61 protein-coding genes and 3 pseudogenes (2 of these 64 cut by a window edge) are annotated in these 55,182 nt (G+C 58.4%); 39 read left to right on the forward strand and 25 right to left on the reverse strand.

The window, feature by feature from the left end:
- A protein-coding gene (locus ATY29_RS09255) for a BON domain-containing protein (protein WP_097536151.1) crosses the window boundary here: on the forward strand, positions 1–55 show its final stretch. It extends 212 nt beyond the left edge of the window; the window shows 55 of its 267 coding nt (coding positions 213–267); its start codon lies beyond the left edge, outside the window; the stop codon is at positions 53–55.
- Positions 56–128: 73 nt separating this feature from the next.
- Here ATY29_RS09255 and ATY29_RS09260 read toward each other — a convergent pair whose 3' ends face one another.
- Entirely contained in the window at positions 129–419 is a 291-nt protein-coding gene (locus ATY29_RS09260) for a hypothetical protein (RefSeq protein WP_097536153.1), read from the reverse strand.
- Positions 420–865: 446 nt separating this feature from the next.
- On the opposite strand from ATY29_RS09260, the gene ATY29_RS09265 reads away from it, so the two are divergent.
- Positions 866–1,186: a hypothetical protein gene (locus tag ATY29_RS09265; protein ID WP_097536155.1), complete on the forward strand. Its 321-nt coding sequence runs from the start codon at positions 866–868 to the stop codon at positions 1,184–1,186.
- A 52-nt stretch (positions 1,187–1,238) separates the two neighbouring features.
- Here ATY29_RS09265 and ATY29_RS36820 read toward each other — a convergent pair whose 3' ends face one another.
- The gene (locus ATY29_RS36820) at positions 1,239–1,472 is read right to left on the reverse strand and encodes a hypothetical protein (RefSeq protein WP_165779417.1); all 234 of its coding nucleotides are present in this window, start codon (positions 1,470–1,472) and stop codon (positions 1,239–1,241) included.
- A gap of 99 nt (positions 1,473–1,571) precedes the next feature.
- Between ATY29_RS36820 and ATY29_RS09275 the strand changes: the two genes are divergently transcribed.
- Positions 1,572–1,868 (forward strand): hypothetical protein, encoded by a 297-nt coding sequence (locus ATY29_RS09275; protein ID WP_097536159.1) that lies wholly within the window; start codon positions 1,572–1,574, stop codon positions 1,866–1,868.
- A gap of 380 nt (positions 1,869–2,248) precedes the next feature.
- On the opposite strand, the gene ATY29_RS09280 is transcribed toward ATY29_RS09275, so the two are convergent.
- From ATY29_RS09280 to ATY29_RS09290, 3 genes are read right to left on the reverse strand one after another with little or no spacing between them, the layout of a single operon-like run.
- Positions 2,249–3,547, reverse strand: a complete 1,299-nt coding sequence (locus ATY29_RS09280) for a glycoside hydrolase family 130 protein (protein ID WP_097536161.1) — start codon at positions 3,545–3,547, stop codon at positions 2,249–2,251.
- 29 nt (positions 3,548–3,576) lie between these two features.
- Positions 3,577–5,880: a glycosyltransferase family 4 protein gene (locus ATY29_RS09285; protein WP_097536163.1), complete on the reverse strand. Its 2,304-nt coding sequence runs from the start codon at positions 5,878–5,880 to the stop codon at positions 3,577–3,579.
- The gene (locus ATY29_RS09290; protein ID WP_097536165.1) at positions 5,877–6,836 is read right to left on the reverse strand and encodes a class I mannose-6-phosphate isomerase; all 960 of its coding nucleotides are present in this window, start codon (positions 6,834–6,836) and stop codon (positions 5,877–5,879) included. The genes ATY29_RS09285 and ATY29_RS09290 overlap by 4 nt, the downstream gene beginning before the upstream one ends.
- 721 nt (positions 6,837–7,557) lie before the next feature.
- Between ATY29_RS09290 and ATY29_RS37605 the strand changes: the two are divergent.
- Positions 7,558–7,680 (forward strand): annotated as a pseudogene (locus ATY29_RS37605) (LysR substrate-binding domain-containing protein); the annotation flags it as partial.
- A 110-nt stretch (positions 7,681–7,790) separates the two neighbouring features.
- On the opposite strand, the gene ATY29_RS09295 reads toward ATY29_RS37605, so the two are convergent.
- Positions 7,791–8,411, reverse strand: coding sequence for a TetR/AcrR family transcriptional regulator (locus ATY29_RS09295; RefSeq protein WP_097536167.1), 621 nt, complete (start codon positions 8,409–8,411; stop codon positions 7,791–7,793).
- A gap of 368 nt (positions 8,412–8,779) precedes the next feature.
- Between ATY29_RS09295 and ATY29_RS09300 the strand changes: the two genes are divergently transcribed.
- The 3 genes from ATY29_RS09300 to ATY29_RS09310 all read left to right on the forward strand — a co-directional run bounded on the left by ATY29_RS09300 (position 8,780) and on the right by ATY29_RS09310 (position 11,228).
- A complete protein-coding gene (locus ATY29_RS09300) occupies positions 8,780–9,613 on the forward strand; it encodes an SDR family NAD(P)-dependent oxidoreductase (protein ID WP_097536169.1) in 834 nt (277 codons plus the stop codon).
- 416 nt (positions 9,614–10,029) lie between these two features.
- Positions 10,030–10,932: an NAD(P)H-binding protein gene (locus ATY29_RS09305; protein ID WP_097536171.1), complete on the forward strand. Its 903-nt coding sequence runs from the start codon at positions 10,030–10,032 to the stop codon at positions 10,930–10,932.
- Positions 10,933–10,997: 65 nt separating this feature from the next.
- A complete protein-coding gene (locus ATY29_RS09310; protein ID WP_133118195.1) occupies positions 10,998–11,228 on the forward strand; it encodes an SDR family NAD(P)-dependent oxidoreductase in 231 nt (76 codons plus the stop codon).
- A 126-nt stretch (positions 11,229–11,354) separates the two neighbouring features.
- Here ATY29_RS09310 and ATY29_RS09315 read toward each other — a convergent pair whose 3' ends face one another.
- From ATY29_RS09315 to ATY29_RS09340, 6 genes are all read right to left on the reverse strand, one after another.
- On the reverse strand, positions 11,355–11,666 hold the full coding sequence (locus ATY29_RS09315; protein WP_097536173.1) for a MurR/RpiR family transcriptional regulator: 312 nt from the start codon (positions 11,664–11,666) through the stop codon (positions 11,355–11,357).
- 143 nt (positions 11,667–11,809) lie between these two features.
- The gene (gene iolG, locus ATY29_RS09320; protein WP_097536175.1) at positions 11,810–12,802 is read right to left on the reverse strand and encodes an inositol 2-dehydrogenase; all 993 of its coding nucleotides are present in this window, start codon (positions 12,800–12,802) and stop codon (positions 11,810–11,812) included.
- Between the two features lie 41 nt (positions 12,803–12,843).
- Complete coding sequence (locus tag ATY29_RS09325; RefSeq protein ID WP_097536177.1) at positions 12,844–13,647, reverse strand: TIM barrel protein; 804 nt, start codon at positions 13,645–13,647, stop codon at positions 12,844–12,846.
- A 77-nt stretch (positions 13,648–13,724) separates the two neighbouring features.
- Positions 13,725–14,519 (reverse strand): ATP-binding cassette domain-containing protein, encoded by a 795-nt coding sequence (locus tag ATY29_RS09330; protein WP_097536179.1) that lies wholly within the window; start codon positions 14,517–14,519, stop codon positions 13,725–13,727.
- Positions 14,520–14,521: 2 nt separating this feature from the next.
- Positions 14,522–15,643, reverse strand: a complete 1,122-nt coding sequence (locus ATY29_RS09335; RefSeq protein WP_097536181.1) for an ABC transporter permease — start codon at positions 15,641–15,643, stop codon at positions 14,522–14,524.
- A 125-nt stretch (positions 15,644–15,768) separates the two neighbouring features.
- Positions 15,769–16,716: a sugar ABC transporter substrate-binding protein gene (locus ATY29_RS09340; protein WP_097536183.1), complete on the reverse strand. Its 948-nt coding sequence runs from the start codon at positions 16,714–16,716 to the stop codon at positions 15,769–15,771.
- A 171-nt stretch (positions 16,717–16,887) separates the two neighbouring features.
- Between ATY29_RS09340 and ATY29_RS09345 the strand changes: the two genes are divergently transcribed.
- From ATY29_RS09345 to ATY29_RS09420, 15 genes are all read left to right on the forward strand, one after another.
- Positions 16,888–17,883, forward strand: coding sequence for a substrate-binding domain-containing protein (locus ATY29_RS09345; protein ID WP_097536185.1), 996 nt, complete (start codon positions 16,888–16,890; stop codon positions 17,881–17,883).
- Between the two features lie 250 nt (positions 17,884–18,133).
- The gene (locus ATY29_RS09350) at positions 18,134–18,334 is read left to right on the forward strand and encodes a type II toxin-antitoxin system VapB family antitoxin (protein ID WP_016736583.1); all 201 of its coding nucleotides are present in this window, start codon (positions 18,134–18,136) and stop codon (positions 18,332–18,334) included.
- Positions 18,331–18,714: a type II toxin-antitoxin system VapC family toxin gene (locus ATY29_RS09355; protein WP_097536187.1), complete on the forward strand. Its 384-nt coding sequence runs from the start codon at positions 18,331–18,333 to the stop codon at positions 18,712–18,714. Before ATY29_RS09350 ends, ATY29_RS09355 begins: the two co-directional genes overlap by 4 nt.
- A 19-nt stretch (positions 18,715–18,733) precedes the next feature.
- Positions 18,734–18,898: a hypothetical protein gene (locus tag ATY29_RS36825; RefSeq protein WP_165779418.1), complete on the forward strand. Its 165-nt coding sequence runs from the start codon at positions 18,734–18,736 to the stop codon at positions 18,896–18,898.
- A gap of 1,256 nt (positions 18,899–20,154) precedes the next feature.
- Positions 20,155–20,811 carry a response regulator transcription factor gene (locus ATY29_RS09370; protein ID WP_037146873.1) on the forward strand — a complete coding sequence of 219 codons (657 nt, stop codon included), beginning with the start codon at positions 20,155–20,157 and terminating at the stop codon, positions 20,809–20,811.
- Positions 20,808–22,184 carry a sensor histidine kinase gene (locus ATY29_RS09375; RefSeq protein ID WP_097536191.1) on the forward strand — a complete coding sequence of 459 codons (1,377 nt, stop codon included), beginning with the start codon at positions 20,808–20,810 and terminating at the stop codon, positions 22,182–22,184. The genes ATY29_RS09370 and ATY29_RS09375 overlap by 4 nt, the downstream gene beginning before the upstream one ends.
- Positions 22,185–22,299: 115 nt before the next feature.
- Complete coding sequence (locus tag ATY29_RS09380) at positions 22,300–22,983, forward strand: MtnX-like HAD-IB family phosphatase (protein WP_097536193.1); 684 nt, start codon at positions 22,300–22,302, stop codon at positions 22,981–22,983.
- A gap of 19 nt (positions 22,984–23,002) precedes the next feature.
- Complete coding sequence (locus ATY29_RS09385) at positions 23,003–24,424, forward strand: aspartate aminotransferase family protein (protein ID WP_097536195.1); 1,422 nt, start codon at positions 23,003–23,005, stop codon at positions 24,422–24,424.
- 4 nt (positions 24,425–24,428) lie between these two features.
- On the forward strand, positions 24,429–25,382 hold the full coding sequence (locus tag ATY29_RS09390; RefSeq protein WP_097536375.1) for an arginase family protein: 954 nt from the start codon (positions 24,429–24,431) through the stop codon (positions 25,380–25,382).
- Positions 25,379–25,732 (forward strand): DMT family transporter, encoded by a 354-nt coding sequence (locus tag ATY29_RS09395; protein WP_097536197.1) that lies wholly within the window; start codon positions 25,379–25,381, stop codon positions 25,730–25,732. Before ATY29_RS09390 ends, ATY29_RS09395 begins: the two co-directional genes overlap by 4 nt.
- Positions 25,729–26,601: a fatty acid desaturase family protein gene (locus ATY29_RS09400; protein WP_097536199.1), complete on the forward strand. Its 873-nt coding sequence runs from the start codon at positions 25,729–25,731 to the stop codon at positions 26,599–26,601. Before ATY29_RS09395 ends, ATY29_RS09400 begins: the two co-directional genes overlap by 4 nt.
- Positions 26,591–27,406: an alpha/beta hydrolase gene (locus ATY29_RS09405; RefSeq protein WP_097536201.1), complete on the forward strand. Its 816-nt coding sequence runs from the start codon at positions 26,591–26,593 to the stop codon at positions 27,404–27,406. Before ATY29_RS09400 ends, ATY29_RS09405 begins: the two co-directional genes overlap by 11 nt.
- Positions 27,387–28,532, forward strand: a complete 1,146-nt coding sequence (locus tag ATY29_RS09410; protein ID WP_097536203.1) for a peptidogalycan biosysnthesis protein — start codon at positions 27,387–27,389, stop codon at positions 28,530–28,532. The genes ATY29_RS09405 and ATY29_RS09410 overlap by 20 nt, the downstream gene beginning before the upstream one ends.
- Positions 28,532–28,960, forward strand: a complete 429-nt coding sequence (locus ATY29_RS09415) for an EamA family transporter (protein ID WP_037146849.1) — start codon at positions 28,532–28,534, stop codon at positions 28,958–28,960. Before ATY29_RS09410 ends, ATY29_RS09415 begins: the two co-directional genes overlap by 1 nt.
- Positions 28,960–30,297 carry an SAM-dependent methyltransferase gene (locus ATY29_RS09420; protein WP_097536205.1) on the forward strand — a complete coding sequence of 446 codons (1,338 nt, stop codon included), beginning with the start codon at positions 28,960–28,962 and terminating at the stop codon, positions 30,295–30,297. The genes ATY29_RS09415 and ATY29_RS09420 overlap by 1 nt, the downstream gene beginning before the upstream one ends.
- On the opposite strand, the gene ATY29_RS09425 is transcribed toward ATY29_RS09420, so the two are convergent.
- The 4 genes from ATY29_RS09425 to ATY29_RS09440 all read right to left on the reverse strand — a co-directional run bounded on the left by ATY29_RS09425 (position 30,238) and on the right by ATY29_RS09440 (position 32,823).
- Positions 30,238–31,062: a MipA/OmpV family protein gene (locus ATY29_RS09425; RefSeq protein ID WP_037146845.1), complete on the reverse strand. Its 825-nt coding sequence runs from the start codon at positions 31,060–31,062 to the stop codon at positions 30,238–30,240. The genes ATY29_RS09420 and ATY29_RS09425 overlap by 60 nt on opposite strands.
- 188 nt (positions 31,063–31,250) lie before the next feature.
- On the reverse strand, positions 31,251–31,844 hold the full coding sequence (locus tag ATY29_RS09430; protein WP_097536207.1) for a tyrosine-protein phosphatase: 594 nt from the start codon (positions 31,842–31,844) through the stop codon (positions 31,251–31,253).
- Positions 31,841–32,071 carry a hypothetical protein gene (locus ATY29_RS09435; protein WP_097536209.1) on the reverse strand — a complete coding sequence of 77 codons (231 nt, stop codon included), beginning with the start codon at positions 32,069–32,071 and terminating at the stop codon, positions 31,841–31,843. The genes ATY29_RS09430 and ATY29_RS09435 overlap by 4 nt, the downstream gene beginning before the upstream one ends.
- Complete coding sequence (locus ATY29_RS09440) at positions 32,068–32,823, reverse strand: COG4280 domain-containing protein (protein WP_097536211.1); 756 nt, start codon at positions 32,821–32,823, stop codon at positions 32,068–32,070. The genes ATY29_RS09435 and ATY29_RS09440 overlap by 4 nt, the downstream gene beginning before the upstream one ends.
- A gap of 76 nt (positions 32,824–32,899) precedes the next feature.
- On the opposite strand from ATY29_RS09440, the gene ATY29_RS09445 reads away from it, so the two are divergent.
- Positions 32,900–33,820: a MurR/RpiR family transcriptional regulator gene (locus ATY29_RS09445; protein WP_051679614.1), complete on the forward strand. Its 921-nt coding sequence runs from the start codon at positions 32,900–32,902 to the stop codon at positions 33,818–33,820.
- A gap of 215 nt (positions 33,821–34,035) precedes the next feature.
- Here ATY29_RS09445 and ATY29_RS09450 read toward each other — a convergent pair whose 3' ends face one another.
- Positions 34,036–35,358, reverse strand: coding sequence for an ATP-binding protein (locus ATY29_RS09450; protein ID WP_097536213.1), 1,323 nt, complete (start codon positions 35,356–35,358; stop codon positions 34,036–34,038).
- Positions 35,355–36,011, reverse strand: coding sequence for a response regulator transcription factor (locus tag ATY29_RS09455; protein ID WP_097536215.1), 657 nt, complete (start codon positions 36,009–36,011; stop codon positions 35,355–35,357). The genes ATY29_RS09450 and ATY29_RS09455 overlap by 4 nt, the downstream gene beginning before the upstream one ends.
- A 134-nt stretch (positions 36,012–36,145) precedes the next feature.
- Here ATY29_RS09455 and ATY29_RS09460 point away from each other — a divergent pair, with 134 nt between their 5' ends.
- From ATY29_RS09460 to ATY29_RS09495, 8 genes are all read left to right on the forward strand, one after another.
- Entirely contained in the window at positions 36,146–36,718 is a 573-nt protein-coding gene (locus tag ATY29_RS09460) for a hypothetical protein (protein WP_097536218.1), read from the forward strand.
- Positions 36,719–36,722: 4 nt separating this feature from the next.
- The gene (locus ATY29_RS09465; protein ID WP_097536220.1) at positions 36,723–37,385 is read left to right on the forward strand and encodes an ABC transporter ATP-binding protein; all 663 of its coding nucleotides are present in this window, start codon (positions 36,723–36,725) and stop codon (positions 37,383–37,385) included.
- On the forward strand, positions 37,378–38,061 hold the full coding sequence (locus tag ATY29_RS09470) for an ABC transporter ATP-binding protein (RefSeq protein ID WP_244597381.1): 684 nt from the start codon (positions 37,378–37,380) through the stop codon (positions 38,059–38,061). The genes ATY29_RS09465 and ATY29_RS09470 overlap by 8 nt, the downstream gene beginning before the upstream one ends.
- On the forward strand, positions 38,043–40,697 hold the full coding sequence (locus tag ATY29_RS09475; RefSeq protein WP_097536224.1) for an ABC transporter permease: 2,655 nt from the start codon (positions 38,043–38,045) through the stop codon (positions 40,695–40,697). Before ATY29_RS09470 ends, ATY29_RS09475 begins: the two co-directional genes overlap by 19 nt.
- A gap of 81 nt (positions 40,698–40,778) precedes the next feature.
- Positions 40,779–41,033, forward strand: coding sequence for a DUF1344 domain-containing protein (locus ATY29_RS09480; protein ID WP_097536226.1), 255 nt, complete (start codon positions 40,779–40,781; stop codon positions 41,031–41,033).
- Between the two features lie 221 nt (positions 41,034–41,254).
- Positions 41,255–41,644, forward strand: a complete 390-nt coding sequence (locus tag ATY29_RS09485; RefSeq protein WP_097536228.1) for a hypothetical protein — start codon at positions 41,255–41,257, stop codon at positions 41,642–41,644.
- Positions 41,645–41,733: 89 nt separating this feature from the next.
- The gene (locus ATY29_RS09490; RefSeq protein ID WP_097536230.1) at positions 41,734–42,579 is read left to right on the forward strand and encodes a COG4705 family protein; all 846 of its coding nucleotides are present in this window, start codon (positions 41,734–41,736) and stop codon (positions 42,577–42,579) included.
- Positions 42,580–42,766: 187 nt separating this feature from the next.
- Positions 42,767–43,780: an ABC transporter substrate-binding protein gene (locus tag ATY29_RS09495; RefSeq protein WP_037146802.1), complete on the forward strand. Its 1,014-nt coding sequence runs from the start codon at positions 42,767–42,769 to the stop codon at positions 43,778–43,780.
- A 162-nt stretch (positions 43,781–43,942) separates the two neighbouring features.
- Here ATY29_RS09495 and ATY29_RS09500 read toward each other — a convergent pair whose 3' ends face one another.
- Complete coding sequence (locus tag ATY29_RS09500) at positions 43,943–45,085, reverse strand: flavin-containing monooxygenase (protein WP_097536232.1); 1,143 nt, start codon at positions 45,083–45,085, stop codon at positions 43,943–43,945.
- Between the two features lie 77 nt (positions 45,086–45,162).
- On the opposite strand from ATY29_RS09500, the gene ATY29_RS09505 reads away from it, so the two are divergent.
- Positions 45,163–46,200 (forward strand): phosphatidylglycerol lysyltransferase domain-containing protein, encoded by a 1,038-nt coding sequence (locus ATY29_RS09505; RefSeq protein ID WP_097536234.1) that lies wholly within the window; start codon positions 45,163–45,165, stop codon positions 46,198–46,200.
- Positions 46,201–46,595: 395 nt separating this feature from the next.
- On the opposite strand, the pseudogene ATY29_RS09510 reads toward ATY29_RS09505, so the two are convergent.
- The 3 genes and pseudogenes from ATY29_RS09510 to ATY29_RS09520 all read right to left on the reverse strand — a co-directional run bounded on the left by ATY29_RS09510 (position 46,596) and on the right by ATY29_RS09520 (position 48,505).
- Positions 46,596–47,164 (reverse strand): annotated as a pseudogene (locus ATY29_RS09510) (hypothetical protein).
- 129 nt (positions 47,165–47,293) lie between these two features.
- The gene (locus tag ATY29_RS09515; RefSeq protein WP_097536236.1) at positions 47,294–47,968 is read right to left on the reverse strand and encodes a transcriptional regulator; all 675 of its coding nucleotides are present in this window, start codon (positions 47,966–47,968) and stop codon (positions 47,294–47,296) included.
- A 222-nt stretch (positions 47,969–48,190) separates the two neighbouring features.
- Entirely contained in the window at positions 48,191–48,505 is a 315-nt protein-coding gene (locus tag ATY29_RS09520) for a hypothetical protein (RefSeq protein WP_097536238.1), read from the reverse strand.
- 234 nt (positions 48,506–48,739) lie between these two features.
- Between ATY29_RS09520 and ATY29_RS09525 the strand changes: the two genes are divergently transcribed.
- Entirely contained in the window at positions 48,740–49,030 is a 291-nt protein-coding gene (locus ATY29_RS09525; RefSeq protein ID WP_097536240.1) for a CopG family transcriptional regulator, read from the forward strand.
- 390 nt (positions 49,031–49,420) lie between these two features.
- On the opposite strand, the pseudogene ligD reads toward ATY29_RS09525, so the two are convergent.
- A pseudogene (gene ligD / locus ATY29_RS09530) lies at positions 49,421–50,469 on the reverse strand (non-homologous end-joining DNA ligase).
- Between the two features lie 570 nt (positions 50,470–51,039).
- Here ligD and ATY29_RS09535 point away from each other — a divergent pair.
- The 6 genes from ATY29_RS09535 to ATY29_RS09560 all read left to right on the forward strand — a co-directional run bounded on the left by ATY29_RS09535 (position 51,040) and on the right by ATY29_RS09560 (position 52,990).
- A complete protein-coding gene (locus tag ATY29_RS09535) occupies positions 51,040–51,300 on the forward strand; it encodes a hypothetical protein (protein WP_097536242.1) in 261 nt (86 codons plus the stop codon).
- A gap of 121 nt (positions 51,301–51,421) precedes the next feature.
- Positions 51,422–51,619, forward strand: coding sequence for a hypothetical protein (locus ATY29_RS09540; protein WP_097536244.1), 198 nt, complete (start codon positions 51,422–51,424; stop codon positions 51,617–51,619).
- A 1-nt stretch (position 51,620) separates the two neighbouring features.
- Positions 51,621–51,935: a hypothetical protein gene (locus ATY29_RS09545; protein WP_097536246.1), complete on the forward strand. Its 315-nt coding sequence runs from the start codon at positions 51,621–51,623 to the stop codon at positions 51,933–51,935.
- Complete coding sequence (locus tag ATY29_RS09550; RefSeq protein ID WP_097536248.1) at positions 51,932–52,156, forward strand: hypothetical protein; 225 nt, start codon at positions 51,932–51,934, stop codon at positions 52,154–52,156. Before ATY29_RS09545 ends, ATY29_RS09550 begins: the two co-directional genes overlap by 4 nt.
- Complete coding sequence (locus ATY29_RS09555) at positions 52,153–52,527, forward strand: thermonuclease family protein (protein ID WP_103671198.1); 375 nt, start codon at positions 52,153–52,155, stop codon at positions 52,525–52,527. The genes ATY29_RS09550 and ATY29_RS09555 overlap by 4 nt, the downstream gene beginning before the upstream one ends.
- A gap of 136 nt (positions 52,528–52,663) precedes the next feature.
- Positions 52,664–52,990 (forward strand): hypothetical protein, encoded by a 327-nt coding sequence (locus tag ATY29_RS09560; protein WP_097536250.1) that lies wholly within the window; start codon positions 52,664–52,666, stop codon positions 52,988–52,990.
- A gap of 64 nt (positions 52,991–53,054) precedes the next feature.
- On the opposite strand, the gene ATY29_RS09565 is transcribed toward ATY29_RS09560, so the two are convergent.
- On the reverse strand, positions 53,055–53,510 hold the full coding sequence (locus tag ATY29_RS09565; protein ID WP_097536377.1) for a hypothetical protein: 456 nt from the start codon (positions 53,508–53,510) through the stop codon (positions 53,055–53,057).
- Between the two features lie 910 nt (positions 53,511–54,420).
- Positions 54,421–55,182 carry the 3' portion of an SDR family NAD(P)-dependent oxidoreductase gene (locus ATY29_RS09570; RefSeq protein ID WP_097536252.1) on the reverse strand. It continues 15 nt past the right edge of the window, so the window shows 762 of its 777 coding nt (coding positions 16–777); its start codon lies off the right edge, out of view; the stop codon is at positions 54,421–54,423.

Consider the following 55,182-nt stretch of genomic DNA (forward strand, 5'->3'; position numbering starts at 1 on the left):
ACTGAGGACCAACGGCGTGCGCAAGGTTCACAATGAACTGTCGCCGGATTTATGAGGCAAGTCCGTCCGGCACTATTTCCATGGAGCGGCCGCATCGTATTCCGCTATCTCACGGTTTTCGATGGCGTTCATTGGGGCGGCTCCTGCGTCGCATTCGCCGCTGCCAAGAGATCAGCGAGCGCCGTCGGCTCGATCCGGACGATCCTGCGCAAGCGGCTGCCCTGCGCAATCGACGGCAGATGGATGTAGGTTGCAGTGCGGCGGTAGGCAAGCCACGACAGGCCGTCGACGAGCTCTTCATCCTCCGCGATCTTGTAATCGCCGGCCGGATGCATCTCACCAACAAGATCGGGAAGCGCGAAAGGGGCGGAGAAGTGGACGATGGTGTTCGTCGTGCGTGTGGATGACATGTCGGACATGGTAATGGCTCCCAGTTGAAGGCGGCCAAGCCCCAACGAATACATCTCTACAGGGCATGGGCGCGGCCATCGGAATTCGGAGCGATGGTCCTCAAGTCTCTGACACCGGCGACAGCCACGGGGTCAAACTTCGACAGGGAACACCTGCGCCCTAATTGCGTCGCAACTGGGACGAAATCTTGAATTACAGGTTTTATTCAGATTCGATTGGTCAGATTTATAATTTTATTGGTGAATAAGTAAATTAAACTGATCATATAATAAGGACTTATTCGCCTTCTTATTGCGTCATTCTGCTGAAATACAGGATGCTGCACGTTCCAAAGATCGGACTTTGCAGGAAATACGCACACTTTCGCCAACCTGCTCAACAAGCAGGAGGTCGGCCGCGCTTCGCTGCGAACGGCAGTGCTCATCACTTCACAATGAAAAAAGGAGGCATTTGAATGTCGAGACATAACAACGCCAAGCCCTTTACCGCCAGTGACTGCCACGACTTCAGCGCTAACGGCAAGCGTCCAGACGGCAATCCCTCCGCGAAGGAATTGATCGCCCATGCCGTCGCCGCACGCACCGACCTCGCCGCGCCGCCTGAGGAAGCGCGCCCAATTGACGAGTGCGGTAAAGCAAAGAACTCGCGGCATCAGATCGCAAAGCGCCGAAACACTGTGGCCGATGATAAGAGTCTGGCTGTTCCGGATCTTCCCACAATGGTTGAACTCGAGCAGGCTCGGACCGATCACAGCAGGAAGATCGCCACCCGGTAAGCTGAAAGGCGTGCCGAGGAAGCTGATGAAAAGGCTGCGGAGTGAAAAAGGATTAGACCCACCGACTGCCGCGCGTGTGCGGCGGCTGGCTCAGCAATCGGATCGAAGCCTGGATCATATCCTGATGGAAGCAATGACCTCGCACAGCGTCCTTCGCTTTTGCCTTGGATAAAGCGCAATAGAGGCGCATGCTGAAATATTGGCAGGCAATGACACGGGCGCTGCCGATCAAGGGGTGGCTCCCTTCGCCCCAATCAAAGGAGGACAAAATGTCTTCCACCTTCAAGATCTCTTCCCATATCGCGGCTTACCGCGACTGCTTATTCAGGGCTTCCATCCTGGCGAGCTTCGCCGTCATCATTAGTTTAATTTTGAGAGGATGGTTATGGTAGTAATCATCACAACTGGAACTGCTGCGAAACGCGACGAGAATTGGCGCCTGCGGTCCATCCTCAAGCGAGCGGACTACGCCACGACAGATCTGGCGGCTTCAGAAAATGGCGACCATCACGAAGAGGTGATGGTGATAAGACGCATTAAAGCGGCGACGATCCCGACGCCCGCCTATCCCTCTTCAAGACGGCGGAAGCTGCATGCCGATCCTGAGGCTTTGGCATCATGGGAAAACGAAGGGGGCGCATTTCCAGTTGTGCACCCGCCGGCTGACCGGAAAAATTGTTGACCTCCGAGGCGATTGAGCAAGGAATGCCAAATTGGCAAGTGCCGCAGCTGGAGAGCCCGTACCATCTCTGTCTTCGCTGATGAGACCCGCGCCATGGTTCGTTGCAAGGTCCTACAGCGATCTTGCCATTGCAGGCGCCATTGCCGGCATGCTCCCGGGTTCAGAACCATTGCTCCGGCTTGGGAAAAGGTGACGGACGCTTTTCCTTGCACCGACGTCATTCGCAGGCCGGGCGGCACATATGTCGGTGATTGGCCTTCATTGCTAGGACCGAAATGGTCGAAACGAAAGAGTTTTCGCCACCGATTTTTTATTAGCTGAAAGAGACGACGGACAAAAGAAGCCAGAATGTCAACATAGTTCATCGCAGCGGCAGAAGCTCAGCCGTCGAGCGTTCGCAGAAGATCTGCAATTTTGATCGTCGAGAAATTCGAGAACGTGTCGCATACCGCGTATGGCAGGACGATCTGGTCGTTGTGGCGCATGGCGCCGCAGGTGTAGACGACGTTCGGCACATACCCTTCCCGCTCCGAGGGCTCCGGCCGCACCAGTGGTTCGCTCGAGCGGGCGAGGACCTTAGACGGATCCTGTTTATCGAGCAGCGCCGCGCCAATCGCATATTTGCGGACGGCGCCGACACCATGGGTCAGTAGGAGCCATCCTTCGTCGAGCTCGATCGGTGAGCCGCAGTTCCCCATCTGAACGAATTCCCACGGGAATTTGGGCTGCAAGATCAGTTCCCCTCCTTCCCAGGAATAGAGGTCGTCGGAATAGATGAGATAGAGGTTCTCGTTGTCCTGTCGTCCGATCATCGCATAGCGGCCAACTATTTTGCGAGGGAACAGGGCCATTCCCTTGTTTCTTGCCGCCGATCCTCCGAGCGGGATCATGCGGAAGGATATGAAATCGCTAGTCTCGAGCAATTCGGAGCGGATGCCCGTGCCGCTATATGCTGTATAGGTCGCGTAGAACATTGTCTGTCCGTTATCCTCGAAGGTCACGAAGCGCGCATCCTCGATGCCGTTCGATTGTGCTGGCGTGATCGGAAAAATCACTCGTTCGCTGATATGTTGCTGGGCGCTGAAGCTCAGTTCGACAGGCTCGTCGAGCGGGTCCGATATCCGTGTATGCACTGTCGGAGTGGAGGCGAGCCGAGCAGTCGGCTCTATTTCCACGCTTCCATCCGCCGCGATCAATCCGGTTCGGAATGTCAGCGAGGATACATGTCCTTCGCCCACCGCGCGCAGGCTGAGGATGAACCGCCGACTGCCCTGCAGGACTCCAGACTGATCCGGATGCACGACGATGCTTGGATTGAACAACGCCGATGCCTCGAAGGAGTATTCATGCAGAAAATAGGCTCCGACGAGCTGACGTTGCACCTTGGTGAACTCGACGTGAGGCGTGAATGCCTCCTCCATGTCGCTCGCCCGATTTTCAAATGTCGCAAGCAAGTTCCGGTGGCGACCCTCGAAATTTTCCAGGACGTCGGCGAGCAGGCTTTCCGTCGTTTCGTGATCGAGCGACAAAAGCCGATCGACGATATGGTTCGCTCGCGTCTTGTCTGTCGGATTGAGATCCCGCGGCTCGGTCGCTGGCTTGAACGGGCGCACGACAACGCGCGTGGGATCGGGACGCAGGAAAAGCGCCTGACGGTTCAGAAAAGTGGCATGTGACAAAGCGATCTCGATTTTATCTGGATTGAACGTCAAGCACTCAAGGCATGAAGCGGAACGGATGTTATGGGGTGACCGCTTATACGCGCGAGCTTGCGAACTTCCACCAGCCCCAGCAGATAGGAGACGACGGATTCACCACCTCTGTTCTCATTGACCCGCGTGCGGTGCAGCCCATCTCGGCAACTGCCTGTGTCGAGATCGACAAGTGGCAGCGACAGATCGTTGCTGCCCAGGAACCAGGCAAATGCGCGTGCTGCATCGCTTTTCCATTCGCTGTCGTGGTCAGCGCGCCACGCCGCAAGGCAGGCAGAGATGGTGGCCGCGGCTTCGACGGGCTGCTGATCAAATCTCTTCGGCGGCATCCGCCGGTCGAGGAAACCGTCCGTTCCGACCGCCCTGAAATGGCCGAGAGGCGCAGTCTGTAAGGTTATAAGCCAACGCAAGGCCTTCAGCCCGGCAGCGACATAGGCCGGGGTTTGACTGGCAAGCCCGGTCAAGATCAGCGCCTGAGGCAGGCGCGCATTGTCATAGGAGAGACCTTCCTCAAACCAGACCCAGTCCTCTGTCTCCACGCGATCGAGCAGATCGATGAGACGGTCTGCGAAAAGCAGCCGCATACGTCTGGCGAAGAGGTCTTCCCCGCGTATCGCGCAATAGCCGTCCAGCCCGAGCAGCGTGAAGGCCCAGGCCCGTGGCGACATAAATCCTTCGGCCGTCGGCAGGGCTTCGGCAAACAAGCCGGCCGCCCATAGTCTCCGGGAGGGATTGATATCGCTGCGGGCGCACTCTCCCAGAGCCCATAGTGTTCGGCCGTGGCTGTCTTCGGAACCTCTGTCTTCGAGCCAGCGACGATCGAAACTCATGAAATTGCGAAAATGCTTTTCGTCGGGATTCCATGCGTGCTGGACGAAAGATGCAAAGCGCGTCGTCAATGGCTCCGGCAGGAGCTTCTCTCCCGGTGTGTTGAGAGCGACCGCTAGCAGCAAAGCGCGCGCATTGTCGTCGACACAATAACCATGCGAACGGTCGGGCACCGAGTGGACGGCATGCTGGAACAGCCCGGTGTCGTCACACATCGACAGAAAATAGGCCAGTTGCGGCTCGGGAGAAGCAGGGGGCTCTCGCACCGAGGCATAACCACTCGACGCGAGCGCGTTGGTGTGGGATCTGCGCTGGGTGGTGGCGTCCCCGAACAGCGAGAGATACCGCTCCGCCGTTCTCTGCCATGTCATCGACCGGCTACTCGCATAGGCCCGCACGCGCATGGCATTTCGCCGGGCATTGTCGGTGAGCAAAGTCGCGATCTCACTGCCAATTGTCTCCGCATCACTAAAGGGAACGAGCATCCCGCGTCCATCCGCCAGAAGTTCGCGCGCATGCCAATAGGGTGTCGAGACGACCGCTTTCCCCAGACCAAAACTGTAGGCCAGAGTACCGGACGTCATTTGGGCCTCGTTCAGATAAGGCGTGGCGTAGACGTCGCACATGGAAATGAAGTCCAGGAGCGTTGCCTGGTCGACGAACTGATCGAGGAAGACCACGTGGTTCTCAATTCCGAGATCTAGTGCGCGGGCAATTAGACTTTCACGATATGCTTCCCCTTCGTCGCGGACCAGATTGGGATGGGTCGCGCCCAGCACCACATAGACGGCGTCGGGCCGGCTCTTCAGGATCAGCGGCATGGCATCGATCATGATCTCAATGCCTTTGTTAGGCGACAGCAGCCCGAACGTCAGGATGACGGACCGGCTCTCGAATCCGAGCTTGGTCTTTGCCAGGTCGGGCTCAAAGAAAGCAATGTCCGGAATCCCATGAGCGATCACCTCGATTTTATCGTTGGGAACACCGTACACCTCGCGCAACAGCGCCCGGCCCTTTTCAGCCATCACCACGATTTTGGCAGATGTGTCGATGATCTCTGTGAGGACGCGGCGTTGAGCCGGACTGGGCTGCCCTAGCACAGTGTGCAGCGTGGTCACGATCGGCATCTCCAGCCGCGAAAGCAGTGCGAGGACATGGCTTCCGGCCTCGCCGCCAAAAATGCCGAACTCATGCTGAAGGCAGACGACGTCGAACCGAGCGGCATTTAGAGCTTCCGCCGCACGGACATAATCCTGCGGATTTTCGTCGGGGATCTGAAGCCAGACGCTGGCGGGATAGTCATAGGCGTGACCATGATCCGTCATCGCGACGATCGCGGTCTCCACACCGGCAGGTGATTTTGAAATGGCCTGCTGCAGGTCGATCGTGAAGGTTGCGATCCCGCAGCGGCGGGGCAGTGAGTTGCCGATGAAGGCGATATTCTTAAGATGGGTATTCTTGAAGCTGGTCATAAGTGACCCTCCGCTGAGCGGAGCGACACGCTGTCGGGTTTTTTTGATGCAATGCCCACCTGCGGTGACTCGCGGATCGCAAAATCAGGTTTACCATCGTCGAGATCGCGCAGCAGTCCGGGCTGCGGTGCGCTGTCGGCATAGGCTAGCAGAACCGTCAGTCCACTGGGCCCAACATTGATGACGGCTCGATCCGCTTCGGCAAAGAATGCATCTCCAACACCGGCACGCAGCGATCCGATGGTTGCGTCACCCGCAGTGACCAGGGCCCAGGTCTCTCGCTGCGCCTGCAATTCCCAATTTGCGTCTGGCGGAAGATCGATCCTTTCCAGGACGAAAAAATCGCAGGATACAAGTTTCATCCGTTCGGCGGTAAGACACGTCGCGGCCTTATCTGGTTTCGCCGGCCCCAGATCGACCACGGCCACTGCCTGGTCTATGTGGAGCTCGCGCGACCGCCCGTAGTCGAAAAGGCGGAATGTCGTATCGCTTCTCTGCTGGATTTCGGCCATAACGAGACCGGGGCCGATTGCGTGGATGGTTCCGGCTGGAATGAAAAACACATCGCCAGCGGCCACTGTCTGCCATTTGACGAGGTCGGCAATCGATCCGTCCGCAATCGCGGCCCGCAACTGCGGCTGGGTCAGCATCCGCTTCAACCCAATGGCGACCTGGGCGCTGTCTTCCGCCGACAGCACATACCATGCCTCGGTCTTGCCGTTGGCCATCCCCATAGAATGCGCGAAGGCGTCGTCAGGGTGAACCTGAATCGACAATCTCTGCTTTGTGAAGAGCAATTTGAAAAGCAAGGCCGGATCAGGGGCGTGGGTCTCCGGGCGATCAAACCTGAGTTCGCCGATTGCGGTTTCGCTGTTGCCGTACCGGCTCCAAGGTCTGAGATCGTGGCTGCCCCACGGTTTGGAAGATGTTCGCACGTCGGCGTGCTCGAATGTCATGGAGGCCTCCTGGATCTTACCGCTAAGATCGGGATGACCTGAGATCGGAGTAGCCTTCCTCGAGGCGGCGGCGCCTCAAGGTCTAAGTAAACAAAAATATTTCCGCTTCGGAGATGGGTGAAGTTTGCGGAATGTCTCAATGATTATGATGATGATTTGAGATATATCGCGCTATTTCGCGTGCTTAGTTCACCACTCAACTCCGTATATGTACCTATTTCGGAATATTACAAGTTCTAATGTTCCCATCGCAAAAGGTTGGCGGTCTTTGCGGGGTGAAACGCATATCTCTCGCGGTTCATAGAGGGTGGCAATGGCCGCAACACTCCAATTGTGCCTGGAACTGAGGGCTCATTGTACGACATGATCAGTGATAGCAGTTCGTTTCGCGGGCGCTGCCTTTGAGGGCGAGAACCCTCGCCCCAACAGAGGACGATATGTCTTCCAATCCATCACTTCGATGCCGTTGATGTTGCGCTGATCAGGGATATCTTGAGAACAGCTGGTTTCAGGGGTGTTGAAGCCGACGCGGTTCTGACGCGACACACATGGCCGCGCCTTCCAACATTCAGAGTTCCGATGTTGATTGTCGTTTCCATTTGATCCGCATTTTCGCTTGGCCCTGATCCACGCTGCTACTCTCAAAGCCTTGAAACACATCATCAACCTACGCGAACTGCTGGGTCAGCGTAAAACGGCAATGTGGATCATTTCGTGCTGAAAACCAACAAGCAACAGCCGCGACAACCGCTACATCGGCCACTACCTCGCCTATCCAAAAGCCGGCAGCCAGCGGCGGCTATCGAAGATTTTCGCCGATTGGCTGACGTCGCAGGATTTCTGACAATATTTTTATCTCGCCGCGCTCGCTCAATTTGAACGGGCAATGCCACTTGATCTAAAAGACGAAGGCCGGCAAGCGACGTCGATTGGCCATGCGGCCCTGGCCTCGTTTCAGTTAGTGTTCGGCTGCGGGATTGCCAGCCCATCCACCAGAGTGGCAATGGCTGCCTCCAGCGGCGCCGATCCGACTTTTTCTGGCACCAGAAGTCCATCGATCGCGAGCAGGGTGATGCCGTGAATAAGCGCCCATGCGGCGGTCGCCTGTCCCCTGACTGGCCGCTTGCGAATGGTGCCAGCAGCCTGACCGCGTCCGAGCATGTCAAGCACTACGTCGAATACAGCGAGCGCCCTTTGATCGAGATGCATTCCTACGGCCCGCCCCTCCTCCGCGCTGAACATCAGGCGATATAGGGCCGGGTTATCGGTTCCGAACGCGACATATGCCAGAGAAATCGGAGTGATTTCCTCGAGCAGAGATCGGGGGGCTGCCGGTTTCGCCTTCACTAACGCCTCGCGTAGTCGATCGAACCCAATCATGGCGAGTTCTACCAGAAGAGCAGTCCTGTCCGGAAAGTGCTTGTAGGGCGCCGCGTGGCTGACGCCTGCCCGACGGGCGACTTCCCGCAGCGTGAACTGCCAGTCCTTCTCTGTCCGAAGCATGTCCAGAGCAGTTTCAATAATCGCACGGCGGAGATCACCGTGATGATAGGGGCGGTGGGGCGTAGCCTGCATGGCACCTCGAAGTTTCTCTCAGAAACATTGTTGACACTGGTAACTTTGTCGCCTATTTAACGGCACATGTTTCTTCTGTCTACATCGGAGTGCACCAGGAACGCCATAGCAAAGAATCAGTGACACGGATCAAATGGGTGCAGGTCTGCCAGCGGAATATTACGGCGTCGGGCTTCAGGCGACTGACCTAATGCCCAGGGCTTCCATGAGAAGGGAGGTGGAATGTCCTCAAACTCTCCAACCCCCATATGAAACGCTGACGGAGCGAATCCGGAACCTCATGCTCTGGTGAAGGTCCGAACTCTGCGAACAAGCACGACGTCGTATCAGCGCCCACCGTAATCTCCACGCAATTGAAAGGATAATAAATGCGAAATGTTGTTGACGCGGAAACGCAAACGTCCCTCGCAGGAAAATTGAATGGTGCCGCAACGAAGCGGGCCCTGATCACCGGCGCCTCCAGTGGCATGGGTCTCGAATATGCCGAACTCTTGGCAGCGCAGAAGGTAAACCTCGTGCTCGCCGCCCGGCGCAGGGAGCCGATGGAGAAGCTCGCCATAGAGCTTCGACAGAAATATGGTGTCGAGATCGTTGTCGAACCGATCGATCTTGCGGTTCCTGGCGCTGCCGCTCGCTTGAAGACCAGCCTGGACGAAAAATCGCTGCAGATCGATATTCTGGTGAACAATGCCGGGTATGGGTTGCATGGGGATTTTCTGGATACCCCGCTGGAGCGCACGATCGATATGATACAGCTCAACATCACGGCGGTAACGGAACTGAGCTTTATCTTCGGGCAGGATATGGCAACCCGCGGGTCTGGACAGATACTCCTCATTGCAAGCATTCTGTCATTCCAACCCGTTCCTGGGTTTGCCGCTTATGCAGCTACGAAGTCTTACGTGCTGTCGTTTGGAGAAGCTTTGCACGATGAACTCAGCCCTCGAGGGGTGACTGTCACCTGCCTTTGCCCAGGACACACGGAAACCGGATTCGATTCGGCCGCTAGCGCCCCTGTCTCGCGCATGCTGCGTATTCTGACGATGAAGCCCCGTCCTGTTGCCGAAAGCGGTCTCCGTGCGCTGTCACAAGGCAAGCCCTCCGTAGTTGCCGGATTCATGAACAAGATCATTATATTTTCAAATCGCCTGACACCGCGTTCGATGCAGCGAGCCGTCATGAAAAGCGTTACGGGGGGATAGTACTGCAGTCGGCCGGCGACCAACCGTCCGTTGCCCGTCTTTTGATCTTGGCGGCCGGTCTGCATTCGGGAAGGTCGACCTGTGGATGGCGACGGCGAACGCCGCCCGTACCACCATACCGTATCTGTGCCCCTTAATGTTCGGGCTCGAGATTTTTGTGCCAGTCCAAAGGTCGTGTCGAGCGGATGGACGCTGCTTCAAGCGTCTTGGTCAAACTTTTCCGCCCGCCATTCGGCAGCTGGTCGACCGCATTCTGAATGTCATGTTGCGCTAACACCGAGAGTTTCGGGCATGCTGGCTCTCTTCGCAGACCTATAGGGACGACCGTGGAGTTAGCCTACAAAGCAGGCGGGCATATTTGAATTCAGCCGCGAATTTCCGGAATATCCCCCGTAGCGGCTTACAAGGAGTAAGAAATGACGAACCCAATCTTAGTCACCGGTGCTGCAGGCGCCGTCGGTTACGCCGTGTGCGATCAGTTGGTGAAACGCGGAGGTAAGGTAAGGGCAATGGTCCGCAAGGCCGACGAGCGATCAGCCAGGCTGGCGGAGCGGGGCGTTGAAATCGTAGTTGGCGACCTACTCGATCTGCATGCTGCGCATCGTGCGATTGAAGGCTGCGACCGGGTCTACTTCGGAATGAGCGTATCGCCCTCGTACCTTGAGGCCACGATCAACGCGACCGCCGTCGCCCGACATCACAAGGTCGATGCATTCGTGAACATCTCGCAGATGACGGTGTCGCAGATGGGTATCACGTCGACCACCGACAGCCCGCAGCAGAAGCTGCATTGGCTTGCGGAGCAGGCGCTGAACTGGTCCGGGTTACCCGTTGTGCATATCCGTCCGACAGCGTTCCTCGATACCTTCTTTCTTCGCTTGTCCATGCAGTCGATCCGTCAGCATCAGCAAATTCGCCTTCCCTTCAGGCATGGCAAGATATCGCCAATCGCAAGTGACGATGTCGCAAGGGTCATTGCGACGGTGCTGGAGGCACCGGCCGACCACATCGGCAAGATCTATGAACTGACCGGTGCGCGATCGCAGGACATGATCGGCATTGCCGAGGAGTTCTCAAAGGCGCTTGGCCAAACGATCAGCTACGTCGACGTGCCTTGGGAGCCTTGGCGCAAAGCGCTGGAAGACAGCGGCATGGTGACCCCTCACATACTCGCTCACCTAGCCACGATGGCGCTTCTCATCCAGCAGAACCGTTATGATCGTCTAACGACGGACGTGGAGCTGATAGCCAAGAAACCGCCGCTCAGCATTTTGGAATTTGTCCAACAGCATGCCCAGGCATATCGCGCAGAAGCCTGACGGCAATCGCGACATACGACCTGGTGAGTTGAAAGGAAAGCAAATGCAAAAATGCAAGTGCTACCATGGCCGCAAAAGCGACCGCGTCCTTGGGAAAAAGGGTACTGATTAAAGGCGCATCAAGCGGCCTGGGACTAGAATTTGTCGAGCTGCTGGCGGCGCAGAAGGTCAATCTCATGCTCACAGCCAGGCGGCAGGAGCCAATGGAAAAGCTCGCCTCTGTCTTCGCCGGGCGCGATATCCATATTGAACCGATCGATCTTGCAGTGCTTGGCACAGGTCTAGGAGTGACATGATGTTCAAGCGCATTCTGGCGAATGGCGGAGCTCTGAGAGAAGCTCTCGATCACGTCGATGACCGGCGTGAAGATCATATATCCACCTGGACAGGGTTTCGCGCTTCTCCGCCCAAGGTAGCTTTACTCACGCGGGCGATTTCAACACTGGGCCACGAGAATGCGTGGCGGAGCTGCGAAGGTGTTCTCGTACCATTGCGCGGAGCTCGGCGAATGTCCGAAACCCAATGTGCTGTGCAAGCCGATGGACGGTCGTTTGTGAAACGCTGCATCTGCGTGCAATCCCGGCAGCACTTCCGAAGGCAATCATTTCCGGTTGTTCTAACATCAGCCTCGCGACCTGTTCGAGACCGTTGGGAAAGACGATCTGCCGCTTGGCGATAAGGTACTTCAGTTCCTGCAGCGTCGCGGGAGGACGGTGGTCTCTATCTTGTAGCATGGCGCCTCACCTTTCAAAGAGCCGTATTCCCGCAATCTCGGTGGCACTTTTGCCGCTACTAGGAGGTGGCAGGTCATCCTCCGTGCCTCGGGTGCGAACCGATAACGCGTGCAGCGCCATCGGTTCGCACCCGCTTCTTTCCATCAATCGACCGCTACGGGTTTGCCGGTTTGCCAGCTCTTGGTTGCGGCTTCCGCGAGTTTCTGCGCTTGCAATCCGTCAAATCCGCTCGGCCGCGGCGACCGGTGGCCATTGTCGATCGCGTCGATGAAGGCATTGATCTCGTTGGCGTAGGCCTGCGCATAGCGCTCAAGGAAGAAATATTGGACGGGATCGCCGCTGACACCGCTGGCGTTGGAAAGCTCGACACTGGTTGCTTGGATATTCCGCGCCGCCAGCATGCCGGCAGACCCATGGACTTCGATGCGTTGATCGTAGCCATAGGTTGCCCGGCGCGAATTGGTGATGACAGCGATTCGACCCGACGTCGTCTGCATCTGTACCGCGGCAGTATCCACATCACCTTCGGCCCCGATCGCCTTGTCGACGAGAGACGCTCCAAGCGCGTTTACCACGACGAATTCCTCGCCCATGAGGAAGCGGGCCATATCGAAGTCGTGAATCATCATGTCACGGAACAGGCCGCCGGAGGATTTGACGTATTCGGCTGGCGGTGGAGCGGGATCACGGCTGGTGATGGTGACGATTTCGATGTCGCCGACATCGCCGCGACGCAGCCGCGCCTCCACGCTGGCAAAATTGGGATCGAACCGCCGATTGAAGCCGATCATCAGGGTGGAATTGTTCTTCTCGACAAGGTCTAGGCAGGAATTGATGCGTTCGACCGACAAGGATACCGGCTTTTCGCACAGAATTGCTTTGCCGGCCTTCGAAGCCGCCTCGATGAGATCGGCATGACTTGATGTCGGCGTTGCTATCAGGATCGCATCCACTGCAGGAGACTTGATGATATCCTCTGCGTCAGCGACCTCGGCGCCTGTCTGGGCAGCAAGCGCCTCTGCCGTGGCCCTGAAGGCGTCGGCCACATAAACGAGCTTTGCCTTCGGGTTCGCCGCGATGGTGGCGGCATGTACCTTGCCTATCCGGCCGGCGCCGATCACTCCAAACCTGATCATCGATATTTCTCCGTATTTGTAAGCGTTAATTGTCGGATCATTCAAACCGTGAGGGCATCGCGGAAGCGGTCGAGCGCTGCCTCATCGTCGCCGGAAGCCCAAGCTTCCATGCCGATGGCGCCGCGATAGCCCATGTCCTTGAGCGCGCGTGCGATCATCTTATAATTGACCTCGCCGGTGCCTGGCTCGCAGCGGCCGGGCACATCGGCCACCTGGATTTCGCCGATCCAAGGCAGGCACTTGCGGCACAGCTCGATCAGGTTTCCCTCCCCAATCTGGGCATGGTAGAGATCGAGATTGAGGCGGACCCGCGGATGATTGACGCTTGAGACGAGCGCCAGCGTGTCTTCGGCGCGCCCGAATGGCACGCCCGGATGATCGACCGGCAGATTGAGGTTTTCGAGGGTGAAGGTGACGCCTTCTTCTTCTGCCATGTCGGCGACACGGCAGAGGGTGTCGCGCGCCTTTAACCACATGGCGCCGGTCACAACGTCGACCGGCTGGACCGGCAGACCTCCATCTCCCAGACCGGTGCCGTGCAGATTGAGCCTTTGCACGCCGAGCCGCTTACCGATCTGCGCCGTTTCGCGTGCTGTCTTGAGAAGTTCGGCAGCACCTTCGTCGTCCGTCAGACGGCCGGAGAGATATCCGTTCATGATCGTGAAGGTCGCGCCCGTTGCTTCCAGCTTGTTCAGATCGTGATCCGGCCAATTCCATAGACCAACGCCAAAACCCAGTTCCTTAAGGCGGGAGGCTCGCCACTCGATTGCCTTGTCGCGCCAGAGCATTTCCGCACAGGCAGCGAGCGAAAATGCTGGCAAGTCTTCTCGTGATCGATCGTTCATGATCGTGTTCCATCGTTATTGGGTGAATGAATGGCGTCGCTGCTCTGGTCGAGCACCGCCTGTGCTGTGATCGCAGGCTAGATCGTACCGCCGAGTTCTTCGGACAACTGCTGCAACTCCTTGCCACCGGCCATGAGGTTCTGGAGTTCGTCCATCGCGATGTTCGCCTTTGCATAGGTGCCAAGCGTTTGGCCGCGGTTAAGGATGGTGAAACGGTCGGCCACCGCATAGGCGTGGCGGACATTGTGGGTAATAAAGATTACGCCCAATCCTTTCTGCCGGACCTGATGGATGTATTTCAACACCATGGAGGTCTGCGCCACACCGAGTGCCGAGGTCGGTTCGTCCAGGATTAGGATCTTGGCACCGAAATAGACTGCTCGTGCGATGGCTACGCACTGGCGTTCACCTCCGGACAGCGTGCCAACGGCCTGGTTGGGATCACGGATATCGATGCCGATCTTGCGCATTTCCTCGCGCGTGACATTATTGCAGTGATCGAGGTCGATGTGGCGGAATGGGAAGACACCTCTGCGAGGTTCCCGCCCCATGAAGAAATTGCGGGTGATCGACATCAGGGGAATCATCGCCAGATCCTGATAGACGGTCGCGATCCCTGCATCGAGGGCGTCCCGGGGGCTCCTGAAATCGACCGGCTTTCCCTCCACCCGGAACTCGCCGCCGCTCGGGCGGACAACGCCGGATAGCGTCTTGATCAGCGTGGATTTGCCTGCGCCATTGTCTCCCAGCAGGCAAAGCACCTCTCCGGCGGAGACTTGCATGGACACGCCGTTCAATGCGATCACCGAACCGTAGTGCTTGACGATATCGGTCACTTCGATGACCGGAGTTCGAATGTTGAGATCAACCATGATCAGCGCTCCCCGGTAACCTTGCGGCGAATGAAATTGTTGAAGAGCACGGCCAGCAGCAGCATTGAGCCCAGGAACACCTGAAACCAGTCGGAGTCGAACTTGGTATAGGTCAGGCCGATCGAAACCGAGCCGAAGATGATCGCACCGAAGAAGGCGCCGATCGCCGAGCCGTAGCCGCCGGTGAGCAGACACCCGCCGATAACGGCCGCGATGATGGCTTCGAATTCCTTCTGAAATCCGCGCCTGGCGTCGGTGGAGCCAGCATCGAGTACGGTTATGATCGCAACGAGCGCCGCCGCACATGCCGTCAGCGCAAAGAGGCCGGTTTTGACCCTGTGGACCGGAACGCCCGAGTTCCTCGCCGCATTGGGATCGCCGCCGGCGGCAAAGATCCAGTTGCCGGTGCGCGTACGCAGTAAGATCCAGGTCGCAAGCAGGGCAAGGGCTACGAACCACAAGACGGAAACCGGAACGCCCGTGACCTTCGGCACGCCATTGGGGAACTTGTCGATCAGATCATGATCCGCAAGCCATAGGAAGGCGCCCTTCAGGGCTTCGCCGGAGAAAATTCCAAGCAGCGGGCTGTCTTTGACATGGTCGCTAATGCCGCGGAGCTGTGTCGAGCCACCGGTCGCCCATTTCAGGCCAACAAGCGTCAGGCCGCGGAGAATAAAGAGGAAAGCCAGCGTCACGATAAAGGATGGCAGACGCGTATGGATCACGATCTGTCCGTTGATCGCGCCCATGAAGGCGGCGAAAAGCATCGTCATCACGATGGCGACCGACAATGGCTGACCAAAGTTCGTCAGGATGACACCAAAGACCAGCCCAGCGAACGCGACCATGGAACCGATCGAGAGGTCGAACTCGCCGCCAATCATCAGGAGTGCGGCTGCGATAGCGAGAATCCCCAATTGGGAAGCCGGCGCCATAATCGTCATCACGCCCGAAAGCGAAAACATCGTGGGGTCTGCGGTGAGAAAGAAAAATACGATGACAAGCACCAGGCCGGCCACGGCTCCAAGCTCGGGCCGGCGCATCAGTTGCGTCAGAAAACCCACCTGCTTGATGCGCTCATCGGCTTTCGGCGCGACCGCCGCTTTCTGCTCAAGCGAAGCCATGATTTCTCCCTGTGAATGTGATTTAGCGCTTCAGCTGCGCTGCCTCGCAGCGCGTTCCATCAAACCAAAGCTCCTCCCCGATAACTGGGAGGAACTTCGGGGAGGATGCCTTTCGGCAATCTCGGTCAGCGGATTCCCTTGGCGGAAAGATCGACCACCTGAGCGGCCTTTTCCTTGGTGATCAGGTTCGGACCGGAGGGAACGTTGCCACCTGGGATGAGCCCGTATTTGGCGTAGTTGGCCAGAAACACCACGGGCAAATAGCCCTGAAGGAATTGCTGCTGATCGATCGCGAAAGCGGCCTTGCCGTCTGCCACCGCCTTCAGAAAATCGGCCGAAAGGTCGAAGGTTGCCACCTTGATCTTGCCGGTCATGCCGACATCTTCGACGGCTGCCAATGCCGGCTCACCAGCTGTGCTTGCGCCGAGCGCCATAACGGTATCGACGGCCGAGTTGGAACTCAGCGCTGCCTTGACCTTCGCCCGAACATCGGCCGGATCGTTGCTGACAGGAAGCACGGTGACTTTGCCGCCGAAACCATCTGTAAAGCCCTTGCAACGCAGATCGAGCGAAACATTGCCGACTTCCTGGTTCACGCACAGGCCTTCCTTGCCGCCGAGCTCCTGGAGCTTTGCGCCGGCGGCTTTGCCGGCGGTATATTCGTCCTGACCGACATGCAGAAGCGCTCCCAACTCTTTCGAAACATCGGAGCCGGAATTGATTGAGATCACCGGGATCCCGGCAGCGACGGCTTTCTTAATGGAAGGACCGAGCGCCGAGGCGTCCGGAATGGAGACGATCAGCCCATCGGGTTTCTGATTGACGGCAGCATCGATAAGCTGCCCCATCGACACCATGTCGAACGTTTCCGGAGCACGATATTCGACACTCGCACCCATGTCCTTGGCCGCTGCGCTCACGCCGTTCTTGACGACGGACCAGAATGGATCGTTGGCTTGACCGTGAGTGACGGCAACGATGCGAATGTCGGCGGCATTGGCAAGTGCCGAAGACCCGATGATCGCTGCCGCAAAGGCGGCGCCTGCGAAAAGTGATTTCAGACCAAATTTCATTTTACCCTCCCAAAACGATCCACCGGGTGGATCTTCCCAATGCTACCGGTTGCAACTCCTTTTGCACCCGGTAGCAAGCTCGGCAAAATTACTTTATCCTCGACAAAAATCAAGTATCCATTCCATTTTTATTTTTTTGTGGAATATTCATTCCAATCGAGGGGGCGGCAAATGCGCAAGCGGGCGACAGCAAAAGAGGTGGCGGAAGCCGCCGGCGTATCGAAATGGACGGTCATCCGCGCCTTCACTCCAGGTGCGTCCATTACAGATGCCAGCCGACAGAAGGTGCTTCAGGCGGCCGAGGCTCTGAATTATTCACCAAACTTGCTTGCACGCAGCCTCGCGACAAACATAACGCATCAAGTCGCAGTCTTCGTCGACGACTTCACCAACCCGCACAAGCTCCCGGTTCTGGAGATGCTCACCGAGCGCCTGCAGGCGGAGGGACTGCTGACCGTATTGATCAATATCAATCGGCATTTCGATCACGTTCACGCGCTGATCAATGCCGACCAACGGCAATTCGACGCCGTTATCCTGTTCGGTACGGCCTTTCGCGAGGAAACGCTGGGTGATCGGCGGCTCGGTCGGGGTCTTCCCCCAATGTTTGTTCTTGCCAGAGACAGTCAAATCCCCGGCGTGCCGGCAATCGCGTGTGACACCGAAGTCGCTTTGAACGAAATCGTCGAATATCTGTTCGACAAAGGGTACCGCCGCCCGGGGTTCATGACGGGAGCGAGAACCCTTTCGACAGCTCTGGGCAGACGCCGTCACTTCGCGAATTGCTGGCGCCAAAAGGGCATTGACGGCGTCATGGAACTCACCGCGGAAAGATACAGCGCTCAGGCCGGCGCAGAGGCAGCGCGGGCCTATTTGAGCGATAGCCCGCCGGGTTCGCGCATCGACGTCTTGATGTGTGAGAATGACATTTTGGCGCTCGGAGCAATGGATGTCGTCAGAAGCGAATTTGGACTACGAGTTCCACACGATCTCGCAGTCGTCGGTTTCGACAACATTGAACTGGGCGGTGGCCCAGCATACGGATTGACCAGCTACGAACAGCCGACTGAAAAGATGATCGATGCCATTGTCGGCATGATCACAGGGGAGCGTGCATCCGAAACGATCGCCTTCCCCGGCAGCATGATCCGAAGATTATCAGCTTGAATTGCGAAAGCGATAATCGTTGGCATGGCCGCACAGTAATCTGCCGACCGAGTGCGTCGCCTTGATGGGAGCTGAACCAACTACCCCGCCATTCCACAATCGTGCAGTCGATGGGACAGTAACCCGCGCGCCTGAAGCAAATATCACGCCGCTGGATTTGCACGACGGCCGAAGTATTGGAGTAAAGATCAGGCGTAGATTTTATCACCAAATGGTGCTATCTGTAACACCACAATTAGGAAGGCAGACGATGCGATCGACTATCAATCTCGACGACACCCTCATGGAAAGGGCTAGGTCTCTAACGGGCACGAAAGAAACCGCCACTCTGGTCCGCCAAGCGTTGGAGACGCTTGTTCGTGTGGAGTCGGGAAAACGCCTCATCGCGCTTGGCGGAACTATGCCGGATGCGGAGGCAGCCCCACGCCGCCGGAGCGCAGCTGCCAAGTGATACTTGCCGACACGTCCATCTGGATCGATCATTTCCGGCATGCCGATTCAGAGCTGCGTAGGATTATTGAGGACGATCGTCTCTTATGCCATCCAGCCGTAATCGGAGAGCTCGCACTTGGCAGCCTTCGGGATCGCAGTAGCGTGATGGCTTTCCTGGCGGCCCAGCGCGAAGCGTTCGTCGCGACGCACGACGAAGTTATGATGATGATTGATCGCCACGCCATTTTCAGTATGGGCATTGGCTATACAGATGCCCACTTGATGGCCTCAGTTCTCCTCGATCAACGAGCGGCCCTATGGACCAGAGATAAGCGTCTGCGGGCCGCGGCCGAAAAGGCGGGAGCTTCACTGCACACCCCTGCCAACGCGCAAAACTAAATGCTGTATCGAAGCACTCATGCTGGTCGTGAGCCGCCTGAGCGCAAAGTTCCGATCGATCCATTATGCGATCTTTTTAGCCCGGAACGTGAACACCATGGCAACAAGCGGGGGCCTGGGCAACGACGACTCCTGCTGCTCGGCAACCGCCCGCCTCGCGCTCGGCAACCGTGAACGGTTCTGACGCGACCTCAACGATTTAAGGATCATAATCGCGCTCGTGAAGGAGAAGGGCCTCATCGGCTAGCCCGGAGACGGCGAGAACTTATGGCAGCCGTGCACTTCCGTGATGTCGCCTCCTTGTTCCGCGTGGTGCGGAGAAGGAACCTGCCGGCAAACCTCTACGGGTTCGATTGATCGGACATGGTAGAGAGGATGCTCGTGATCTTCCGCACCTACTTCATCTAAGACATCCTCTATTTCGGCTCAGGCCCAAAAGCAAAAGATATGGAAACGTTAATTTTGCGGTTCCACATTTAACTCCGTTCTCAGAACCAATTTGGAATGGAGAGTGCGTACTGAATTCAGCGCCAGCGATAAAGGAAAGTAAACGGCATATTTGCCCATGAAGGTAGCTCGCGGCGGCCACGCTTGCAAAGGTGGTTAGGTACTGTCAGGCGGCGAAAAGAAACAGTTCACGTCGTCTTCCGTCGGATGAAGGCAGATATGATACCGGCCATCTCCGGAGGGGATTTCGTCTCCATATGGAATGAAGAACAGGTGTGGTTTTGTCGCGAGGTGGTGGTCGCCCGCATGAAGGAACACGGAAAAACCGCGAGGCCCTCGACTGATGTCCTGAGTGGGAATGGCCTCACAATCTCCGATCAAACCATGCGCATTGCAGCAGGCCGGAGGATAGGTCCAACCGCTCTTCGCTTGATGGGCGTCAGTTCGAACGATAGTGCAGACGGAGATGGTCCCAAGTGTGATCAGAGATACTGTTGATGTGGCGAGTGTCATTACATACCTCCTAGGAGGCAGCCCCTCGAAAAAACGCCGGGAGGTTGCGCACTGATTGCCAAGAACGCGCAATCCTCTTCGATACCTCGGTCAATTATATTGCCACTAGACCCTTGCCGGTCGGGTAGGCCGCCTGCGCCCCTAGGGCCATCACCGTGATGCGTGAGGCATATGGAGGCGGGTCGAACATCGGCGCTATCAGGATACTGCTCCGCTGCCTGGAAGTGAAGTCAAACCTCTGCTGCGCCGACCGCTCTGATGGGACCTCCGGGCTCCCTCGTGGCGACCAACCGAAAAGATTGGATGGTTCGAGATATCGACGGTAATGGCGAACCGCGGCGATGTCGGTCAACGCACGTTCGGCCATCTCCCAGGCGAAATTGTCGTCCATCCAACCGTTTCTGCCGCGGCTTGCCACAACTCTGCTTCAAATCGGAGCTCACATTGGCTCATTTGCCTGCGTCAGGGAACGGATCGAACGTGCGCATTCTGCTTGTGGAAGACGACAGCATTCTCGGCCCATCCCTTAAAAGGGCGCTGGAGAAACATGCCTACGGCGTCGACTGGATGCGAGATGGCGAGTCGGGGCTCGAGGCTGCCGAGCAGTTGCATTTTGCAGCCGTCATCCTCGATATCAACCTGCCGCTGCTCAGCGGCATCGAGGTCCTTAAAGGGGTGCGACGCAAAGGCAACACCGTCCCGATCTTGCTTTTGACGGCACTCGACAACGTCCGGCGCAAGGTCGAAGGTCTCGACGAGGGAGCGGACGATTACCTGGTCAAACCGTTCGATCTCGACGAATTGCTTGCCCGCCTGCGCGCGCTAATCCGACGACGCGACGGCCGGACTGAAAGCCTGCTTCGGTGCGGCGATGTCGAAATGGATCCGTCTGCAATGGTCGCGCGAAAAGGCAATATACAGGTACACACAACGGCAAAGGAGTTTCACCTGCTCAAGCTCCTGATGGAGCGCAGCGGTCGCTACGTGACGAAGAACGATATCGAATACGCGCTTTACGATGCCTATAGCAGCGTTGAAAGCAATGCTATCGAGGTAACCATCTACAATCTGCGCAAAAAGCTCGGCACCGAATTCATCAAATCGATCCGCGGCATCGGCTACATGATCGAACGATGAGGAAATCCACCCTTACCCGCAAGCTCTTCCTGCGGATCGCCCCTGTGGTTTTGGTGACGATCCTGGTGATCGGCGCCTTCGCCTTCAACAGCGCCACGCGCGAGATCAACAATATCTACGACGCGCAGCTCATCAACGATGCGAACGTCTTGTGGGGACTGCTGCACAACCGGTTGCGGCACTCGCCGGAGCGCACGCCGCAACAGATCGACGACATCGATTTCAGCATGGACAATCAGCTCGCTTTTAACGAGGACGCGGACGACTATGCCGATGCGCATATGTTCCGCGCCTGGGTGAACGGCAAGATCATGTTCTACTCCAGCACGGCCTTTCTCTCCGACGTGCCGTACCAGAAGGCGGGCTTCACCGATCTTTCTTACCGCGGCGAGAACTGGCGGGTCTATTCGTTGCCGATCCCGGCTTCAGGCATTGTCATGGAAGTCGGTGAAAAGACGTCCCTACGATACACGCTGGTTTCCAACATCCTTCTGAACCTGGTCTTTCCGCTGCTCGTACTGGTGCCGGTGATCGGCTGTCTGATTTGGCTCGGGATCAACAATGGCCTGCGGACGATCTACGGGCTTGTGCATCAGATCCGCACCCGTTCGCCGGACGATCTCTCAGCCATTGCGGTCGAGGGCCTGCCGAGGGACCTCCTGCCTCTCGGCCGGTCGATCAACCAGCTTCTCGAAAAGCTCGGCCGGTCGCTGACCCTTGAGCGGCGTTTTTCCGATCTGGCGGCCCACCAGCTGCGCACGCCGCAGGCAAGCGTCAAGCTGTTGCTGCAGATGCTTGCAAGCACCGATGACCAGCAGGAGCAGAAGGCGATCATCTCGGATCTGGTGACCAGCAACAACAGAGCCACCCATCTCATCGAGCAGTTGCTACGCCTTGCCAGGGTCAGCCACCATCCGCTCAATCCAATGCCGGTTCCGCTGTATCACATGATCGCGTCGACCGTGGCGGACTTTGGCAACATCATCAATAGCCGCAATCTCGACGTCTCGCTGGAAGGGCCGGAATCAGCCGAGATCAGGACGGATGAATCGCTGCTGCAGATGATGGTTAGCAACCTCCTAGACAATGCGATCAAATATACGCCTGTCGGCGGCATCATTGAGGTCATCCTCTCCTCTCAAGGGGAGTTCTGGCTGGTATCGATCAGCGATAGCGGACCGGGCATAGCCCCCGTGGACCGGGAGGCCGTGTTCAAGCGGTTCTATCGCCTGGACACGCTGCATGCCGAGGGTGCCGGCCTTGGGCTTGCGATCGTCGCCGATACCGCCGAACGACTTTCTGTGTCGATCGCGCTTTCGACACCTCCCTGGGGTAACGGCCTGCGGGTTGAATTGCGCCTGCCCAGAGACTGAGGCGCTGCTACCGGCGTCCGTTTCATTTTTCATTTTCGCATCATTTTGCCCTCAGGCTTGCCTCATCGACTCCCGGTAGACACAGCCGCGGATCAAGTCGAAGGGCGGCCATTGGATGCAAGTATTTTCCGATTTTGACGGCACGATTTCCATTCAGGATGTGACGGATATCGTCCTGTCCTGCTTTGCCGAGCCCGAGTGGGAAGACATCGAGCAGGAATGGAAGGACGGTCGTATCGGCTCAGCCGAGTGCATGCGCCGCCAGATCGCCCTCATCCGGGCAAACCGGCCCGAGCTCGACGCACTCCTCGACACCGTGGCAATCGATCCAGGCTTCGTGGCCTTCCGTGATTACTGCCGTGAAAACGGCCTGCCGATCACCGTCGTCAGCGACGGCGTCGATTACTTCATTCGCCACGTGCTGGCGCTGAACGGCATCAGGGATCTGCCCGTCATCGCCAATATCCTGACCCATCGGGTCGTCGATGGTCAACACACCTATGCGCTTGCACCTTCGCCGGCGACAGCCGGCTGTTTGGCAGGCTCGGGCGTGTGCAAATGCAAGGTCATCGGCGGCATCGAGCGGCAGATCTACATCGGCGACGGACGCAGCGATTTCTGCGTCTCCGGCCGGGCCGGCCTCGTCTTCGCCAAGGGCAAGCTCGCCGATTACTGCAGCGACCAGGGCATTTCCTACATCGGCTTCGACGATTTCACCGATTTGATCCCAAAGATGCAAGCCGCCCTCCCCGGCATTGCGCGGCCCCCCCGCGCACTGCTCCAATCTTCAATCGCATAACCAGACCGAGAGGTTCACCATGAACATTGTCAACGCCGACACCTTCAAGGAAAACACCGCGCTCACCGAAAAGTCGGAAGCCGAGCTGCGGTTTCTGGAGGAGACCTATTGCTCGCATGGCGATACGGTCCACTACGCGGCGGAACCGAAATTCTTCGAAGAATGCGAAGGCTCCTACGTCTATGACGCAAAGGGGACCGCGTTTCTCGATCTGCAGATGTGGTATTCCGCCGTTAATTTCGGCTATCGCAACGAAAGGCTGAATGCCGCCGTCCATCGGCAGCTCGACCGGCTGCCGCAAGTCGCCTCGCAATATCTGCATCGCGAGAAGGTTGAGCTTGCGACGATGATCGCGCAGGATGCCGAGCGCAAGTTCGGCCGCAAGGGGCGCGTTCATTTCAATGTCGGCGGCTCGCAAGCGGTCGAAGATTCGCTGAAGCTGGTGCGCAATTATACGGGCGGCAAAAGCCTGATGTTCGCCTTCGAAGGCGGCTATCACGGCCGTACGCTGGGCGCCTCCGCCATCACCTCCAGCTACCGCTATCGCCGTCGCTTCGGCCATTTCGGCGAACGGGCGCAGTTCATCGAGTTTCCCTATCACTTCCGCGGCCCGAAGGGCATGTCGAAGGAAGAATACGGAGAGCATTGCGTCCGCAAATTCGCCCGCCTCTTTGAAAGCGAATATAACGGCGTCTGGGATCCCAAGGTCGGCAGTGCCGAATATGCGGCCTTTTATATTGAGCCCATCCAGGGCACCGGCGGCTACGTCATTCCGCCGTTGAACTTTTTCACCGAACTCAAGAAGGTCCTGGATCAGCACGGCATCCTGCTAGTCGTCGACGAGATCCAGATGGGGGTTTACCGGACCGGAAAACTCTGGTCGATCGAGCATTTCGGCGTCTCGCCCGACGTTCTCGTCTTCGGCAAGGCGATCACCAATGGGCTCAACCCGCTGTCGGGTGTCTGGGCCAGGGAAGAAATGATCAATCCGACGGTCTTCCCGCCCGGTTCCACCCATTCCACCTTCGCCAGTAACCCGATGGGTACGGCCGTCGCGCTCGAAACCATGAAGATGCTGGAAGAGGAGGATTTCGGCGCCGCGATCATGGCCAAGGGCGCCTATTTCCTCGATGGCCTGAAACAGCTCCAGAAACGCCATGCGATCGTCGGCGATGTCGACGGGCTCGGATTGGCGCTGAGATGCGAGATCTGCAACGAAGATGGTTTCACGCCCGACAAGGCGACGATGGACTGGCTCTGCGACGAGGGCATGAAGGGCGACCTCACGGTCGGCAACAAGACCTATGGTCTCGTTCTCGACGTCGGCGGCTACCATAAAAACGTCATCACGCTGGCGCCGAACCTGCTGATTTCTCGCGAAGAGATCGATCTGGCGCTGACCCTGCTCGACCAGCTCTTCACGCGCGCGGCCCGGAGGTAGCGTGGTGCAGCTTCTCCTCCTTCATCTCGACGATGCTTTGGAGTTGCAGCCGGACTTCGTGCGCGCCTGCACGCTTGCGGGCGCGTGCCATCATGTCGACAAGCGGAGCGGCAGTGCAATCAGGTTGTGGGGCAGGCAGAGGATGCTTGCCGAACTCGGACGGGACATAGCCAGATCGCTGCCGCCGCGCAGCAGAGGGCCGCAGCTTGCCTTCATGGGCTCGGGCGATTTCCATCACGTGACCGCGCTGCTGCTCGATGCCGCCCTCGAACGGCGCCCGGTTTCGACGACGCTCGTTCATTTCGACAATCACCCCGACTGGGTGAACTTCGAGGACGGCATGCATTGCGGCTCATGGGTCAACAGCGCCCTTTCAAACCCCAATGTCGAAAGGGTCGTTACCATCGGGGTCTGCAGCCACGACCTGCGCAATCCCGAGCGCAAGGGTGCCAATCTCGGTTGGTTGCGGCAGGGCAAGCTCGAGCTTTATCCCTACGAGCATCCGCCAAGCCGCGTGAAGGCCGATTATGGCAACGGCCCGAGCTACCGCCAGGACAAGGGCGCCTTGCACTGGAATTCCATCTCCGCGATCGGCGAGGACAATTTCATCGACCGGATCCTCAGCCGCATCGGCACCGAAGCAGTCTATGTCACGGTCGACAAGGACGTACTCGCCGCCGATGACGCCGTGACCAACTGGGATCAGGGGCGCATGCGGCTGCCCTATCTGATGGCGCTGATCAGCGAGATCGGCAGCCGCCATCGCATTATCGGCGCCGATGTCATCGGCGACTATTCGGTGCCGAGCTATGCCGGCGGCTTCACGACCCGCCTGCTCAAGCAGGCCGAAATCTTCATCGATCAACCGCGTCTGCGGCAGGCGGCCGATGCGGTGCGAAACATCAACAGCGCTGCAAATCACGCATTGCTGGAAGTCCTGGCGGAATCGATGGGATGACCGGCAGCCTCCGATTGCCGATGCTCGGCCTGATCCTTTTCTGCGTGCTGGCGGAAACGGCGCGCGAGGTCTGTTTCAAGCAGGCTGCCAGCGACAGCCCCGTGCTGGCGACGCTCATCAAACCGCTGACCTGGCTCGGCATCGCCTTCTGGGCCATCGAACTGCTTGCCTGGACGGCCGTGCTTGCCAGCGTGCCGCTCACCATCGCCTTTCCGCTGATGGCGCTGAGCTATGTGGCGACCGTCGTCGCCGGCGCCGTCATCTTCAGGGAAAATATCAACCTTCGTCACGCGACGGGCGTGTTTCTCGTTACCGCCGGCGTGGCCTGTGTCGGAGCAACCGGACTATGAAAATCTTTGCTCATACCAGGTGGGATGCCGCCCCCGTGCTTGCCGCCGTGGCGCATCTCGTTTTCGACGTCTACCTGATCGTCGGCTTCCAGAGCCGGCCGCTCTGGGCCTCGTTGATCCTCGGCTGCCTCTATGCCGTGTCGATATCCTGGAACATCAACAGCATCTCGCATAATTTCATCCACACCCCCTATTTCAAGCCGCACTGGATGAATTACGCCTTCAGCCTGCTGGAGTCGGTGGCGATCGGCTTTTCCCAGACCTATTACCATTGGGTGCATATGCGCCATCACTCCGGCAACAGTGACCGGCCGGACGAGAAGGGCGAGACGATCGATCTTCTGTCGATCTATCGCCATGGCCGGAACGGCGAGCCGGAAAACGTCTGGTCCTATACGCTGAAGAGCTTCTTCCGCGACAGTCTCGGCGATATCCACCAGGCCATTGCCAAGCGGCGTCCCTTCGATGCCGCCTGGGGCCGTTTCGAGCTGCTGGCCTTTCTCGGCCTGGCGGCGATTGCGCTGATCTACGACTGGAAGGCCGTCCTGTTCTTCGTGCCCTTCTATTATGCCGGCAACTGCCTGTCGTCGCTCAACGGCTATTACGAGCATCTTCACGGCGATCCGGACGAACCGATTGCCTGGGGCGTGAGCAGCCACAAGCCCTTCTACAACTGGCTGTGGTTCGGCAATGGCTATCATGCCGAACATCATTACCGGCCGCGCACCCACTGGACGAAACTCCCGGCCCTGCACGAACAGATCAAAGACGAGCAGGAAAGGGCCGGCACGCACGTGATCAGCACCTGCCATGCGTTCGGCTTCATGGCTCCGGAAAACCGCGAGGCGGAGCTTCGGCATGAGGTCTGAGGAATTGAGTTTCTTCCTGGAGGGCACGAATGGCAAAGGTGTGCTGCTGATCCATGGCCTGACCGGGGCGCCGGCCGAGATGAAGCTTGTCGCCCGCCAGCTCAACCGTCGCGGCTACAGCGTTCATGCGCCGCTGCTGGCCGGTCATGGAGAGGATATCAGGACATTGCGCCGGACGCATTGGGAGGACTGGCTGAAAAGCGTGCTGCGGGCCTGCGAATTCCTGGCCGAGCGAACGCAGGAGATATTTGCGGCCGGCATCTGCGTTGGCGGCAAGCTGTCACTGCTGGCGGCCGAGCAGCGGCCGGATCTGATCAAAGCGGTCGCCATCTATTCGCCCTGCTTCCACTATGACGGCTGGGATGTTCCCAGGCACTATACGCTGCTGTCGCCACATATCGGATGGTTGTCGCGCATCCCTTTCCTCGATCGTCTCAATTTCAGGGAGAATGACTCCCTCGGCATCAAGGACGAACGGATGCGGCGCATGGTCGAAGGCATGGCAGGCGAAGGCATGCTCGAGAAATTCCCCGGCCGCGGCATCGTCGAAATGCACCGGCTGGGCAAGGCGCTTCGCGGAACCCTGCCGCAGATCCAGACACCGACGCTGATCCTGCATGCGGAAGAAGACGATCTGAGCAATCCCAGACATGCCCTCTACATTTCAGAGCATATTGGCGGGCCGCATGAACTCAGATGGATCAAGGACAGCTACCACATGATCCATCTCGATCGCCAGCATGGGCAGGTCGCGGCTTTCACGGCGGATTTTTTCGAGGCAAACCATGCTGCAATTCGCGCATAAACGTCCCTTTCCCGGGAGCGCCGATCCCGTCACGCAGGTCTACGACACGATCCGCGCCATCGGCCGCGAAGCGTGGAACGCCTGCTTCCGCGGTCAGGTCGAGGATTACGATTGCCTGCTGGCGATAGAAGGCGCCGGCATCGGCGACTTCGAGTGGCGCTACCTCACGATCGTGGAAGAGGGAAAAATCAGCGCTGCCATGCCGGCGTTCTTGTGCCCTTATCCATTGGATACCACGCTGGAGGAGGGCATGCCGCGCCGGCTGATCCGTCGCGTTCGGCAGCATGCATCGGGCTTTCTCGTTCTGCGGCTTGCCTGCCTTGGCTCGCCCTGCACCGAAACCGGCGCGATAGGCTTTCATGCCGACGTTCCGGAGGAGCGCCGCGAGGCGCTGTTTGGACAATTGCTCACTGGCTTCGAGACGCTTGCGGCCGAAGAGGGCTGCACGCTGACGGGGATCAAGGATATTCCGGCACCGGTTGCCGCCGAATTCCGCGCGCTGTTTTCGAAACGCCGTTATGCCGCCATCGGCGGCCTGCCGTCCGCCTGGCTCGATATCGATTTCGAGACCATCGACCACTATATGGCCCGGCTGTCGGCGGGCACCCGAAAGGACATGCGGCGCAAGCTGAAATCCTTTGATGCCGTCAGGGTCGAAATCAGAACAGAGATCGGCGATCTGCTTCCCCGGGTGATGGCGCTCTATCATGACACGCGCAATCGCAGCGAATGGCAGTTCGAGGAACTGACCCCGGCCTATTTTGAAGGCATCCTCACCCACATGGTAGGCCGCTCGTTCTGCGCCCTTTATTTCGTCGGCGACGAGCTGCTCGCCGCCAACCTGATCGTCCACGACGAGCAGCTTGCGATCGACAAGTTCTTCTGCATGGACGGCGAGCGAGGACGGCCCTACAACCTCTATTTCCTCAGCTGGTTCACCAATCTGCGCTATTGCCTCGATCATGGCCTTTCCCGCTACCAGAGCGGTCAGGCCTATTATGAAAACAAGGTGCGGCTCGGCAGCCAGCTTACGGCAAACACCATGTTCTTCCGCCACCGCAATCGGCTGCTGCAGGCGCTGTTGCGGCTGGTCTCCCCGCTCTTTTCGCAGGATGAGGCCAAGTGATGACGTCGATGCGCCTGACATGGCTCGCCGTGCCCGTCCTCAACACGCTGTTCCAGATCTTCACCAAGCTGGGCGCGACGCAGCTCGGCAATGCCGAGGGGACGACCTGGCTTAAAGATGCGCTGATCTCGCACTGGATCCTGGCAGCCGTCGTCGTCGAGATCGTCTGCTTCTTCATCTGGATGACGGTGCTCGCCGAACTCGACCTCAGCAAGGCCTTTCCGCTTTCCGGCATCAGCTACGTGCTGATCATTGCCACCGGCTGGTTCGCTTTCGGCGAACCGATCGTCAGCCTTCAGATCGTCGGCAGCGGTCTGATCCTCGCCGGTGTCTGGCTGATCGCCGGCGCATCGGAAAAAACGGGCTCCGTCAGCGACAATGATGTTGGACCGATCCTGCCACATGCCCATGTCAGCAAGGATCGGTGATGCAGCCAACCCAGAATTTCATCCTCCGTCACGCAAAGGGCGCTGCATCGGCGTTCAGCAATCGGGTTCTGGAGCGCGCGCTCTCGCGCATCGTCACCCGCGGCTGCCTCAACGTCACAACATCCAATGGGCAGCAGCTTTCCTTCGGCGACGGATCCGGAGAGCAGATACATGTCGGCTTTGCCGACCTTGCAGCGCAATGGGCATTCCTCATCGATGCCGATCTGCGGCTCGGCGAACTCTATATGGATCGCCGCTTTCTCATCGAACAGGGCTCGCTCCACGACTTCCTGGCGATGATGCTGCGTGAGGCGCAGAACGCCAAGCATCCGCTCATCGCCCGGCTGATCGATCGTGCCCGCACCTGGCTGCGCATCTTCCGCCATCGCAATCTTCCGGCCCGCTCCAAAGCCAATGTCGCCCACCATTACGATCTCGATGGCCGGCTCTACGAACTCTTCCTCGACACGGACCGGCAATATTCCTGCGCCTATTTCGAGAGCCCCGACCAATCGCTCGATGCGGCGCAACACGCCAAGAAGCGGCATCTCGCCGCGAAATTGCAGCTTGGGCCCGGCAAGAGCGTGCTCGATATCGGTTGCGGCTGGGGTGGGCTCGCCCTGCACATGGCGAGGCATGTGCAGGGCGGGCATGTGCTCGGCATCACCCTGTCTGAGGAGCAGCATGACTACGCCCAGAAGCGGCTTGCCGAACAAGAGCGGGTGGAGGCGGGCATCCAGTTTGCCCTGCAGGATTATCGCAGCCTGAGCGGACGGTTCGACCGGATCGTGTCGGTCGGCATGTTCGAGCATGTCGGCCTCGCATCCTACCGCGCCTTCTTCGAGAAATGTGCGGACCTGCTGGAAGATGACGGCATCATGGTTTTGCACACGATCGGCTGTTCGGCGACACCCGGCTTCACCACGCCTTGGCTCGACAAATATATCTTTCCCGGCGGCTACATTCCCGCGCTGTCGGAAATCCTTCCCGAAATTGAAAAAGCCGGTCTTGCGGTTGCCGATATCGAGGTCCTGCGACTGCACTATGCCTGGACGCTGGCACATTGGCGAAAGCGCTTCCTGGCGCGCTGGCAGGAGGCTGCCGCCCTTTACGACGAACGCTTCTGCCGCATGTGGGAATTCTACCTTGCCAGTGCCGAAGCCGCATTCCGCTACGAGGATCTGGTGGTTTTCCAGATCCAGCTCAGCAAGCGCAACGACGTCATTCCCGTGACGCGGGACTATATCGGCCAGCATGAGAAAGCGGCGGCGCAAAGTTCAAAAGCCGATCTGGAAGGAGCGGTTGAGCGTGATGCCGATGACGTTCTGGTCGGCTGAGCCGAGCCTTGAGGTGATCGGGCTGTCGGCGGCATCGCCCACCAGGCGGTTATATTTGTCGTAGATCTGCACGCTCCAGGCCGGTGAGACCGTATAGGTGGCGGCCACCGTGAAACCGATGGATTTGAGACCGCCATTCGCGTCGAACGCCTCGACGCGACCACTCTTGGCAGCGTCCTCGGCGGAAACCGCGAAATTGTTGCGCATATAGGCGCCGTTTGCCAGAGACATGCGCGGACCGGCAGACAGCAGCCAGCGATCGCCGACCGGCTGGAACCAATCGAGAGAGAGATCGGCAAGCAAACCGTCGCCGCCCCACAGCGCCTGACGCGTTTCCGCCCGCACACGCAGGCGATCCTCTATCGGCCAATATTGCGCAAAGACACCGGCGTCCAGGTTCCACTGAACCGAATGCAGACCCTGCAGTTCGGAATCGTCGAATGCCGACCGCCCTCCTCTCAGGCCGACGACAGGGCCGATGTCGACACCGCCGATATCGAACAGCCCGTAGTCGATATTATCGTCCGGCGCGCCGTATTCGGGCGCTTCGCCGAGACGACGAAAATCGAAGGACGGCATGCCGCTGAAGGAAAGATGCTTCGATCCTTCATAGGAAGGACCGTATTCGACGGATCCGCCAAGGGTTATGATCCACTGGTTATCGGAGGATTTTGCATCCTGGCTCAAGGCCGAACGAGACCCCAGGAGTAGTAGCAGCAACGATACCGCCGCCGCCCGGAATAATGCCGTGTCCCATGAGGCCATAAACGCCCTACTCCGCACCTCAAAGCCAGCGAACGATCCACTTTCTGAGGCGGCGCCGCTGCAATCTTTTAAAGCAAATTTCCCTTCTATGCCAACTGCCTTAGGGGCATCCAGTTTTATCCGAAGCGTCGCACTATTTCTTTTCCGCGAAGACGCAAATACTAGGAGGCTGCGCGACCTATCAAGCCTCACTGCACTGAGCGGCGCGCGAAACCCAGCCAGGGTTCAAGTTGTTCGAAGCTCACGTCCATCGGGTAAGCCGCACTGAGGTAGGGCACCGAAAAATGACCATATCGAAGCGATATCTGGCTTTCGGCTGCGGCTTCTCCGGCCTTGGCGATGGCGGCCAGATAGAGCGCGCTGGCAAGGCCGCTGCGATCCGCGCCGGCTTGACAGTGAATCAGGAGAGGCTTTTCGGCTTTTGTCATGAGGGCGATCAGTTGTTCGGCTTTGTCCAGTGTGACGATTGATCCGGCGGACATCCGAAAGTCGTAGTGCGTGATGCCGAGACCGCTGCTCGCCGCAACCTCCTCGTCGTACCAGGGTTTACCGATATTTTGGCCGCGCAGATTGATGATCGACCGGATGCCATACTCTTTGGCATAGTTTGAGAGGGCAGCGGCTGTCGGCTGCGCCGAGCGATAAATTTCCCCCGAGACAACCCCGTTGAAATTGCCGCTCAGGTTGAGCCAGCCGACGTAGCCGGCGATCACGGCAGCTATTGCGATCACACTCGTTCCGCCATAACAGAGGATTGCCTTCAAAATTTTTGACAGTTTCATCGGTCTTTTTGCCGCTTCAGGCGCCGCGTGTACCGCACCGTTGCGGCTACGATGATGAGCAAGCAGCCGGCTAACATGGTGAAGCCCAGCAGCACATGCATTGAACTCGGAGTGATATCAACGCCGAACGCAACGCTCAGCACGAGTATCAGTACCGCCAGTGTCAACCAAACGTCGGCGACAAACATGCTGAAGAGTTCTTTGAACACATCCGCGATGACGGTCATTGGAGCAGTTCCTCAGCTTTGGATCTAAGGACCCGGGACATGGCGAGCCCGGTCATCAGGAACAATGCTGCAAAAACAAAAAGCATCAGGTCCTGCCCCGGCCATTCGATGCCCAGACCTTCACCGGTCCAGAACACTCCGAAGCTCGACAGCATGATGGCCACTGAAAACTTTAGCATGTTTTCTGGGACTCGTGAGAGCGGCTTGTGGACGGCGACGCCGACTAGCAATACCAGGAGGCAGGCGGCCAGCGCCCCAAGCGAGGCCGCCCAGATGAGGCCTCGGCCGGAACCGACGGCGATCACGATGAAGATCACTTCCAGACCTTCGAGCAGCACGCCTTTGAAGGCTGTCATGCCGGCCAGTAAGTTAAGCGACGTCTGGTGGCGTGCGATCGCATCTGACAAATATGCCTGCTCGGCGCGGAAGGCCGCGATCTCGTCATGCAGCGGAATGATCCCCGCCGATCTCAGGATGGCTTTGCGCAGCCATCCCATGCCGAACAACAACAACAGGACCCCAATTGCGAGCTGCAGCGAACGCAGCGGAATGTTATCGAGGAGGGGGCCAAGGGCAAGGACCACTATAGCCAGCACCGCGAGTGCCGCCACCGTACCGGCGACAGCAGGGCGCCAGCCTCGGAGCGTGCCCACCGCCAGAATGATTGTAAATGCCTCGACCACTTCAACAATCGACGCCATGAAGGCTGCCACAATGGCCGGCACGGCGATGGCCCAAGATGAACTCTGCATGCTCTCGTTCCCGATTGTCGTAATGACAACACTGGCGAATAATGGTGTAGTATGCATGACAGGTCAAGGAGATCAAATGAACCAAGCGTCTTCTTTCGCCGAGTTGGTGGCATCCCGTAGCCCCAACCTCAGCCGCACCGAACATCGTGTGGCGCGATATTTCGCAGAAAACCTGCATCAGATTTTGGTGCACACAGCCATCGAGCTCGCCAACGCAATTGGGACTAGCGACGCCTCGATCATCCGTACCGCCCGAGCGCTCGGGTTCGACGGTTTGGACGGAATGCGCCGGGCGATCGCCGACGAATTCAGCGCCCAACTGACCTTGCCTGAACGGTTGTCACGGACAATCCTGAAGAATGCCGGAGATCTCGAGCAGGCCCTGGAAAAGACACTTACTGCCCAGGCAGAGGCGATTTCCACGCTGCGATCCACCCTCGATGCCAAAAGTTTTCGCGCCATCGTCCATGCGCTCACCGACGCCCGCGAAATCGTTGTGTTCGGAGTCGGTCCCACATCCGCTATGGCGCAATACTTCTGCACCCAACTCGGGAGGCTCGGCCTGAGCGGACGCGCGTTAACCTCCACCGGCCTATCTCTGGCGGACGAACTTCTGCCGCTGCGTGCCGGCGACGTCGTGTTCATCATGGCCTACAGCCGGGTATACCGGGAACTGTCCGTCCTACTCAACCATGCCCAGGCTCTCGGCTTGCAGACAGTCCTCGTGACGGACAGTCTCGAAAAGGAACTGGCGGGGCGTGTGACCCGGGTCGTGACGGTCCCGCGCGGCCGGGCCGATGATTTCAGCCTGCACAGCGCGACGCTGGCCTTCCTTGAAACCCTGCTCGTCGGACTGGCGACACTAATGCCTGAAAAGACTGTTGCCAGCCTCGACCAACTCAACCGGCTCCGCGCGGACCTAGCTGGACAGGCGATGACTCTCCCGCTTACCCAATCCGTCACATCAGACCCGAGACACGAGGACACCTCTCCGTGACCGATACTCAATGTCGACATCCTTGATACCATCGAGGAAATCCTAATTTCTCCAGAGCTACATTACCGCCACCTGCTGTCGCCCAGCAAACCCGCCCTGCATAACCCAAGGCCAGGCTCAACGAGAGAGAGTTGCGCGACGGCCGGCTGGCGATCTATTCCTCGGCCAAGCGTCGTTACCTTCGACCTGGTTGGACAAAGAGCTAGCGGATGCAGTTATTCAGGCAGATCGATAATGACAGATGCTATAAGCCCATGCCGCTCCTCGCGAGGAGCGAGCGTGACGCGCGCCCCTTGTCGTTCGGCTGCCGCTTTCGCGATGGCAAGCCCTAAACCGCTTCCCTCGCTGTCCTGAGCCCCTGCCCGGAAGAACCGTTCAAAGACGCGCGGCAAGTCTTCCTCCGCGATGCCGGGACCGGTGTCGCGGATTTCGATTCGAATTTCTTGCCCGCCAGTCAGCACCGCGACGTCGACGATTCCGCTCGCAGGCGTGTACCGAACGGCGTTCTCGATGAGGTTTTCAAGGATGATTTCGAAGTCGGCCAGCGCTCCGATGGTGAAAGCCTTGTCCTGGCGTGTGATGCCCAGGTCAACCCCCCGGCTCTCGGCAAGCGGGGTCAGGCGCGCAACCGTGTCGAGCGCGAGCTGGACAAGGTCGATCGCCTGCGACGTGGGCGCGGTCTCATGGGCGTCGTAGCGCGCCAGCCGCAAGAGCTTGTTCACGAGGCGGGTGGCCCTGCCGATTCCGGCCTCGAGCTCAGCTAAACCCTGAGAAAAACGACCGTCGCGGTCGTCTTGTCGAAGGTTGTCGATTTGAATTTGAAGCGCCGAGAGCGGTGTGCGCAGTTCATGGGCCGCATCCGAGATGAACCGCCGCTGTTTCTCCAGCAATGCGCGTAGCCGGGCGAGCAGCAGATTGATCGAACTTACGAACGGAACAACTTCAGCTGGCACGTCGTCGATCGGAACAGGGCTGTCCACGGTTGTGTCCCGGGAGGCGACCGCGACGGCCAGGCGATTGAGCCGGGCCATGATCCGATCGATAATCCAGCTCAGCGTCAGCAATGATAGCGGAATCAGAACGATAATAGGAAGCGCCGCCTGGAGCGCCGCATTCGCCGCCAGTTCCTCCCGGACGCTCATATCCTGGGAAACCTGAACAGTTCGATCCGGCGCGGCCAGCGTGTAGACCCGCCAATAGTTGCTGACGGTCGAAATGTCGACAAACCCGGTCGCTGGTTGGCGGGGAATACCAACGGCGGGATGCGATTGTCGCAACGGCTTGCCGGCCGCATCCCAGGCCTGGATGACGAAGTCGTCCTCGGGATCGTGCGGCGCGCCGCTATCTGGGCCTGTTTCTGGCGATGAACGCGCATCACCGACATAGAGCGCGATCTGCCGTAGCTGATTGTCGAGGAAGTCGGATGCCTCGTTCCTGACGAGGAAGTACGATGTTGTCGCCGCGCAGACGCCGATGGTCGCCATTAACCCGGCAAGCCATATGAAGGCCGTGCGTCGGATCGAAATCGTGCCTTTCACTTGGGAACCATCCAGCCGGCCCCTCGGACGTTGCGTATGATTTCCTTGTCGAACTTGCGCCGCACGTAATGGATGAGCACGTCGACAGCGTTGCTTTCCACCTCTTCACCCCAACCATAGAGCCTTTCCTCGAGCTGGCTGCGCGATAGAATGGTGCCGGGACGTTCCAATAGTGCCTGAATCAAGGCAAACTCGCGCGCTGGCAACACTTCGCCGCACCCACGATATTTCACCTCATGGCTCGACAGGTCGAGCTCGATTTCGCTCGTGGAGAGGATCGAAACCGCCTGACCGCCATGTCGGCGCAGGACTGCACGCATGCGCGCGAGCAGTTCTTTGACCTCGAATGGCTTCACCAGGTAGTCGTCGGCCCCGAGGTCGAGCCCCGTGACCCGATCGTCGAGTTCGTCACGAGCGGTAATCACCAGGATTGGCCTCTTGTCGCCGGCCGTCCGCAGCGAGCGCAGGATTTCCAGGCCCGAACGACCGGGTAGGCCGAGGTCGAGCAATACAAGACCATGCCCGCCGACGGCGACAGCTTCGCCCCCGAGTTGCCCGTCACGCACCCAGTCCACCGACATGCCGGCATCGTCGAGGGCTTGCACGAGAGCCCGGCCAAGCATGACATCGTCTTCGACCACAAGAACACGCATGCTTCAAAATAACCTAAACGGATTGCCCTGCACAGATTCTGATGCAGGCCGACCGTATTGCGGCTGACCATCTAAGACCCTCCTAATTCTGTGGGCGTCACATGCCTCCTCAAGTCCGTAGAGGAGCGCCAATCATGACTGTCCGCTATCGAATATCCGCCGCATTAGCCATGCTGCTCATGGTATCATCCGGCGCATTTGCTCCTGCTGTAGCGCAGGAGAAACTCATTGCGCCTGAGACGAACCCGCCGGGTGATATTCCGGATAACCAAGTCTTCGTTACCTACAACTCTCCCGACGGATTTGATCTGAAGGTGCCGGAGGGATGGTCGCGGTCCGCGATCGACCATGGCGTTCGGTTCTTCGATAAATACGATGAGATAGTTGCTACCGTTGGCATCGCGAATGCGGCGCCAACGGCTTCTTCAGCAAGGGCCCACGAGATCCCAGACCTCAAGACGGCCGAGCACGCTGTCAAAGTCACGGCGGTCAAGGATGTAAGGCTCGCAGCGGGTGCGGGTGTCCGCATCAGCTATGTGTCGAGCTCGGCGCCTAATTCGGTCACGAGCAAACAGATCAGGCTCGAGCACGAGCGCTTCATCCTGTTCAAGAATGGCAAGGCGGTCACGCTTGATCTTGCCGCTCCGGCCGGTGCCGACAACGTCGACCAATGGCAACTGATCTCCAATTCCTTGCAGTGGAGGTGAGTTCATGGCTGCGCTGGAGGCGACCGAGCTTTACCGCTTCTTTCATGCCGGCGACGACGAAGTCGTGGCTCTGCGCGGGGTGGCCCTCACGCTCGATGCCGGAGAATTCACCGCGTTGAGAGGCCCGTCGGGCAGCGGAAAATCGACGCTCCTTGCCTGCCTGGCCGGGATCGATGAGCCGGACGGTGGCGTCGTGTCTGTGCTGGGCGAGCGCGTGACCCGACGCCCCGAGCCGGAGCGGGCTCGCCTTAGGGCCCGTCATTTCGGCATGCTCATGCAGTCCGACAATCTGTTCGAGCATCTGACGGTGCGGAGCAACATTCGTCTTCAGATGGAGATTTCCGGTCGCGGCAGACCGGATGAAATCGATGGCCTTGTTGACGGGTTGGGCCTCGACGGCCTCGCCGACGCATTACCTTCCCACCTTTCAGGCGGTGAGGCTGCGCGTGCTGGCCTAGCCGTGGCGCTCGCGGCAAAACCGGCAATCCTGCTCTGCGATGAGCCGACCGCCGAAGTCGACGCGGCGACAGAACAACTCGTCATTGATCGCCTCCTCGAAAACTGCCGGAGCGGCGGCGCCGTCCTGATCGTCACCCACAGCCCCGCACTCGCCGCACGGGCCGATCGTATTGTCGACATTCGGGATGGAGGCATCGTGCATGGCTAAGATACTGGCAGCGGCCACCGATCTGTGGCGCAGCTTTCAGCGCGAGCGGGATATTGTGGCGGCCGTTCATGGCTGCTCCTTCAGGATTCACGCGGGCGAAACCATTGCCATCATGGGACCTTCAGGCTGCGGAAAGACGACGCTTTTGAACCTAATCGCGGGGCTGGACGTGCCAAGCTCAGGACAATTGAATTGGCCTGGGCTCGGTCCGTCCGACACATTGCGCCCCGAGCGGATCGGCGTCGTCTTCCAATCTGCGAACCTGATGCCCGCGCTCACCGCCGTCGAGAATGTTGCGCTGCCGATCCTTCTCGGTAACGGCTCCGACGCCGAGGCGCGCGCCCTGACAGCACTTGCCACTTTCGGCGACGAAGCGCTGGCGGCAAAGTTGCCGGAGCAACTCTCCGGCGGCCAAGCCGAGCGGATCGCCGTAGCCCGGGCCATTGTGACTAACCCAGAATTGGTTGTCGCTGACGAGCCAACAGGCCAGCTCGATCTGGCTGGCGCTTCGATATTGGTCGATAGGCTCCTTGCCTGGGGTCAGCAGACGGGAAGCGCCATCGTCATCGCGACGCATGATGAGCGCATGGCTGCAAAGATGAGCCGCATCTGGTGGATGCGCCACGGCAAATTCGAAAACATCGTTGAGAGGTCGGCATGTACAGGCGCTGGCTGATCGGACTTATCCGGACCCGTTCCGGCCGCTTGGTCGGCACGATCGGCGGTGTAGCGCTGACGGTCGCCTTCATCGCATGCCTGGGGTCCTTTTTGCAATCCAACGCGGCTCAGATGACGGCACGATCGGTCGCCCAGGTGCCCGTGGACTGGCAGGTTCAATCGCTGCCGGGGACGGATCAAAGTGCAGTCGAGGCTGCAATCCGCTCCGCCGCGCCGGTAACGGGCCTGGGGTCGATCGGTTATGCCGACGTACCTGGTTTTGAGGCGAGCACGGAAGGCACCGTGCAGACCACGGGCGGCGGCACGGTACTTGGCATCGGACCAGGCTATTTCGAACAATTCCCGGCACAGGTTCGACGACTCGTAGGATCAATTGACGGCGTTCTGATCGCGCAGCAGACCGCGGCCAACCTGCATGTCACGGTGGGGGATCAGGTCATCATCCACCGCTATCAAGTGCCCGACGTCATCGTCACGGCCGCTGGCATCGTCGATTTGCCGAATGCCGACGCAATGTTTCAGGCGATCGGTGTCCCGGCTGGCGCCGCACCACAAGCTCCGCCCGACAACGTTCTGCTGTTGCCGATGTCTCAGTGGCAGCAGATGTTCGAGCCGCAAGGCGCCAGCCGGCCCGATACGATCAGGAGCGAGTTCCACGTCAAACTCGATCATCATAATTTACCTTCCGACCCAGTCGCTGGCAGCACCTGGGCAACGGAGCGCGGCCACAATTTCGAGGCTCGCGTCGCCGGAACCGCGGTGATTGCGAACAACCTGGCGGCCCGATTGGGGGCGGTGCGCGAGGATGCCCTCTATGCGCGGCTGGTTTTCCTGTTCCTCGGCGCCCCTGGGGCCATACTCGCCATCCTGCTGACCTTTGCTGTAGCGGGAGCTGGGCGGGACAGGCGCCGTCGCGACCAGGCGTTGCTGCGCTTGCGGGGGGCAACGGTCGATACGGTTCTTCGCCTGGCTGCCGCTGAAGCGGCAGTTGCGGGTGTTGGCGGCGCGATGTCGGGGATTCTCCTTGCTACTCTTGCCGCCAATTTCATCCTGGGGACGGCGCTCTTGCGGCGCGCAGCTTTTCCATTGCTCGGCGCTGTGGCGGTGGCGGGGATCGCGCTTTCGCTCGCAGCGATCCTAATCCCCGCCTGGCGCGATGCCCGCGGCTCGACCATTGCGGCCGCGCGGCGGCCAATCGGCGTTGATCGGGCACCGCTCTGGGCGCGCTTCTATCTCGATCTGGCCCTGCTGGCTTTGGCGGCGGCGCTCTACTGGCGTTCGGCAGCGAGCGGATACCAGGTTGTTCTCGCGCCGGAGGGCGAGGCAGCGGCGGCGGTCGACTACACGGCCTTCCTCGCCCCTGTGTTGCTATGGATCGGCCTGGCCCTATTGGCCATGAGGCTGGTCGGGGCCGCGTTGCGGCAAGGCGGCTCGGTGATCGCCAGGACCTTGCGACCGGTCGCCGGACGTCTCGCGGGTGTGGTGGCTGCGACATTTGGACGGCAAGGCCGGCGACTGAGTGCTGGCATTGGTTTGGCCGCGCTTGCGTTTGCCTTCGCCGTATCGACTGCGATTTTCAACGCGACCTATGAGGCTCAGGCAAAGGTCGACGCTGAACTCACCAACGGAGCCGACGTCACCGTCACGGGCACATTCGCCGTGCCCGCTTCCCAGGCGCTCGATCGTCTTTACCGGCTGCCGGGCGTGGCGGCCGCGCAGCCGATGCAACACCGCTACGCTTACGTCGGAACAGACCTTCAGGATCTCTACGGCATCGATTCAACGCGCATCGGCACAGCCACGACGATGTCCGACGCCTATTTCGCCGACGGCGATGCCAGGGCGATGCTCACTGACCTCGCACAAACGCCCGACGGCGTGCTTGTATCGCAGGAAACGGTGAACGACTATCAACTCAGTCGCGGCGACAGCATCAATCTTCGCCTGCAAAACGCGGCCGATCACCAATACCATGTCGTGCCCTTCCACATTATGGGCGTAGTGCGCGAATTCCCGACGGCACCCAAGGATTCCTTTCTGGTCGCCAACGCCGCTTACATTGCGCAGCAGACCGGGTCCGCCGTAAGCGAGATCGTCCTTCTCCGTTCGAGCGGCGATCCGGCCCGCGTCGCTCTGGCCGCCCGAAACGCGATTGCGAGTCTACCTGGACTTAAGGTCAGCCAGATCGGCGATGCCGTCGCCCTGATCGGGTCGAGCCTCACCGCAGTTGACCTCGCCGGTTTGACACGGCTCGAGCTGGTCTTCGCGCTGGTCATGCTGGCCGCTTCGGGTGGACTGGTGCTAGGCCTCGGGTTTGTCGATCGCGAGCGCTCCTTCGCGCTCCTCGTCGCGCTCGGAGCCCGGCCACGACAACTCGGGGCCTTTGTCTGGAGCGAAGCAATATTAGTCACCGGCAGCGGTATGGTCCTGGGTCTCATGGCGGGCACGCTGATTGCCTATGTGCTCGTCAAGCTGTTGACCGGAGTGTTCGACCCCCCACCCGAGGTGCTTTCGGTGCCATGGTTCTATCTCGCTACCCTCGTTGCCGCCGCCGGGGGGACCTCTTTGCTGGCCGCGATGAACGAAGCAATGCGCAGCCGGACACACGTCACGCAGAAGCTCAGAGGTGAGTGAGGGCATGCTTTCCGCGCAACCCATGCCGTATTGCGGGAAAGCAAAAATATCGGCGGCCCAAACCATAAATGGAGAAGTAGAATGAAACGACAGATCCTTATGACCGCAATTCTAACGCTCGCGCCGGTAAGCATGGCCTTGGCAGCCCAAGCGTCCGGCAAGATCACGGCGATCAGCAAGAATGCCGATACGATCACGCTGTCGGACGGCAAGACCTACAACCTGCCCGAGGGAATCGAGGACACCAAACTCCGCGTCGGGGAGAAGGTCCAGCTGACTTACACGATCAAAGGCAGAAAAGCGGTCGTCTCGCAAATGACCCCGCAGAAGAAGTGAGACCTTGGGGCGGCCGGTGACATCAACGGCCGCCCCTTTTGCAGGCTATTTGCTGCGGATTTACTGCCTGTCGACCCTCACGCCGTCACCGGCCTAATTCTCAGCTAATAGAATCCACGTAGTCATCTCATGTAAACCGCACGCCGGTGGCAAGGCAGGGGGGCCCACCCGCAACCGCCGCGGGCTGCCACTCGAGCCTGCCAGAAATTGGGAATCCGCTGATGAAACAGATTATTCTCGCCATTGCACTTATTGTTGCACCGGTAGCTGCCTTCACTGGTTTTGAACTCTATGCCAACAATTCGCCCGCCGAAACGGCAGACCTTGGTGATCTGTCATCGCTCAAGACAATCATAGCCGACGTTCAAACCCTCGCTTCCAAAGGGGATCTGTCAGCCGCCGCAAAGCGCATTACCGACTACGAAACAGCTTGGGACCAGGCGGAGACTGCGATCCGTCCGCTAAACCCAAGTGCCTGGGACAATATTGACGTCGCTTCGGACGCGGCGCTCAAGGCGCTACGGCAATCAGCCCCATCGGCCGACAAGGTCAATAAGGCGCTCGCTGCCCTTATGGTGGAGCTCGACGATCCTGCTAACCCTCCTCAATAGGGCGAGGTCGCATTGGATCTCACGTGCGCTTGGAATGCCTGCGCTGTCCAACCTCAATGACGATTACCGCTTTCTCAAGGATACCCACAATGCCCGCCACCACCGAAACCGTCAAAGCTGTCGTTTACAATCGTGTCCCCCGCGTCACGCCAGACTTCTGGCTCATTAAACTTATGGCTGTCACGATGGGCGAAACGGCAGCCGATTATCTGAATGTGCAGATGGGCGTCGGTCTGACGGCGACATCGCTGATCATGTCCGTTGTTCTCGCGGGGGCTTTGATTTGGCAATTTGCCCAAAAGAGATATGTTCCCGCTGCGTATTGGCTTTCGGTTGTGTTAATCAGCATCGTTGGCACTTTGATCACGGACAATCTGGTGGACAATTTGAATGTGCCGCTGGTGGATACCACGATAGGTTTCGCGATCGCCTTGGCGCTGACTTTCTTGCTCTGGTTTCAGACGGAGCGCACGCTTTCAATACACTCTATATTCACGGGTCGGCGCGAGGCCTTCTATTGGCTCGCTATTCTGTTCACCTTTGCGCTCGGCACAGCCGCCGGCGATCTGGTGGCCGAGAAGTTCGCACTGGGATATCTGGCGACTGGCGTCCTATTCGGCATGGTCATCATCTCGCTTACCATCGGCTACTTCTTTCTCGGCCTCGATCCGGTACTTGGCTTTTGGTTGGTCTACATTCTGACCAGACCTCTAGGTGCCTCATTCGGTGACCTGATGTCTCAGCCGACGCAATACGGCGGCCTCGGCCTCGGCACGATTATAACAAGTGCGATCTTTTTAGCCGCCATCGTCACGATCGTCGTCTTTATGAGCCTACGGCATGAAGGCGAGGAATTCGTTGAGATCTGGGAGGATGGCGATTTGGCAGCGGCCAATGAAAACGAAAGTTTGGCTTCTGCCGGAGAAGAAGGCTGAGATGACATCCGCGCCTTGAGATCGGCAGCCAGGCGTCCTCTAACACAGCACTCGTCGCTTTCGGCGTTGTCGTATCTTTAGATTGAAAGCTCACTGAAAGCTTGGGGCAGTTACGGTCGCATGTGGATCTCGTAGAGGACGCCGTGAGGAGCTCGGCGGGCGATATCCTGTTCAGGAGGAGACTTTCATGCATTCATCACGCGTTTTCATTTGTTCTGCAGGCCTTGCCTTAGCGATGGCAGCCAGTTCGCTCGGTGGGACGGCAGCCCAAGCAGCCGACAAGGTCTCCATCATGGTGGGCGGCTATGAAAAGCAGATTTATCTGCCGGCCAAGCTTGCGGAAGCGCTCGGCTACTTCAAAGACGAAGATCTCGACGTTGAGCTTCTAAACGAACCGGCCGGCGTGGACGCGGAAAACGAGATGCTCTCCGGCGCCGTTCAGGGTGTGGTCGGTTTCTATGATCATTGCATTGACCTGCAGGGTAAGGGCAAATTCGTCGAATCCGTTGTGCAGTTCAGTCAGGCGCCTGGAGAAGTCGAACTGGTGTCCAGCAAACATCCGGAGATCAAGTCGCCCGCTGATTTCAAGGGCAAGAACCTCGGCGTCACCGGGCTCGGTTCGTCCACGAATTTCCTGACGCAGTATCTTGCGGTCAAGAATGGCTTGAAGCTCGGCGATTTCACCTCAGTTCCCGTTGGTGCCGGCCAAACTTTCATCGCCGCCATCCAGCAGGATGCCATTCAAGCCGGCATGACCACCGAACCGACGATCTCCCGCATGCTCAAAACCGGTGAGGCCAAAGTCCTGATCGACATGCGGACGATGGCGGGAACCAAGTCCGTCCTTGGTGGCACTTATCCGGCCGCCTCTCTTTATATGGACGCCGCCTGGGTCGATGCACACAAAGAAGAGGTGCAGAAGCTTGCGAATGCCTTCGTCAAGACGCTGCATTTCATCAATACGCACTCCGCCTCCGAGATCGCCGACAAGATGCCAAGCGATTTTTATGTCGGCGACAAGGAAGGTTACGTGACAGCGCTGGAAAATGGCAAGGCGATGTTCACGCCGGACGGTATTATGCCTGAAGACGGACCGAAGACGGTTCTCGCCGTTCTCTCTGAATTTTCCAAAAATGTTCAGGGCAAGACGATCGACTTATCAAAGACGTACACGACTGAATTCGCAATGAAGGCCAAGTAACCTATATCCGCGCCGCCTCCGGCGCTCGGAGGCGGCATCAAGTTTCGGCTAGGTCTTTTCTAGAACAGCTAAAAGCCACGCACGGTGCGCTTCGCAGGGGAGCGGGCAATGGGTGCTACCTTCGCACAGGCGGGCATCTTTTGAGACGCTGCCATCTGTGATTCATGGCGTCGGCCCACGCCTAATCGCTCTCGCGATTGCGTGCCCCTGTGCCTTCGCACTTCCGATATCGCCAATGATGCTCGCTCGCATGCCGATAAAATAAAGCCCCGGAAGATGCGATAATTGTTGAGCTCCGTTGATCAGCGTTCGCCCCTGTTTATCTAGCAGATCGAGGCTGCCGACCATCCGATCCAGATCGGGCGCGTATCCAGTCGCCGAAATAACGATATCTGGTGAACAAGACCGACCGTCTTTGAAATAGACGTGATCCTCATCAAACCATTGCACATCCGGCACCACCCTTATTGTGCCGGCTTTGATCGCTTTTACGGCGCCATCATCTGATGCCAATGCTATACCTTCTCTTAGTCTGGTCGCACCACCGGCCGCCGGCTTTCCGATACCGAACCGTCCGAGATCACCGAAAGCGACATAGCTCGTGGCGGCAAGTGCCGCATCGACGAGTCGCGTTGGAAGGCAGGCTAGAAACGGGGAAAGGCGATGGACGGTTACACCGAAAAGGCGCTTGGGCACGAGTGTCGGACTATGTCTTGACGACAGCCAAAGAGCGGCTGTTTTTTGCTTCGCCAGATGATTAAGGACGTCAAATCCTGAATTGCCGGATCCCACAACCAGAACGCGTTTGCCATCATAATCGCATGGGTTGCCAAATTCAGCAGCATGAATGACCTTGCCCTGGAAACGTTCGAGGCCGGTCCACGTTGGTATGATTGGTTTGCGGTCTCGGCCCGTTGCGATGACGACGTTCCGGGCTGTGACCGTCCCCTTGTTCGTCGCGAGTTGATAAACTCCGTCGCTGATCGATATGTGATCGACCTCCACCCCAAATTCGATTGGCATCGATTCTTTGGCGACGAAGTCTTCAAGGTGGGCGACCACTGCATCGCGCTTTGGAAAGGCTGAGGTCCCTACTGGATATCGCATGCTTGGCAGGTAAGAAAGATCCCGGTGAGTGTTGAGCGTCAGCTGAGGATGCCTCGCACGCCATTGATCACCAACGCGGCTCTCCCTCTCGAATATCCGTGGATAGATACCAACCGTCCGCAATTCGAAAGCGGCAATCAGCCCCGCCGTACCAGCCCCCACGACTACGGTGGATTCAGTCTCACTTGCCTGTATCACGATTTATCCAGTTGATTCTGATTGACATTCTTTCCGAACGCATCGACGGTACAAAACTCCGACTTGAAATGTTGTAAATGGCGCGCCTGAGAAACTTTATCGATACCTGTCTTGATCGGAGCTTACCTGCAATCTCGTCGGTAAATTTGACGGTCGAACAGCGACTGTCACTGTGCCGCCAGTACGGCGATTTTTCACTGGCATATTCCACCGCGGTTCAGCCTGATCTCCACTACTTTGGCGACGAAGACGGCTACATCGCCTACGCTACAAAAATGGGTCATGTTTTTGCGCTCGGCGATCCAGTCGCCAGCCAAGACCGAAAGGCCCACTACCTCGCGCAATTCATCGCCCAATCCGGAAAGCCTTGCTTCGTTCAAGTTCACGCTTCAACCGCCGCGGAACTTGCATCACACGGTTATCGCCTTAATCAGATGGGCAAAGATAGTGCCCTCTCCTTGCCGACCCACTCGTTCAAGGGCAAGCGCAACGAGACCCTTCGTTATTCCGAACGCTGGCTGCAGAAGAACGGCTATAGTATACACGAGTGCGGAGACAGCGAATTTGTCGCCGAGCTTTCGAAAATTTCCGATGACTGGCGCGCTGGAAGAATCGTCCGGCGCCGCGAGATGCGGTTTTTGAACCGACCATTTCGCCTGTGCCTTACGCCAGGGATGCGGCGGTTCGTTCTTTTATCACCTCATTCAAAACCAATCGCCCTGCTCGATTTCGACCCGCTCTTTCGCGGCGGCAAAGCCGTTGGCTACACGGCGGCTTTCAAGCGGAAAATCCCCGGCACAACGGCCCATGCTGAAATCGGGCTCACAAAATATGCCGCTGATCTTTTCAGACAAGAAGGTTCCGAGATCATGACTCTCGGCTTGTCGCCTCTCGCCAGCATCGAGAAAAGCCAATTTCCCGATAGCACTGTTTGGCGCTACCTCTATCAGCGCGCGTTCCTGTCGCCGCTCGTCAACCGGCGGGTTTTCAACGTTCAAGGCCAAGCTGCGTTCAAGCGCAGGTTTCATGGCAACGAGGTGCAAACTTATATTGGCTTTAAACGCGGGACCCCCACCGAGACCGTTGCGCTACTGCGGCTCCTGAAAACGTTTTAACCTTGTGTGTCCGCTGCTGAGATCCGTTCCTGGTAAGCCTTGGTCGAGCGGCTGGACGCGGTTCTGGTAGGGGCTTTGAAGTCACAGGTCGGCCCCCAAAAAAACGTGACGCTCGGGAAGCAGGATGTCGCATAGCACTCCGATACTACAAATTGCCTTGGCTGCGACGACCTTGGTGCCGTTGTCGACGAGATTTCCGACCCCTCATGACCGCGTCACGATGACATGGCGGCTGGCACTTGAGAAACGCTAATTTTGCGTGGGCACAGTCGAATCCTGACGAGCGATAAAGCCCTACGCCTTGAAGGGTATCGAACCGGCGACACCCTATTCAAATCGAGAATTGTTCACCTGCAACAGGCTTGTAATTCATAAGGGGGAAGCGGCGCGGATTTTCACCGTTCAAATCGCTCCAGCATTTTTCTTAACTGTGCGTTTTGCAGCGTTAGCTTTCCCGCCAGCTGCCCCCTGACCACCCTGATCTCTTCATCGAGGTTTATCCCCTCTGCAGTATGTACGACCTGGGATATCGGCGAAACGTTCGCAACCGCAGTTACCGCTTCCTTGCTGCGACGTCTTTGCTTGCGCGGTGGACTTCGAGACCTCGCCTGATCTGCGTAGTATCACCATGTGCAGCGGTGACGTCGATACCAGTACCGCCGGATAAAGCCGGATCAGCGGCCTGCCCAATCTTTGCGGCACCGCGTTCGATCTTATCGCGGCCACCGTTTTCGGCTTCGTCGGAATGCACAGGCTCTGCGGAAATTGCGGCGGCTTGATCGTGACGAGGTAGCTCCTCGCTTGCCGGTCGATCAGCGCTTTTCACGCTCTCCTCGGCAGCCGCTTCAGTTGGACCGGCAATAGCCAAAGGGTCTGGCGTAACCTCGTGTGTCGAGCCGTTTTCTCTCTTTCGTTCGTGTCCCGGTGAGATCAGTCGGGCAAGAAATTTCCAGGGAGACGCCATCTATCCGACCTCGCGTTTTATCCCGCAAGCAGGCAGTGAGTGTTACTTCCGGCAACAGCATTCACCGCCGCCAAAATGTATGTCTCGATAAGCATGGAAATGCTGGCTGCGATTGACCGGCGGCTTATATCAATCGAGCTTGAGGCGTTTGCGCAGATCGGCATTTTCACTGCGAAGTTTTTCAGCCAGGAGCTTGCGCAGCCGCTGAGTTTCCTCTTCCAACTGCAAAAGGTCTGCCATCTCATCGATTGCCGTCACCGGCGCGGCCGGCGCGGCCTGCACAGCCTTCGGAGCACGGCGCACCGGTGCACGTTTGGCACTGGCCGCGGCTTCGATCGCCTTTGCCTTGCGCCCTCTCCTCTTCACACCACCGGAGCCGGCCAGAGCGACTGCTGGCTCTGCCGTAGCGTCAGCTGACGCGGTCACCAGTGCCGCGGCTTTCTTGGCGCGGGGTTTGCGCTGTTTCTTCGGCGCAATGGGCGTTTCGACAACGGTCGGTACATCGGCTTTGGTTATCGTAGCAGTCTCGTCGGCCATGCTCATCTCCTGTGTATCTGATGCAGTTGTCGATGCCCCGAGAGGCGGTGTCAACAACGGCTCGGCCTGATCTGGTTCCGGCAAAGACATTTCGCTGTCAGATTTCCCACTCTGAGAGCTACCCGACAGATCCGGCATTGCCTCTTCTTCTAGGTCGCGAGCGACAGACTTTAGATCCATGTTGCCCCAGATCGAGTTCGAGCTGGAATCGAGTTTTCGCCTGCCGGTCTTGTACTCGACGGCAAAACTGCGTTGCACTTTTTTCAATATAAGAGGCCTTGGAAGATCCACGGGATGGTTTGGAAATATGCACGTACATCCGGAATAACGGTTACCAGACTGCCAGTCTATACCCACTACTCGCTGCTGGCAGTTTTTGGCGTCGAGTTAAGGTGTTCCTCCGAAACGCGCGAGCAAAACCAGAGGCCAATTCAGATCCTTGAGAAAATTGACGACGCACAGCAGCGCATCCACCGATTTTTCAGGCGGCTATTGAGCGCACTTTTGCAGTAGACGGGTCGTGACCTCCATCTGAGCGGCGTATTCTTTCATCGCTGCGTACGCCACCTTTTCCTTGTCGCTGAGCTGCCGCAAACTCTCCGCTTCCTCTCCCTCAAAATGGGGGATTGCGACACCGAAGGCAGTGTCGGCCCGCTTCATCCCGTCTACGAATGCCCGCAGATCTGGCAGGAAGCTTGCCATCGGCGGAGCGACTACCTTACAAACGCTGGGATCGGATGCGCGCGCCGAAATAGGCGATCCAACAAACAAGATTGCAAAAACAAGTGCACCGATGCGTATCACGAAATTTCCTTGATAAGCCAGGCGTTAGCGACGCCTTTACAATAGTCGCGACAGTCGTTGTAGTGCAAAAATGATGGCTTGCTTCATTTACATGACCCTTTCGGCTCCCTCTCGGCGGCTACGCTCCTCCGTACCCGCGCGCTTGGGCTGGTTGCCTTTTGATAAGCAGGTCGTCGTGGATCGTGAATTCCGCTGCGCCGCCCGCGATACAGAACCACGCCGGGGAGAGATGCCATGACTACGGCCGACACCGCCGCACTGCTCGAAGACGCCGCCGATCGTATCGCGGATATCTCGCGCGCAGATTTGCAGATCATGTTGCGGCGCGCGGCGCTGCGGCTGCGGAATGCCGCCGGCGTGTGGATGGATGACGATGTGAAAGAAGTTCTCCGCGGCCTTGCCGGCGAGTTCGGCATGACGCGCAACGACACGATCAGGTTTATCGTGCGGGAGTGGATGGAGAAGAACACCTATCTGCCAGTGCATCACCTGGACCAAGACGGGGATGTCGACGGCAATGCCTGATCCGCGTTATGCTGGCGAACCTTCCCGTCATCGGACGACGACCAGCTATCCCTTTTCGGCGGAGTTGGCGTCGCTTTGCCTTGACGCGGGATCTGGATCGCCTTTTGCCGGCAATTCCGAGGATGACCGTCCTCCAACTACAAGACGATCGGTTGATTTCAGCAACTCGTATGATCGGATTAGAAGAGCACGGGAGGTTGACAAGGTAGTTTCGAGAGGGGACTTGCGCATTGGGTGCACACCGCTATTCGCAGGCGGGAGCACATCGTATCCCTCGGCCATCAGCGCCTACGTTTTCGGTTGCTGACGATAAAGTGGATGTAGGGCGCTCCTACAAAAACCCACGCCACCCCACACCCGCAGCGAAGTGAAGCGCCGATAGCATCCGAGCTATTCCAGCTCGTAAACCGCCGCCTCATCGGCCACATCCCGCAACCCCTTATATGACGCATGCCGCAGCTTCGCATCATGTGTCCAGGCACGATACTCGATCTCGGCAACAATCTTCGGATCGACGAAGACCGCATTACGCTTCCGTCCTGTGTCGACAGCGGCCTTGCCAATGATCAGTTCGTCCATCTGCTTCCGAAGCTCGCCCGCGGAACGTTCGTTAAAGCCGGTTCCCACTCCTCCGACATAAACGAGCTCGTTTCCCTTGCGCGCGGCGAGCAGCAGCCGCCCGATGCCCCCGAATGACGCTGTCGACTTCTCATACCCAACGATCAAAAAGCCATCGCTCTGGACGCATTTGATCTTCACCCAGTCCCCGAGGCGGCCGCTGCGATAGGTGCTGTTGCGGTCTTTCGCGATGATGCCTTCCAGGTCGTGTTCGCAGGCGATGCGCAGAAGCGTTTCGCCGTCCGCATCGATCTCTTCTGAAAGCCGGATGGCATCTTCCCCGGCTGGCGGCACCAGCCCCTCGAGGAGATGACGCCTGGAGGCGAGATCCGTCTCGGTTAAGTCATGGCCGTCGAAATAGAGAAGATCGAACGCCATGAAAATTGCCTCTCTGGACATCCGCTTGCCGCCGCGCCCGCCGAGCGACTGCTGAAGCATACCGAAATCCGACCGGCCGTGTTCACCGAGCACGACGGCTTCGCCATCCAGGATCGCCGTTGAAACGGAAAGGCGCCCTGCCTCGGCCGCGATAGCCGGGAAGCGATCGGTCCAGTCATGCCCTCCCCGCGTCAGGATGCGCACGCCCGATGGTTCTATGTGGACGGCCAGGCGGTACCCGTCCCACTTCACCTCGAAGGCCCACTGCGGGCCTTTCGGTGGCCGTGGCTTCAGCAGCGCGAGGCACGGATCGATGCGAGCAGGCATAGGATCAAGGGGGAGTTGCGGCTGGGTGGGATCGCGGCGGCGGCGCGCCCGGCTGCGGATTGATGCGTCAACTCACCGAGCAGCGGCTGTGTAGGTATGCGAGGCGGCTTTGTCATGCCGCCAGTTCATCAGCAATGCCTTAAAAAGCAACTGACCAAGATTGATTATTGCGCCCCGCCGCCACGCGAAACGTCAGTATTTCTTAGGCGGAGGCTGATTTGCTGCACAGATCTCTTCATAGGTTCGGTGACCGCCCGACGCACAGGAGATCTAACTGCTTGGGGTCTAGCAACTAACGTTGAGCGGCCAAATGAGAAGTATCACATTAATATGTCGGCTATAATAAAATCGGGCAAATAGATATGGAATTTCTTCTTCTGCACAGTCACGTACAATTCGAGTCTGTTCCGAATCTGTGGATCAAAGTGTGGAGATCGGGAGGTTAAAAAGGAGTATCTGTTGCAAATCTAAGCGATTTTAGCGATATTCTCCTTGTCGCGCCTGGCGCGACTACTAGAAAACACCCCTCCGCTTAATCCCCGCAATCGTGGGGCCTTTCTTCCAGTCACCGGCGCTATCGGCTGCACCCGAGCAGGTGTTTGGATTTCGAAGATCCACGAAACCGTCACGAATTGCTTGAATTAGTCCGTCGTCGCCAAAAGGATGGTGGCGGGGTACAGTGTCGCATGGGCACCTATGAGACGCCGGCGGAGATGGTAGCAAGGCACGTATTGGAGGGCGAGAAGCATCTCGCTCACCAGACAGCTTTGATTGAGCGGTTACGCCGGATGGGCTTACCAACCGAAGAGGCTCAAGCGTTGTTAGAACGCTTCTACCTGTTGCAGGCACAGCACGAGGAGCATCGGCAAAGGATTTCGGATGAATGCGAGCTGGGGTTAAGGGACAAGCAAGGCAATCTCATCCCGTGGCAGCGACAGAAGCGCTGAAGTCGCTCATTGCCAACCGTAGCCGAATCCCTCACGCGCTCTTGACTCCCCTCCACGTGCGAACATAATAAGAACATCGGCGAGGCGGCCGCCAATCTGAACCGATGAATGGAGCACGGATATGCGCGAGCAGCCGATCGGAGAAGCCGTGGTTGATCAGGGCGAGGAAGTGATCGCCTACCATGGGGGCGACGCGCGCGCAGCGGTCGGACCCTTGCTGGAGGATTTCCGCCACCTCCGCCGGCAGCTAGCACTGGTAGAGGGCGCTATGAGCCGCGGCATCACGCGTGGCTGGCGGGCGAGCTACGATCGAGACTGACATGCATGACCATCCGCAACCAAAAACCGTTGCCTTCGAAGTCGCGTTTAACGACTGGTGGCGGTCGCAACCAGGATCTTTCCGAGACGGCGTTAGCCCGTCGGCTGCACGCACTTGCTTTCGCGCAGGATATACCGCCAGTAAGAACGCCACCGAGCGCCGCTTCGTTTTCAGGGCGGGCCGCATGCGCATCACTGTCTGGGCAACTGGTCCTACGGCAGCGAAGGCAAAAGCCGAGATGGAAGCTGATTTCCGGGCAGCAAAGAAAGGCTGGCCGGTCCCGAAAACGGGATGGCAGCTTCAGGAGGTCAAGTGAGCGACATCGACAGGGCGGCGCTGACGAATGCGGCGCTGATGTATGTCCATTATTGCGAGCGCGAGGGATGCCAGGGGTGGGGCAGTTGGGGTAACACCCCTTCCCCGGCTGTCGCGACCCGCTGGTGGTGCTTTGAGCATTTTCCGCATAAGTCAAATGAACAAGAACAGGCGCTCAAACGGAAGCTTGAGGCAGCCGAGCGTGGGGATATGGCTCAATGATTGCTGGTCTGATTGTCTGCGCATCGTTGACTGTCGTTGACGGTGATACCGTGAAATGCGATGGGCAGAACATGCGGTTGCTGGGAGAGGGTGTTCCGTTCGTGTCGGGCATCGACACGCCTGAGATCGGATCCCATGCGAAATGCATCACGGAACGGAGGCTGGCGCTGATCGCCAAGGGCCGGCTGAAAGAGCTACTGGCCGAGAAGGGTTTGCGGGTGATGTTCAGCGGCGCGGTGGACAAGACACAAACGCATCGGCCTCTCGTCAACATCTATCGAACGAATGGCGAAGAGATAGGGAAGAAACTGCTGAGGGAAGGCTTCGCGCGGACCTGGAGCCCGAGGCAACGGAATGACTGGTGCGATTAGCTGGTGAGCCCGCCCTGCCCACGCGGAACGGGCGAATTCCAGCATGTTTGAATGTAGAGATAAGCATTTTGGATAGATATCCGCCGTGCCCTGACGCGGTTACAATCTTCTCTCGTCGAGGAGAAGGGAGTGAACGATGAAAGCGATCACGGTTTCTGGCCTCATTATGCTAGCCTTCGCATCTGGTGCATATGCCGCAACCATGACGGCGGAGCAGCTGAAAAGCGAGTTGGTAGGCCACCCAATCCACTGGAAGTCAAAGACACAATCGGGCGTCACAACTTATAAGCCAGACGGAACGATTGAAGCGACTGTCGACGGAGACAAGGCCACCTACAACGGCAAATGGAGCATCAAAGGCAACAAGATGTGCGAGAAGTTCGACAAGGAAAAATGCGCAACGATCACTTCCCTTGGTGGGAAGAAATACTCCAAGGGGGCCGGAACGTTCACGGTGGAATAGCGCCTGTTTTGATTTTCGTCACCAGGCGGCGCGTAAACCGCCTGGCTTCTCGCGTAATGTGAGCTCAACCAGCGGCCTTGATGCTCGTATTGCAAAGGCTCCAATAGCCGCCGCCCTTCTGGATCCACTTCAGATCTCCAAGCGTGCCGGCGTCCTTGGCCGAATGATAGGCATCGACGCAGGTATGGAGACGAGCTTTTCCGGGCGTCTCGCTCGAATATTTCTTGTCGATTGCCTTCGGGAACTTGACGCTCTTCGGCGCCGCGGTTGTCGCCTTTTCAGGCTCTTTGTCGGTTGTCTTTGTGACGTCCGCCTCGTCCTCCTTGTCAGCGGCAGCAGCATCCGCGCCACAGAATTTGGCGCGGAAATCGTTCCACTTCACGTCTTTGGCGGAGCCGTCAGCTTTGGCCGCCTGATATTTTGTGCCGCATTCCTTCATCGTCAGCGCGTGAGCCGGCGATGAAATGATAAAAGCAGCAACCAGCGAGCCGGCAGCGGAAAGAAGCATTTTGTGCGAGATGCGATGTGGCTTGGTCGATGCAACGAAAACCATGACACTCCCCTTGGTTCATTCGCCATACGAAGCAAACGGTTACACCTGCTGAATGAACCTTGGATGAACAAAGGCCCCCACGCTTCTGACGCCCCTTGCGTCCCTCCCCTCAACGCCCCAATCTTCCCGAGCCATGCGAAGGTGGGAACCGCGACGCCGCGGCGTTGTTACACTCTAGGACCGCACGACAATCAGTCTCCTGTACGCTGCGCCCCATATGGCAGTGGTCGCGCGGTCCACCCACAACTGAATCACTTGATCTTGCGATTGGTGCGGAACTGTACCGGAACCGTCGTCTCGGACGCTGGTTAGGCGTTTGGATTGTTGGATAGCGCACGCCCTGCACTCTTCGCGATCTGGCCGCGCAGAGGCAAGTTATGGTCCCTTCCCTCTTCAACCGCTGCTGCGCGGCCCGTCTGTTCATTTTAACTTCAGCCAGTGCCTCAGAATTCGCAGCCGCTCCACCTGATGCGACTGACTGAACATCCTCAGTACGGCACCGTACCGGAACCTGGCCTGTCCCTTGTTTATTAAAGTGGTAGGAAAGCACAGTTGTTTGTTCCTCCTGTGCGATCCCCAAACTTGCCCCGCCTGGGCCTAGGTGGGGTTTTTTTCGGATAGTGGCTCAATGGAAACAGTGGTTTCCCGCACCGGAGAGCTAGCCTCGCTTTCAGGTTTACTGCCGATCGAGGGACTGTTGGCCAGTGAGTCCACGTGAGAGCGTCTGGCATGCTGAGAGGTGGTCCCCCATGGCACGTCGAAGACGAGAACCGCCTCATGGCGCCTCCTCCGCCTCCTCCACTCGCTCGCGCCTCGCTATGACGCTTCCTCTGCGATCCGGAAGGCCAGAGACCGGCGGTGCTGGTTTTGGTCGTGCCTAGACGAGCGAATCCACGACGCCGCCGTCGACCCTCAGCGCTGCACCGGTCGTGGCCGACGCAAGCGGGGACGCGACGTAGACTACCATGTTGGCGACCTCGTCGACGGTTGCCGGCCGCTGAATGATGGAGGTTGGCCGATGCGTCTTGACGAAGTCGATGCCGACCTGCTCAAAGGACCGCTCGGAAGTGACATGCCCCTTGAGCATCTCTGCGGCGCCTTCGGACATGCTCGGGCCCGGCAGCACTGAGTTCACCGTCACGCCGGTGCCCGCCATGCGCTTGGCAAGACCGCGCGCGACGGCCACGTCGGCGGTCTTGCTGACCCCGTAGTAGATCATCTCGACTGGAACGTTGAAGGCGGATTCCGAGCCGAGGAAGATGAAGCGCCCCCATGACCTGGCAGCCATTTTCGGAAGATAGGCACGCGCCAGACGCACCCCCGCCATCACGTTGACCTGCCAGTAGCGATCCCAGATGGCATCGTTAGTTTCGAAAAAATCGAGGGGTTGGAAGATGCCGAGATTGCTGACGACGATGTCCGGCTCCGGCTCGGCCTCGATCAATGCTCGACAACCATCGGCATTGGCGAGGTCGAGGGCATGGCCGCGCGCCCGGCTGCCGAGGCGTGCCACTGCTGCGTCGACCTTCTCTCTCGTGCGACCCTTGATGATCACCTCGGCGCCTGCGCTGTGAAGTCCGTGGGCAATGGCGAATCCGATGCCCTCGGTGGAGCCGGTAACAAGGGCGACTTTGCCTGA

Source organism: Rhizobium hidalgonense, assembly GCF_002914525.1.
Lineage (GTDB): Bacteria > Pseudomonadota > Alphaproteobacteria > Rhizobiales > Rhizobiaceae > Rhizobium > Rhizobium hidalgonense.

Bases quoted from the DNA above. Each gene is read 5' to 3' on its own strand.
- ATY29_RS09260 (WP_097536153.1), bottom strand. From the start codon at position 419: ATGTCCGACATGTCATCCACACGCACGACGAACACCATCGTCCACTTC.
- ATY29_RS09265 (WP_097536155.1), top strand. From the start codon at position 866: ATGTCGAGACATAACAACGCCAAGCCCTTTACCGCCAGTGACTGCCAC.
- ATY29_RS09275 (WP_097536159.1), top strand. From the start codon at position 1,572: ATGGTAGTAATCATCACAACTGGAACTGCTGCGAAACGCGACGAGAAT.
- ATY29_RS09285 (WP_097536163.1), bottom strand. From the start codon at position 5,880: ATGACCAGCTTCAAGAATACCCATCTTAAGAATATCGCCTTCATCGGC.
- ATY29_RS09290 (WP_097536165.1), bottom strand. From the start codon at position 6,836: ATGACATTCGAGCACGCCGACGTGCGAACATCTTCCAAACCGTGGGGC.
- ATY29_RS09295 (WP_097536167.1), bottom strand. From the start codon at position 8,411: ATGCAGGCTACGCCCCACCGCCCCTATCATCACGGTGATCTCCGCCGT.
- ATY29_RS09300 (WP_097536169.1), top strand. From the start codon at position 8,780: ATGCGAAATGTTGTTGACGCGGAAACGCAAACGTCCCTCGCAGGAAAA.
- ATY29_RS09305 (WP_097536171.1), top strand. From the start codon at position 10,030: ATGACGAACCCAATCTTAGTCACCGGTGCTGCAGGCGCCGTCGGTTAC.
- ATY29_RS09310 (WP_133118195.1), top strand. From the start codon at position 10,998: ATGGCCGCAAAAGCGACCGCGTCCTTGGGAAAAAGGGTACTGATTAAA.
- ATY29_RS09315 (WP_097536173.1), bottom strand. From the start codon at position 11,666: ATGCTACAAGATAGAGACCACCGTCCTCCCGCGACGCTGCAGGAACTG.
- iolG (WP_097536175.1), bottom strand. From the start codon at position 12,802: ATGATCAGGTTTGGAGTGATCGGCGCCGGCCGGATAGGCAAGGTACAT.
- ATY29_RS09325 (WP_097536177.1), bottom strand. From the start codon at position 13,647: ATGAACGATCGATCACGAGAAGACTTGCCAGCATTTTCGCTCGCTGCC.
- ATY29_RS09330 (WP_097536179.1), bottom strand. From the start codon at position 14,519: ATGGTTGATCTCAACATTCGAACTCCGGTCATCGAAGTGACCGATATC.
- ATY29_RS09335 (WP_097536181.1), bottom strand. From the start codon at position 15,643: ATGGCTTCGCTTGAGCAGAAAGCGGCGGTCGCGCCGAAAGCCGATGAG.
- ATY29_RS09340 (WP_097536183.1), bottom strand. From the start codon at position 16,716: ATGAAATTTGGTCTGAAATCACTTTTCGCAGGCGCCGCCTTTGCGGCA.
- ATY29_RS09345 (WP_097536185.1), top strand. From the start codon at position 16,888: ATGCGCAAGCGGGCGACAGCAAAAGAGGTGGCGGAAGCCGCCGGCGTA.
- ATY29_RS09350 (WP_016736583.1), top strand. From the start codon at position 18,134: ATGCGATCGACTATCAATCTCGACGACACCCTCATGGAAAGGGCTAGG.
- ATY29_RS36825 (WP_165779418.1), top strand. From the start codon at position 18,734: ATGCTGGTCGTGAGCCGCCTGAGCGCAAAGTTCCGATCGATCCATTAT.
- ATY29_RS09375 (WP_097536191.1), top strand. From the start codon at position 20,808: ATGAGGAAATCCACCCTTACCCGCAAGCTCTTCCTGCGGATCGCCCCT.
- ATY29_RS09380 (WP_097536193.1), top strand. From the start codon at position 22,300: ATGCAAGTATTTTCCGATTTTGACGGCACGATTTCCATTCAGGATGTG.
- ATY29_RS09385 (WP_097536195.1), top strand. From the start codon at position 23,003: ATGAACATTGTCAACGCCGACACCTTCAAGGAAAACACCGCGCTCACC.
- ATY29_RS09395 (WP_097536197.1), top strand. From the start codon at position 25,379: ATGACCGGCAGCCTCCGATTGCCGATGCTCGGCCTGATCCTTTTCTGC.
- ATY29_RS09400 (WP_097536199.1), top strand. From the start codon at position 25,729: ATGAAAATCTTTGCTCATACCAGGTGGGATGCCGCCCCCGTGCTTGCC.
- ATY29_RS09405 (WP_097536201.1), top strand. From the start codon at position 26,591: ATGAGGTCTGAGGAATTGAGTTTCTTCCTGGAGGGCACGAATGGCAAA.
- ATY29_RS09410 (WP_097536203.1), top strand. From the start codon at position 27,387: ATGCTGCAATTCGCGCATAAACGTCCCTTTCCCGGGAGCGCCGATCCC.
- ATY29_RS09415 (WP_037146849.1), top strand. From the start codon at position 28,532: ATGACGTCGATGCGCCTGACATGGCTCGCCGTGCCCGTCCTCAACACG.
- ATY29_RS09420 (WP_097536205.1), top strand. From the start codon at position 28,960: ATGCAGCCAACCCAGAATTTCATCCTCCGTCACGCAAAGGGCGCTGCA.
- ATY29_RS09425 (WP_037146845.1), bottom strand. From the start codon at position 31,062: ATGGCCTCATGGGACACGGCATTATTCCGGGCGGCGGCGGTATCGTTG.
- ATY29_RS09430 (WP_097536207.1), bottom strand. From the start codon at position 31,844: ATGAAACTGTCAAAAATTTTGAAGGCAATCCTCTGTTATGGCGGAACG.
- ATY29_RS09435 (WP_097536209.1), bottom strand. From the start codon at position 32,071: ATGACCGTCATCGCGGATGTGTTCAAAGAACTCTTCAGCATGTTTGTC.
- ATY29_RS09440 (WP_097536211.1), bottom strand. From the start codon at position 32,823: ATGCAGAGTTCATCTTGGGCCATCGCCGTGCCGGCCATTGTGGCAGCC.
- ATY29_RS09445 (WP_051679614.1), top strand. From the start codon at position 32,900: ATGAACCAAGCGTCTTCTTTCGCCGAGTTGGTGGCATCCCGTAGCCCC.
- ATY29_RS09455 (WP_097536215.1), bottom strand. From the start codon at position 36,011: ATGCGTGTTCTTGTGGTCGAAGACGATGTCATGCTTGGCCGGGCTCTC.
- ATY29_RS09460 (WP_097536218.1), top strand. From the start codon at position 36,146: ATGACTGTCCGCTATCGAATATCCGCCGCATTAGCCATGCTGCTCATG.
- ATY29_RS09465 (WP_097536220.1), top strand. From the start codon at position 36,723: ATGGCTGCGCTGGAGGCGACCGAGCTTTACCGCTTCTTTCATGCCGGC.
- ATY29_RS09470 (WP_244597381.1), top strand. From the start codon at position 37,378: ATGGCTAAGATACTGGCAGCGGCCACCGATCTGTGGCGCAGCTTTCAG.
- ATY29_RS09475 (WP_097536224.1), top strand. From the start codon at position 38,043: ATGTACAGGCGCTGGCTGATCGGACTTATCCGGACCCGTTCCGGCCGC.
- ATY29_RS09480 (WP_097536226.1), top strand. From the start codon at position 40,779: ATGAAACGACAGATCCTTATGACCGCAATTCTAACGCTCGCGCCGGTA.
- ATY29_RS09485 (WP_097536228.1), top strand. From the start codon at position 41,255: ATGAAACAGATTATTCTCGCCATTGCACTTATTGTTGCACCGGTAGCT.
- ATY29_RS09490 (WP_097536230.1), top strand. From the start codon at position 41,734: ATGCCCGCCACCACCGAAACCGTCAAAGCTGTCGTTTACAATCGTGTC.
- ATY29_RS09495 (WP_037146802.1), top strand. From the start codon at position 42,767: ATGCATTCATCACGCGTTTTCATTTGTTCTGCAGGCCTTGCCTTAGCG.
- ATY29_RS09505 (WP_097536234.1), top strand. From the start codon at position 45,163: ATGGCGCGCCTGAGAAACTTTATCGATACCTGTCTTGATCGGAGCTTA.
- ATY29_RS09525 (WP_097536240.1), top strand. From the start codon at position 48,740: ATGACTACGGCCGACACCGCCGCACTGCTCGAAGACGCCGCCGATCGT.
- ATY29_RS09535 (WP_097536242.1), top strand. From the start codon at position 51,040: ATGGGCACCTATGAGACGCCGGCGGAGATGGTAGCAAGGCACGTATTG.
- ATY29_RS09540 (WP_097536244.1), top strand. From the start codon at position 51,422: ATGCGCGAGCAGCCGATCGGAGAAGCCGTGGTTGATCAGGGCGAGGAA.
- ATY29_RS09545 (WP_097536246.1), top strand. From the start codon at position 51,621: ATGCATGACCATCCGCAACCAAAAACCGTTGCCTTCGAAGTCGCGTTT.
- ATY29_RS09555 (WP_103671198.1), top strand. From the start codon at position 52,153: ATGATTGCTGGTCTGATTGTCTGCGCATCGTTGACTGTCGTTGACGGT.
- ATY29_RS09560 (WP_097536250.1), top strand. From the start codon at position 52,664: ATGAAAGCGATCACGGTTTCTGGCCTCATTATGCTAGCCTTCGCATCT.